The following is a 56,001-nucleotide window of genomic DNA, read 5'->3' on the forward strand; positions in this document are numbered from 1 at the left end:
CTGCGCATCGACCGTCAGCATGTGCATGTCGCAACCAAGTTCATTGCCGATCTGCCCGCGCGGGTCGATCAACCCCGAGCGATGGTCCAGCACAAAGTTCACCGGCTGCGCGTGCAGCACCTCGCGCCCGTGGCCGAAATCCGGCACGTCACACGCCGACAGCACCCGCGCCACATCCTGTTCGTCCACCGTAGAGCCCATGACCTCGGTTTTGCCGGCCAGCCCGTAGGACCGCGGTTCAGCCCCCGAAAATGCGGCGATGACATGATCCACCCGGATGCCCGCCATCTTTTGCGCCGCCTGCACCGCGGTGCGGATCGCCCGTTCGGTCGCGCCCATATCGTGGACTTCGCCAAAACGCACACCGCGCGACCGGGTGGTCGCCGCGCCGATCACCCGAAAACCCGACTGCCCGGCCAGCGAGCCGATGCCCTCGTCCGAGGGATCGGACCCGTCGAACCGCAGCACCAGACAAGCCACCTTGGAGCTGCCCACGTCCAGAATTGCCACCACACCACGCTGCATTGCAGCCCGGCGCATGTTCCTCATCGCCCTTTGAGACTCGTAAAGCTCGATCATCGCAACACTTCCTTACCCGCCTCGATCGCCTTGATGCGCCACATCTCTTGCGTGGCTGCATCCGTCATTCTTATTGTCGGCCGCCGTGGCAGCCGAAGATCCACCGCCACAAGATCGCGTGACAAAAGGTCGACACCTTCGGTCACCGCCATGGCAATCACCTGCTCAAGGGACCGTTCCGCTCCTTTCTCGGGCAGCATGATCCGCTGCCCCCGGTCAAGAACCACGTCCCAGCGCCGCGCGCCAACACGTTCGTAACCGCGCAGTCGTCCCCGGATCGGTCCGGTCAACGCATCCAGCCGCAGCGCCTCGTCCACGGCCGCCGCCAGCCGCAAACGTGCGGTCTCGGCCTGTTCCAACGTCTGCGGCGCCGCATTGCGCAGTTGCTCCACCGCCTCGGGGCCCGCCTGTTCCGCCTCGCGGACCAGTGCCAGCGCCTGCATCAGTTCGGCCCGCAGAATGTCACCCGCGATCACCGGCAGTTCGGCGTGATCGGCCCGCCGCCGTGCGGGCGCGACAAAGACACCGCCCTCGTCCAGCATCTGGATCCCCTGCACGGTCCGCCACAACACCACCGGCTGCCGCTCGACCACGTCGATTTGCAGAACGCCGCCTTGTCGTACGCGCACCTCGGCGGATTTCACCGCGTCCAGATTGACGACGCGGCGTTGCAGCGCCTCAAGGTCAAGGTCGAAGGAACTTAGCGGGAAATCGATCGGCAACTCGACGCGGATCGCATCCGCCAGCGCGCCATTCGCCCCGTCGATCGCCATCATCCGCACCTGAAATTCCGGTCGATCCTCAATCGCGGCGCGCACCTCTTCCAGCATCAGGTTGAAGGCCGTGCGGTTTTCCTCGACCGAAAACCACGCCGCGCCAGCGCCGAAACACAGGGCAAAGGGCAGCACCACCCGCAGCGAAAACCGCACCAATGGTGTCAGCATCAGCCGCTCAAGCCGGTATTTCAGCCGCGAGGCCCGCGGGTCCAGCCGCGCCATCTGCGGATCGTCACTGATGTAACTCTCTACCGGTCGCACGAGGCATCCTCCACCATCCATGCGCAGAATTGGCCAAAGCTCATGCCCGCAAGCGCACCATGTTCCGGCGACAGCGAGGTCGGCGTCATGCCCGGCTGCGTGTTGGTTTCCAGAAGGATCAGCCCGTCCAGCCCGCGCGCCTCGTCCCAGCGGAAATCGGTCCGCGTCACACCCCGGCAGCCCAAGGCCTCATGCGCGCGCAGGGCATAATCAAGGCAGGCGTCATAGATTTCCTTCGGCACCTCTGCGGGGCAGACATGGCGCGACCCGCCCGCCTTGTACTTGGCGTCGTAGTCGTACCAGCCATCGGTCACGATATCGGTCACGCCCAGCGCCCGGTCGCCCATGACCGTCGCCGTCAGTTCGCGCCCAGGAACAAAAGCCTCGACCATGACAACCTCGGGCATGGTCGGGTCCAGCACCGGCGGCCCGTTGGCATCCTCATGCACAAGGTAGACGCCGACCGAGGATCCTTCGTTGTAGGGTTTGACCACATAAGGCGGCGCCATGACATGCGCCGCCATGACGGCCTCACGCCGGGCCAGACGACTGTCGGCCACCGGCAGACCGGCGGCGCGATAGACCTCCTTGGTCTTTTCCTTGTCCATCGCCAGCGCCGAGGCCAGCACCCCGGAATGCGTATACGGAATGCGCAGCCATTCCAGCATGCCCTGGATACAGCCGTCCTCACCCCAACGTCCGTGCAATGCGTTGAACACCACGCCTGGCGCGATCTCTTGCAGGCGCGCGACCACATCAGGCCCCGCGTCCAGTTCGATCACCTCGTATCCTTCGCCCCTCAAGGCGGTGGCACATTCCCGGCCGGAAACCAGCGAAACCTCGCGCTCTGCCGAGGGCCCGCCTTTCAGAACCACCACCTTCGGGAGTGTCCTGCTCGACATCCCCAAACGCCTCAACTGCCCGGGGTCGATGCCCCTCGTTATCGCGCAGGGGTTGCGCCCCTGTCGCCTTTATCTGCGCGGGTCATCCCGCCATGAATTTGATGCAACCTGCCTGTGGTCGCCGGGCCCCTGCTCTTGTTTTGGTAAATCGGTGGCCCAAATCACCGCGCCGGTTCGCCGACCCGCATGATTTCCCAGTGTAGCTGTATTCCGCTGTGTTGGAAAACCTTTTTTCGGACCTCTTCACCCAGTCCCTCAAGGTCTGCTGCACTGGCATCGCCGGTATTAACCAAAAAGTTGGAATGCTTGGGCGACATCTGCGCCCCGCCCTGCGTTGCGCCGCGCATTCCGGCCTCGTCGATGACCTTCCAGGCTTTCAGCTCATGCGTGTCATCTTCGCGTCCGGTGGACGAAAACCCTGCCGGGTTGCGAAAGGTGCTGCCAGCCGTCCGGTCCTTGGTCGGCTGTGTCTCGTCGCGTTTCTTCAGCTGCGCTTCCATGCGTGCGGCCAGCGCCTCCGGCTCGCCCTCCGTCCCCTCGAACACCGCCTCAACCAGAACCCAGCCGTCGGGCAAAACGCTTTGCCGATAGGCCAGCTGCAAATCCGCCGCCGGCAACGTCACCAGCTCTCCGGCGCGGGTCACCGCCCGCACTTCGACCAGATGGTCGGCCACGTAGGAGCCATAGCAGCCCGCGTTCATCCGCACCGCGCCGCCGATGCTGCCGGGGATGGTGCGCAGGAATGTCAGGTCAACGCCCGCCTCGGCGGCACGTTTGGCCACATGGGCATCCAGCGCCGCCGCCCCGGCCGTCACCCGCGTTCCCTCGACGGTAATTCCGTTGAAACCGCGCCCAAGGCGCACCACCAGCGCCCGCAAGCCGCCGTCGCGCACGATCAGGTTCGACCCGACGCCCATGGGAAAAACAGTGACCTCCGCCGACAGCGCCGCAAGGAACTCACACAGATCGTCCAGATCCGCAGGCTGAAACAGCCAGTCCGCAGGCCCGCCCACGCGCAGCCAGGTCAGGTCGTTCAACGGGCGATCAGCCGTCAGGCGGCCACGAGGTGTCGGGATCTGTGTCATGACCGCTTGCTAGGCCGCGCCGCGCGCCGCCGCAAGGGGTCAGGCGGTCTTGGCTGGTGTCTCGGCCCGGATCCGCCGCCACCGTCCGATCAATGCCCCCACCGCCAACCCCGCCAAAGCAGGCAAAGCGCCCAGCATCAGGACAATGGCATAGCCTAATCCGTCCCAGCCCGGCGTGACCTCGGTCATGTAGAAAAGCCATCCCGCGGCAAGGCCCAGCGCCGCCGCAAGGCCGCAGGTCAGGGCATTCAGTCCATTGCGCACCAGCACCCAGCCGATGCCAAGCGACCCCAGCGCCACCGCTGCAAGAATGAAAACAGCCATGGGCACAATACCTCCTTGTCCGGCCCAAGTGTCGCCGGTCAGGGCGTCATGCGCCAGTCAGGAGCCCCTTACCTTGCGGCCTGCCGCACCCAGCGAAACAGGTAGCGAACCGGCCAACGCAACATGGACATGCCCGCGAACAACACGAACAGCCCCAGCCACGGCCCATTTTGGTAAGTTACGAACCCCACAAGAGGAATGCCCAGTGCGATCAGCACATAGGCCCGCGTCCAGTGATTGTCTCTGGACGGTATCATGGCCAGCACATTTGCCAGCACTGCCCAGGCACAGGCAAGGATCAGCGATAACGACATTGTCTGTCCTCCGTGCCCCCCAGAGGTGACAATAGATTGCGCCCTTTTCCGCGTCCGCACAACCCCTGCGCTAGATGCAATTGCATAAAAACCTGGCGTGGACCAAGGGGCGATGAACAAGAAAACGGCCCGCAAGGGGGCCGTTTCCGAATGTTTGCAGAATGCACCGACGGTGCGGGCCGGGTTCAGCCCTGAGCCGCCTCCAGCCGCTTGGGCAGCCCATTGGCCCAGGCCGAAATCGTACCCGCGCCAAGGCAGACCACCATGTCGCCCGGCATGGCCTGTTCCCGCACCAACCGCTCCAGATCGTCCTCATCGCGGATTGCGCGGGCATGACGGTGCCCATGGCGGACAAGCCCGGCCACAAGATCATCGCGGGTCGCGCCGGGGATCGGCTCCTCGCCGGCGGCAAAGACCTCGGCAATTGCCACAACGTCCGCTTCGTTGAAACACGAACAGAACTCTTCGAAGTGATGCGACAGACGCGAATAGCGGTGCGGCTGATGCACGGCAATCACGCGTCCCCCACAGGCCTGCCGCGCCGCCTTCAGCACGGCGGCGATTTCAACCGGGTGGTGGCCGTAATCGTCGATGATGGTGACTTCGTTCACCTCACCCACCTTGGTAAAGCGCCGGTTCACTCCGCCAAAGGCGGCCAGCGCCTCGCGGATTTCCTCGCCCGTCATGCCAAGGTGCCGCGCGACGGCGATGGCCGACAGCGCGTTAGAGACGTTGTGATCGCCCGGCATCGGCAGGGTCATGCCCTCGATCTTTTCGCCGCTCTGCTGGAACACCACGTCAAAATGCGCCACGCCCGCCTTGTAGGTCAGCCCCACGGCCCGCACATCCGCCTGCGCGTTGAAGCCATAGGTTACCACGCGCCGGTCGCTGACACGGCCTACAAGCGCCTGCACCTCGGGGTGATCGGTGCAGCAGACCGCAAGCCCGTAGAATGGAATGTTCGACACGAAGTCATAAAAGCCCTGCCGCAGGTTCTCGATCGAGCCCCAGTGTTCCATGTGCTCGGGATCGATATTGGTCACGATGGCGATGGTTGCAGGCAGCCGGTTGAAGGTGCCGTCGCTTTCGTCGGCCTCGACCACCATCCATTCGCCCTGCCCCATGCGCGCGTTCGAGCCATAGGCATGAATGATCCCGCCATTGACCACCGTCGGGTCGAACTTGCCCGCGTCCAGCAGCGTTGCAACCATGGTCGTCGTCGTGGTCTTGCCATGCGTTCCCGCCACGGCCACGTTGGATTTCAGGCGCATCAGTTCGGCCAGCATCTCTGCCCGGCGCACCACCGGCAGACCGCGGCGGCGTGCCTCATCCAGTTCGGGGTTGCCCGGCTTGATGGCAGATGAAATCACTACGACTTCGGCGGCGTCGAGGTTCTCGGCCCGCTGGCCTTCGAAGACATGCGCGCCCAGTTCTTCCAGCCGGCGGGTGATCTTGGAGGATTTCAGATCAGATCCCTGCACCTGGTAACCGTGGTTCAGCAAGACCTCGGCGATGCCGGACATCCCGATGCCACCGATGCCGACAAAGTGGATCGCGCCCACATCACCCGGCAGTTTCGTCGCCCCGGTCATGCAGGCGCTCCGCTCAATCCCCAAATCCTTCATCTGTCTTGCCCTCTTCTTCTTGTTGTTGTGCTTGTCCGGCAAGGTCTTCGACCAATGCCGCCAGATGTTCTGCCGCTTCCGGTTTGCCCACGGACAGCGCGCCCCGCATCATCTGGATCGCGCCCGCATCATCGCTGAGCACCGTGTAGATCACCTCGCTCAACGCCTCGACGGTCAGCTTGCTTTCCGGCATGCGAACCGCCGCGCCCGCATCCACCAGCGCCTGCGCATTGGCGACCTGATGGTCGCCGGTGGCATGAGGATAGGGGATCAGGATACTGGGTCGCCCGATCACGGCGATGTCGGCAACCGAGGACGCGCCCGATCGCGAAATCACCAGTTGCGCCTCGCTCATCCGTGCGGGGACGTCGTGAAAGAAGGGTTGAACATCGGCATCCAGACCGTGTTCCGCATAGTAGGTGGCCACCCGTTCCATATCTTCTTCGCGGGCCTGATGGCTGACGCGCAGATTGCCCACCATGTCCAGAGGCAGTGCCGCGATGGCGGGCGGTACAATGTCAGACAGCGCCCGCGCCCCCTGCGAGCCGCCGATCACAAGGATCGACATCGGGTAAGGCCCGGGTGCGATATACCCGGCCCCGGCCCGTTCACGGACCGCACCGCGCACAGGGTTCCCGGTATGGATGCCTTCAACCCCTTCGGGCAGCGCGGTCGGCCATGTGCCGCAGGCCATGACGTCGACCTTGTTGGCGAACCATGTGTTCACCTTGCCCAGAACGCCGTTCTGTTCATGGATCATGCGCGGCAATTTCAGCACCCAGGCGGCGGTCAGCGCCGGCACACTGGGATAACCGCCAAAGCCCACAACCACATCGGGACGATCACGGCGCATGCCGAAAATCGCCGAAATCACCCCGGTCGCAAGCCGGAAGGGCACGACGGCCTTGGCCAATATTCCGCCCCGGTCAAAAGTCGCCGAGGACACGGTTTCGATCTCGACCCCCTCGGGAAAAGCTCCGGTATAACGCGCGCCGCGTTCGTCGGTTGACAGCTTGACCCGCCAGCCGCGCGCCAGCATCAGTTCGGCAAGCGCCTGAGCGGGGAACATATGCCCCCCGGTCCCGCCTGCCGCCATCACCAGCAAAGGCCTGCGCTTGCCCATAATCCTGTCTCCGTCATCGATCCACGCGCGGATATATCATCCCGGCGCAGGCGTCCATGACAAGGGGAAGACAGGCGGGTTCCTGCCCATAAATGGCGTTCACCGCGCGCGTCCACGCAGGATGTCGCGGATTTCACCCTGTGGGCGCGTCCGGGTAAAGGCCAGCAACATGCCGACGGCAATGCCCCCGGCGATCAGCGACGACCCCCCGTAGCTGACAAAGGGCAAGGTCATTCCCTTGGCGGGAAGCAGACGCACCGCAACGCCCATGTTGATCATGGCCTGCACGCCAAACATGGCGGCCAGCCCGGTGCCCGCCAGCCGGATGAAAGGATCGCGTTCGCGCATCAGCCGGATCAGGCTGCGCATCACGATCGCCGCGTAAAGCGTGAGGATCGCAAGGACCAGAACAAGCCCGTATTCCTCGGCTGCGACGGCAATGATGAAATCGGTATGAGCGTCCGGAAGGCTCCACTTGACCTGCCCCTCGCCCACGCCGACACCAAAGAAACCGCCTTCGCGGATCGCATTCTCGGCGTAGCCCAATTGCGAGGTCGGATCGACTTCGGGATTCAGGAAGCCGTCAAAACGGCGCTGGAAGTGCTCCGAGTAGTTGTAGGCCACTGTGCCCGCCATGACGACCAGCCCGGCCAGACCCACCAGCAGCAACATCGGCGCGCCGCCGACGAACCACATGACACCCCAGCCAAAGAGGATCAGCGCCGCCTGACCAAAGTCCGGCTGAAAGGCCAGCATCAGCACGATGCTGACCATCAGCGCAAAGGAATAGGCGCGCCCCGGCGGGCCGCCCAGATCCTGCGCCGCCGCCATCAACCATGCCGATACAATCACAAACAGCGGCTTGAGAAACTCGGACGGTTGCAGCGAGGCAAAGCCAAGGCTGTACCAGCGCACTGCCCCCTTGCCGAAATCCGTGCCCAAGACCGGCAACAGCGCCAGCGCGACAAAGGCCACCAGAAAGCCCAGCACCGCAAAGCGGCGCACCGTGACCGGCCCCATCATCGAAACCAGCACCATGACCACCATGGCCAGACCGCCAAAGAAAGCCTGTTTCTGGACATAATAGAACGGCGGCAAACCAATCCGTTCGGCCAGCGGCGGTGAGGCCGCGAGGCCCAGCAAAAGGCCAACCCCGAACAGCATGAAAATGCAGGACAAGCTCCACTTGTCCACTGTCCGCCACCACTTCGGCAACACCGGTTCGCCGCCCTTAACGGGCACCGTTCCGAAAACCATCTCTGTCATCTGAGCACCGCCCGACTGCCTCAACTCGCCCGGTTTTCCGGGTCTGTTGACCAGTCTATCGCATTTCCCGGGCGCAAGCCAAAGGATTCCGGGGCGATGCGGGACCGGTGTGCCCGGGCCGCCACGCGGGCGGCAGTGACCTCTGGCGAATCCGTGCCGTTGCCCCTATTGCGCAGGCCATGCATGTCACGACCCTGATCCTTGGCGCCGGTGCCGCCGGCCTGATGGCCGCCGCCAATGCCGGTCCCTCCGTGCTGGTCGTGGACCATGCGAAGAAAGCCGGGGAAAAGATCCGCATCTCGGGCGGCGGGCGCTGCAATTTCACCAATATGTACTGTGCGCCCAATGCATTTCTCTCGGGCAACCCGCATTTCGTGAAATCCGCCTTGGCGCGCTACACCCAGTGGGATTTCTTGGATCTCGTATCCCGGCACGGCATCGCTTGGCACGAAAAGACGCTGGGCCAGTTGTTCTGCGACGGGAAATCGACGCAGATCGTCGATATGCTGCTGGACGAGATGCGCAAGGCCGGGGCCGAACTTTGGCTGGAAACCCGGATTTCATCGGTCCGCCACGCCGAAGGACGTTTCGTCACCACGGTCGAAAAAGACGGTCGACCGATCGACATAACCTCTGACAACCTGATCCTTGCAACGGGCGGCAAGTCCATCCCCAAGATGGGGGCCACGGGGCTGGCATATGAGATCGCCGCCCAGTTCGGCCACAAGATCACCGAGACCCGCCCTGCTTTGGTGCCCCTGACCTTTGGGGACCGCTTTGCCGGGATTTCGGGCGTGGCGACCCCCAGCGTTGTGTCCAATGCAGAGGCCCGCTTTGAAGAGGCGTTGCTGTTCACGCACCGCGGGCTGTCGGGACCGGCCATCCTGCAAATCTCCAGCTACTGGCACGAGGGCGAAGAGATTTCGGTCAACCTGCTTCCGACGGGGGGCTTCGGGGAAATGCTCCGCGGCAAGCGCCGCACCGAAGGCCGCCGCGCCCTGACCACGGAGCTCTCTGCGCATCTGCCTGCCCGGCTGGTCGATTTTCTGGGGCGGGAAATCGATCTGAAAGGCAATCTCGCCGATCTGTCGGACTCGCGGATCGCCGACCTCGAAGCCACCCTGACCGACTGGCGGCTAAAGCCTGCGGGATCCGAAGGCTATCGGACCGCCGAAGTCACGCTGGGCGGGGTTTGCACATCGGGGCTGGATTCCAAAACCCTGATGTCCCGGCATCTGCCCGGCCTTTATGTCATCGGCGAGGCCGTCGATGTCACCGGCTGGCTGGGCGGCTACAATTTCCAGTGGGCGTGGTCCTCGGCCATGGCAGCGGGCCGCAGCATCGCCGCGTAACCGCCTTCAGGACTTGGCCAATTCCGCCTCGACGCAATCAATGAAATGCGCCCCGCGTTTTTCAAAATTGTCGTACTGGTCAAAGCTTGCCGCTGCCGGGGCCAACAACACCACCTCGCCCGGTTCAGCATCCGCCGTGGCGCGGGCAACGGCCGTTGCCATGTCACCGCAGATTTCCGCATCGACATCAGGCAGTTGCAAGGCAAAGCTTTCAGGTTCGCGGCCGATCACATAGGCCTTGACCACATGCGACAGCCCGGGGATCAATGGCGCAAGTCCGCCTTCTTTCATCAAGCCACCGCAGACCCAGCGCACCTTGGGAAAGGCTTGTAGCGCCTTCAGCGCAGAGTCGACGTTTGTCGCCTTGGAGTCGTTGATGAAAACCACCCCGTCCCGTTCGCCCACCCGTTGGCTGCGATGTGGAAGCCCGGCAAAACTGCGCATCCCGGCCTCGATCTCGCGCGGGCCAAGCCCAAGGCTGCGGCAGGCGGCATAGGCGGCGCAGGCGTTCTGATGATTATGCGCCCCGGGCAGGCCCGTAATCTCGCGCAGGTCGATCGAGCCAACCTGCCGCCCCTTGCGCCATTCCGACAAAAAGCCCTTGCGCGCATAGACATACCACCCCGGCCCGGTCAGTTTGACACTGCTGGACACACGGATCACGCGATCATCCGCCCGGCCCTCGGACAACTGGCCGGCAAGATACTGACCCTCGACCTCATCGACGCCGATCACGGCCCGGTCCGGTCCTCCTTCGGCAAAGAGGCGGCGCTTGGCCGCGAAATAGCCGCCAAGCCCGGCATGGCGATCAAGGTGATCGGCGGAAAAATTTGTAAAGACAGCCACATCCGGCGTAAGGCTGCGTGCAAGGTCGGTCTGGTAGCTGGACAGTTCCAGCACCACAACGCCGCCGTCCTCGGGCGGGTCGATGTCCAGCACCCCGCGCCCGATATTGCCCGCCAGTTGGCTGTCACGGCCCGCGCTGTGCAGCACGTGATGGATCAGGGCCGAAGTGGTGGATTTGCCGTTGGACCCGGTGACCGCCACCACCTTGGGCGGTTGGTCGAAGCTGGCCCAGCCCTCGCCGAGGCTGCGAAAGAACAGGCCGATGTCGTTGTCCACCGGCACGCCGGCCTGCAAGGCCGCGGCAATGACAGCATTTGGCTGAGGGTAGAGATGCGGGATACCCGGCGAAGTCACAAGACAGGCCACATCATCAAAGCTTTCGACCCGATCCAGACGCCGCGCCTCGAAACCTTCGGCCTCGGCCCGTTCGCGGGCGGCCACGGTATCGTCCCAGACAACGACGCGCGCCCCACCCTCGCGCAGCGCACGCGCTGCCGACAGGCCGGACCGGCCAAGCCCCAGAACCGCGACAACGGCCCCGTCAAACCCGCGCACTGGGATCATCGCCCCTCTCCTGTTCTCAAGACTCGCGGCGCAACCGTCGGCGCCTGCCAGATCCGCGCCTTAGCGCACCTTCAGCGTGGCCAGCCCGATGATCGCGAGGATCAGCGAGATGATCCAGAACCGGATCACGATGGTCGGCTCGGCCCAGCCTTTTTTCTCATAGTGGTGATGGATCGGTGCCATCAGGAAGACACGCTTGCCCGTGCGCTTGAAGTAAAGCACCTGAATGATGACGGACAGCGCCTCGACCACGAACAACCCGCCGACGATGGCAAGAACGATCTCGTGCTTGGTCGCCACCGCGATGGCCCCCAGCGCCCCGCCCAGTGCCAGCGATCCGGTATCGCCCATGAAAACCGCAGCGGGCGGCGCGTTGTACCACAGAAAGCCAAGCCCCCCGCCAACAACCCCAGCCGCAAAGACAAGGATTTCGCCCGTGCCCGGTACATAGTGGACGTCAAGATATTCGGTGAAATCGACCCGGCCCACCGCATAGGCGATCACGCCCAGGGTCGAGGCCGCGATCATGACCGGCATGATGGCCAGCCCGTCAAGACCGTCGGTCAGGTTGACGGCATTGGCCGCGCCGACGATCACGATCATCGCGAAGGGAATGAAGAAAAAGCCGAGATACAGAAGCGTATCCTTGAAGATCGGGAAAGCCACCCGATAGCTGAGTGCATCGGGATGGTAGTGCGATGCCCAGAAACCGGCGATCCCCGCGATGATGAACCCCAGCAATAGCCGCACCTTGCCGGACAGTCCTGCGGTATTCTGCTTGCTGACCTTGGCATAGTCATCGGCAAACCCGATGGCCGCATAGGACATGGTGACAAACAGCACCATCCAGACAAAGGGGTTGTCCAGCCGCGCCCATAGCAGAGTCGACGTGATCAATGCCCCGATGATCAGCAGTCCGCCCATCGTCGGCGTGCCTGCCTTGACGAAGTGCCCCTCGGGGCCGTCATCGCGGATTGGCTGCCCCTTGCCCTGACGTTTGCGCAGGACGTTGATCAGCGGACGGCCAAAGAGAAAGCCAAAGATCAGCGCGGTCAAGAACGCGCCCCCGGCACGGAAGGTGATGTAGCGGAAAAGGTTGAAGGCGTCGCCGCCATCGCTGAACTCTGTCAGCCAGAAAAGCATGTTCCCAGTTCCCTTATCCGTCCAAGTCCGGTGTCGCTTGGCGCAATTTCCGAATGGCGTCAACCACGCGCCCCACGCCCATGGACAGCGACCCCTTGGCCAGAACCACATCGCCCGCGTCCAGATCGCGGGCCACACGTTCGGCCATCTTGTCGCTGGTTTCAGTCCAATGCCCCCGTTTGTCGGCAGGCAATTCACGCCACAGATGCTGCATCAAAGGGCCGATACAATGCACCATGTCGATCTGGTCCATTGAGGGGCTGTTGGCCACAGCGCGGTGTAGATCCACCTCACTGGCGCCCAGTTCCTTCATGTCGCCAAGATAGGCAATGCGTCGGCCCTTGGCCACGCGGCCCACGCCATGGCGGGGCTGCGCCGCGGCCAGCACCTCGAGCGAGGCGGCAAGCGAGGCCGGGTTCGCGTTATAGGCGTCGTCAATCAGCTCGACGCTGATCCGCGTATCGACCGGATCCAGCATGATCCGTTCACGCTGACCGCGCCCGGCCCCGGGATGCCATTGACCAAGCCCCATGACGGTCAGCGCCGGATCCAAACCCAGCGCCTCGCCCACGGCCAGAACGCCCATGGCGTTTACTGCGAAATGCCGCCCCGGGGCCATGACCTTGAACAGGCGCGACTCGATCCCCGAGCGGGCAATAGCCACCGTGCAGGCATCCTGAACGGACACGCGGTAGATGCGATACTGGTCCGAGGCTTTCTCGCCAAAGCTAACCGCCCAGCGGCGGCCCTCTTCGGCCTTTTCGCGCAGGATGCCGCTGACCGGCAGGTCGCCGTTGTAGATTGCGGTGCCATAAGGCTCCAGCCCATCAAAGATCGAGGCTTTTTCCCGGGCAATGCCTTCGATGTTCTCGAAGGCAGCCAGATGTGCGGGGGCAACGGTTGTGACCATGGCAACATGCGGCCGCGCCATGCGCGCCAAAGGGGCAATCTCGCCGGGGTGGTTCATACCGATCTCGATCACGGCGAAATCCACGTCGCGCGGCATCCGTGCCAGTGTCAGCGGCACACCCCAATGATTGTTATAACTTTTCTCGGCGGCGTGCACGGTGCCATGCACCGCCAGCATCGCGCGCAACATCTCTTTGGTCGAGGTCTTGCCGACCGAACCGGTCACGGCAACCACCTGCGCCCGTGTCCGGGCACGCGCCGCACGACCCAGCGCCTCCAGCCCGGACTGAACGTTATCGACGATCAATAGGGGCGCGTCAGGCGACACGCCATCCGGCACCCGGCTGACCAGTGCCGCACCTGCGCCCTTGTCCAGCGCCTGCTGCACGAAATCATGCCCGTCGCGCGCCGCAGTCAGCGCAACAAAGAGATCACCCGGTGCCAGCGTGCGCGTGTCGATCGACACACCGTGCACGGCCCAGTCGCACGGCGTTTCGCCGCCCGTGGCGGCAACCGCCTCGGTCGCGGTCCAGAGCGCGTCGCTCATAGCCCCCTCCCGTCCAGCGCGGCCACGGCCACGCTTGCCTGCTCCACATCGTCGAAGGGATAGACCGTATCGCCGACGATCTGGCCGGTCTCATGCCCCTTGCCGCAGATCAGCAGCGCATCGCCCGGCCCAAGGCCATCGACGCCGCGCAGGATCGCCTCGGCCCGGTCGGCCACCTCCAGCGCGCCGGGCGCTCCGGCCAGCACCTCGGCCCTAATCCGGGCCGGGTCTTCGGTGCGGGGGTTGTCATCGGTTACGATGACACTGTCGGCATGTTCGGTTGCCGCCATGCCCATCAAAGGACGCTTGCCCTTGTCCCGGTCACCGCCGGCCCCCACGATTGCCACCAGCCGCCCCATCACATGCGGGCGCAACGCCTGACAGGCGGTCGCCACGGCATCAGGCGTATGAGCATAATCGACAAAGACCGCCGCGCCGTTGTCCCGCGTCGCGGCAAGTTGCATGCGGCCACGTACCGTCCCCAACAGCGGCAAAACGTCGAAGACATCCGCCGGATCGCCACCGCAGGCAATAACGAGGCCTGCCGCAACAAGGATGTTTTCCGCCTGAAACCCGCCAATCAGGCCCAGCCGTTCCTGCCGGATCACACCCTCGAAACTCAGGCGGATTTCCTGCCCCGTGGCGTCAAAGCGCTGCGCCTCCAGGCAAAGGTCCGCCGCCTCGCGGCCCACGGTGATGACTTCCTGTCCGCGGGCGCGCGCAATGGCCAGCATGTCCACGCCGCGCGGATCGTCGATGTTGATGACCGCCACGCCATCTTCGGGCAGAACGCGGGCAAACAGCCCCGCCTTGGCCGCGAAATACTCGTCAAAGCTTTCGTGGTAATCCAGATGATCCTGGGTGAAATTGGTGAACCCCGCCGCGGCCAGTGTCACCCCGTCCAGACGCCGTTGCGCCAACCCGTGAGAAGAGGCCTCCATCGCGGCATGGGTCACGCCGGACTCGGCGGCCCCCGACAGCACACGATGCAGGGTGATGGGTTCCGGAGTGGTATGCTTTAGCGGCGTCTGCCAGTCGCCTTCAACACCGGTGGTGCCGATATTGACCGCGCGCAACCCCAGTTCCTGCCAGATCTGGCGGGTGAAGGTCGCCACCGAAGTTTTGCCATTGGTGCCCGTGACAGCAACCACCGTTTCCGGCTGGGCACCGAACCACAATGCCGACGTATAGGCCAACGCCTGCCGCGGATCTTCAGCGATCACCAGCGCCGCTTCCGAGGGTTCAAGCTCGGCCTGCGCGATCTGTGCGCCCGTCGCATCCGTCAGGATTGCGCTGGCCCCCATGCGCAGGGCGTATTGAATGAACTCGCCGCCGTGCACGCGAGTGCCCGGCAGGGCTGCGAACAGGAAACCCTCCTGCACCTCACGGCTGTCCACCGCAAGGCCGGTCACGGCCACGTCCCGTCCGCCGCGCGCCCGCAGGCCCAGCTGTGACAGGCTTTTCGACAGGATCTTGCGTTCCGACGCCATCTCTCGGTTGCCCCCAGGTCTTTTGTTGGTCCCGCGCGCCCGGCAGATCAGGAGCGCAGCAAAACGACCTCAGTCCGAGGCCGTCGTTGACGTTTTCACTTGCCCTTTATCATGCTCCGGAGGCAAGCCCAGAAGCGGCGCGATCCGCGTGATCATCTCGGCCGCGACCGGTACAGCCGTCCAGCCCGCGGTGCGCCGCGGCTTGCTGCCGGAGGTTTCAACAGGTTCATCCAGCATAACCACCAGCGCGTAACGCGGGGCGTCCGTGGGGAACAGGGCCGCGAAGGTCGCGATCACCTTGTCCTTGTGATAACCACCTGTCTTTTTGGGTTTTTCCGCCGTCCCTGTCTTGCCGCCGACCCGATAGCCCGGCACTTCGGCGAAGGACGCAGTGCCTTTCTTGTCGATCACAACACGGCGCAGCATGTCCAGCGCCGCCTCGGTGACATCATCGCTCAGCAACTTGTCGCCGACGCGCGGACGGTCGCGTTTCAACAGGGTCGGTTCAACCACGTGACCACCGTTGCCGATCATCGCATAGGCCGCAGCCAGATGCAGAGGAGAGACCGAGATTCCGTGACCGTAAGAAATCGTCACGGCAGACAGGTCAGTCCAGCGCGCCGGAACAAGTGGTTTGGCGCCCTTGGCCTCGACCAGTTCCAGTTGCGGCGGTTCGAACATGCCAAGGTTCTTGTAGAACTCCTGCTGGCGGCCACGGCCGATCATCATGACAATCTTGGCAGTGCCCCGGTTCGAACTGCGGGCGATCACGTCCGAGACGGTCAATTCGCCATAGTTCTTGCCCTGAAACTCGCCCACCTTGAAGCCCTGCACCTCGTAGGGCGGCTTGGTGTCGATCATGGTTTCGGGATGCACCAGCCCAAGTTGCAGCGCCTGCGCAACGGTCAGGATCTTGAAGGTCGACCCAAGTTCGTACAGCCCCTGCACCGCCCGGTTGAACAGCGGGCTGTCGTCAGGTTGCTCGCCCTGAATCGGCGGTCGCGGACGGTCATTCGGATCGAAATCCGGCAACGAGGCGATGGCGATCACCTCCCCGGTATAGACATCCATCAAGACGCTCGCCGCCCCCTTGGCATTGAGCAGCTTCATACCAGCGTCCAGCACCTCTTCGGTGGCAGCCTGAACCGACAGATCGATCGACAGCGCCAAAGGAGCGCCCTCGCGCGCCGGATCGCGCAGATCGTCGTCCAGAAATTTCTCGATCCCGGCGGTGCCCACGACCTCGGCCGAGGCAACGCCCTGCCGCCCGAAACGCGCACCGCCCAAAACGTGTGCCGCGATGGGGCCGTTGGGGTAAAGGCGCATCTCGCGCGGGCCGAACAACAGGCCCGGTTCTCCGATGTCATGCACCGCCTGCATCTGTTCTGGGCTGAGTTTCTGCTTGACCCAGAGGAACTTGCGCTTGGGATCGGTAAAGCGGCGGGCAAGATCCTCACCCTCCAGATCCGGGAATATCCGCGCCAGTTCCTGCGCCGCCCGCACCGGATCGACCATCTGCCGAGGATGCGCATAAAGGCTGTGGGTCGACATGTTCGTCGCCAGCAACCGGCCCTGCCGGTCCACGATGTCCGCCCGGCTGGCGATGATCGAAGCCCCGCTGGCTTGCGCCCGCGGCTCTTCGGGTTCCGAGGCCGACAGCATTCCCATACGTGCGCCGATCACCCCGTAGGCACAGACGAACATGATCGCCAGCACCAATAGCCGCCCCTCGGCCCGCAGGCGCAGGCGGTCATGCATTTCCTCGTGCCGCAGACGGCGGTTTTCGCGCTCGATTGCGTCGGGGTTCTCACCGTTCTGGCGGGCTTCGAGGATGCGGGCAAGCGGGCGAAGCGGTGTGCGGGTCATGGGTTCGTCGCCCCTGCCGAAGTCACGTCGACGGGCTGTGTCAGGTCCAGAATTTCGGACCGGGGATAAGAGACCTGATCGATCCGGCCGAATTGATCCGGAGTAAAGGGCAACAGCCCAAGGCGATCAAAGTTCAACTCCGCAAGATCCCGCAACCGGTCAGGACGGTTGAGATAGGCCCATTCCGCGCGCAGGATTGCGATCCGTTCCCGCGCGGCACCGATCTCGCGGCGCAGATCGTCCACGTGATCCAGCTCTGCCTTGGTTCGGTAATTCTCGTAATAGGCCCAGTAGCCGGAGCTGATGACGGCCGCAGCCGCGAGCAGGAACAGAAATCCGCGCATCTCATCTTCTCCTTGTGGTTGACGTCACCTGCGGCATCGACAATTCCGCCGCCTCGACGGGGCGCGCCGGCACATCTGTCCTGCGCCCCACCCGCAGTTTCGCCGAACGCGACCGAGGGTTGTCCTTGAGTTCCTGATCGTCCGGCCCGATCGCCTTGCGCGTCAGAACCTCGAACGGTTCGGTCGGCAGGGCAGTTTCGGTCGCGTAGCGGTTCACATGCGCTTTCTTGCCGCCATGCAACTGAAAGAACCGTTTGACCATCCGGTCCTCGACCGAATGGAACGTCACGACCGCCAGCCGTCCGCCGGGTTTCAGCACCCGCTCGGCCGCCATCAAACCCTGCCACAGCGCGTCATATTCCCCGTTCACGGCAATGCGCAGCGCCTGAAAACTGCGGGTGGCGGCATGGGCCTGTCCCGGCTTGGTCCGCCCGATGACCCGTTCGATCAGTTCGGCCAGCGGCAAAGTGCGGTCAAAGGGACGGTCCTGCACGATGGCCCGGGCAATGCGGCGCGATTGCCGCTCTTCACCGTAGATATAAAGAATATTGGCAAGCTCTGCCTCGTCGACAGAGTTCACGATATCCGCAGCCGACGGACCGTCCTGCCCCATCCGCATGTCCAGCGGACCGTCCTTCATGAAGGAAAATCCTCGCTCAGCCTGATCCAGCTGCATCGAGGACACGCCAAGATCCAGCACCACACCATCGACGCGGTCCGCGGCCTCGTCCATCTGGGCAAAGTTGCCCCGGACCAGTTCCAGCCGGTCACCGTAGGGCGCGCCCCAGTCGCGGGCCATCTGATGGGCAAGCGGGTCGCGGTCGATGCCGATCACCTTGTCGGCCCCGGCCTCCAGCAGTCCGCGGGTATACCCGCCCGCGCCAAGGGTGCCGTCGATCCAGACGCCATCAACCGGCGTCACCGCCTTCAACAGCGGACGCAACAGCACCGGGACATGAGGTGCGCCGCCATTTTGCGCCGCGGGATCGGACACTTATTCCTCCTCGGCCTCGTCGAGCCATTCCATAAGGTCTTCGGGCAGATCTTCGGGCATGTCGTCCTCTTCCAGCGAGTCCGTCGGGACATAACGCTCGGACGCCCAGATCTGAAACTTGTTCAGGTTGGCCACCGCATAGGCTTCGGCGCCGATGCCATAGCGCGCACGCAGCTTGGCCGGGATCACGATGCGGCCGGTATGGTCCACGGTGGTCGTGGTCGCCCCGGACGAATACACCTTGATCATGTATTTCTTGCGTTCACCGGATTTCATCCGGTCGATCCGCGCCTCGATCCTCTCCATTTCCTCGACCGTGTAGCATTCAAGGAATGGATTGCGGGCATCGCCAAAGACCATGACCAGTTCGGGGTTCGCGTGATCCTTGCTTTCGGGATCCCATGCGGGGTCATTGGCTTCGAGGACACGGCGAAAGTCGGCCGGAATGGACATCCGACCCTTTGCATCGACCTTCAGTCGATGTTCGCCTCTGAACCTCAGCCTTCGGCTCACTGCCCTCGGCCCCTCATTGCCCCCGTTTCAAACGAAATACGGCGGGTTGATCAGCTGCCATTGATCAACCCGCCGCCTGACCCGCTAAGCGGGTGTCTCCGACTGCGCGCGCCACCTGGGGGGATGTCTGCTCGCCCGCGCGCCGGATCCTTGTGTTTCACGATGAGAGCGGACGCCTGTATGAAACCTGCTCTTATTGTTTTTGTGAGTTGGTGCCGGGTCTTGGATGCCCTTGCTTCCGTTCTCATCGTGTGAGTTATGGATGACATGGTACTGGATGGTAATCAATAGTTTTTTATGGCCCCATTTGGGCCAAACAGTAGCCAGACCGGCCCGATTGAGGCAAAATCGGGACAAACGGGCCAAGGCGGGCACAGACCTAGCAGAGCAATCAGATGCACCCACAAGATATAGACAGATCCAAATTCGAAAAAAAATTCCCATGCAGGACCGGGAAATCCCGCACATCCCATGGGTTTCCGTGGGTCGCCACGGGGATCCCAGCGTTTTCTGCCCGAAAACGGCCTTCGAATCACCCTCAAATCTGCGACGCCACCCCCGTTCGGCAGGGTTTTGCCCGCCGGGACCATGATTTCCCATAGACAGTGCCATCATTTCCCATCCCCGCCCCGCGCACCGCAGCTTGTGTGTAGCGTGTGTAGCGTGACGGAAATTTTTGCAGTGAATGACAGCAAGGTTTACAGCAACGCGGTTTTGGACCCGGCGCCCTACCCTGCAGCCCGACGCGATCTTTCCAGAGCCTCCTTGAAGAGCTCTTGAACGGCCATTCACGCCCCGGTGGCAGGGTGCCGCGATGCCATAGCGGTCCCCCAGGTAGGCCTCGACCGCTGCGAGCAGGGTTGCGTCCTGATGGAGCGCGACTGTGAAGATCATGATCTCGGCAATGTCGCCCCCTTCCATCTTCCGAAGGAGCCGCCAGCCGGCCCTGCTCCCCCGACGGTCAGGGTGGAATTCCCATTTGCTGTCGAGACACCTGCCATATCCGTGGTTTCGTATTCTCCACGGTTGATCCGCAACGCCATCTCGTCAGCCACCGGATTGTGGCTGCCCACGAAGATGTTTGGTCCGTCAGCGTAATACCAGCCCGGGGATGTGGCGTTGCGCCGATCGTTCGTAGGATACTCGATCTGGAACTTGGTGCTGCCGTTGCTGTTCGAATGCAGGATCAAGGTTCCTTCAGCCCCGGAGGCCACGGCCTCGCTGCCGACGAGGACGCCGTTGTTCCCTGCCCCGGCACGGCCCACAACCACGAAGGTCAGCGCACCGGACGTCGGCAAGGCGCCAACGACCGTCATCTGCCCATCGCCGATGTGAAGTAGGCGCGTTCGATCTGCAGCGGTGTCCAGTATGCGCCGAAGAGATCCCGCGCCAGAACATCGCCGAACATCTCGCCCATGCGACGGTATCCACGATTGTCCGGGTGGGATCCGTCGCCGCTGTCGGCCGTATAGTAGATCGGCCCCGCGCAGACGATATTGGGATCGCGCTGAGCGGCGCTCAGCGTTGCCAGCGGTGTCCGAAGATCCACGCCGATCTCTTCAGTCTGCGCGCGGTTCGCCTGACTGGCATAGGCCCGCAAACTATCGGTCTGCCCCGTGATCTTTCGGATGTCCTCTTCCAATGCGATACGCCACTGGCTCAGGGCGCGTTCGTATTCGGCCCGTGTCGTTCCCGTCGACGCTTTGTAGTCTTCCTCGCCATGGATGATGACAACCGCGGGCACGACCAACTGGCGACCAGCGGCCGCAGACGCCGCACGGCACTTGGCGACAACCTCAAGGCAACGGGAATAGGCCCGCGACCCCCGCTTCAGGCCACCGTTGGCAAGGCTCGCATCCCCATAGTATGCCTGCCCTCCCAATCCCTGCGCCGCAAAGACCAGCCGCTTCTTCGCGCCCAGGTGGGCAAGGAAACGACGCTCAATTGCGTCGGCCATAATCTAGAGCTTGCGTGATGGGAGCTCGCGAGCGCTTTCCGCATCCGACCAAGACACGGCACAGCCAATTTCGCCTCCCACTTACCGCGAAACTCCGGCAGGGCACGCGACCTTTCAGGTCTTTGTTTTTATGCCGATAATCGCCATCTGGGACGCTGATATCGAACTGGGCGCCAAGCGTCCCAGTTCCCGCTCCGCAAAACACGCCCTAAAAACAGAATCACAGCCCCAAAAGCACCGATTAAACCTGTATTGAAAGGGGTTTGCGCGCCATGACCAGCCGACGGGACAGTTCAAAGGCATGGTGCCAGATTCCGCTCGATCCCCCGTTATTCGGGCAGTACTGAAGAACTCCGACGTAGGGAGCTGGGCGTCGATCCCAACGGTTAAGCCCTTTATTTTATTGACCATCCGACTTCTGCCGCCTTAATCGACCGTCTTCCGCCTTCACTGAAAGAATAAGTGTCACCCAACATTCACTTCCGCAAAGCCTCGCGCGTAAAAAAACGCAGGGGTCGCCCCGCGAGGCGTTTCATGTGAACACTGACACAGGACGCACTGATCACGCCGGAAAGGCCTGCCCATGCCCACGCTGAGCACATTGACAGAGTTCCTCGACCGTGGTGGCCCCGCGCTTTGGGCCATTGCGGTCCTTTCTGTGCTGACGCTCACGCTGATCCTGTGGAAGCTCTGGCAGCTTTTGCGGTTGGGCACGTGGAAACGCGCAGGCGCGGAAACCGCGCTGCGCTTCTGGGGACAGGGACAGACGACGCTGGCGTTGAGCCATATCTCCTTTGATCCTGCCCCGCGTTCACGCGTGGCGCAGGCAGCGATGCAGGCGCGTTTGTCCATCCCCGAGGAAGACGCCCGCGAAGAGGCCGCCCGGCAGGCCCGCGCTGTGTTGAACGAGACACGGCTTGGTCTGCGGATGCTGGATCTCGTGGTGACCATTGCGCCGCTGATTGGCCTTCTGGGGACGGTGCTGGGCATGATCGACGCCTTTCAGGCCTTGCAAGACAGCGGCCAGCAAGCCGATCCGGCGGCGCTGGCTGGCGGCATCTGGCAAGCGCTGCTGACCACGGCCGCTGGCATGGCCGTGGCAATCCCGGCCAGCGTGATGCTTTCGGTCTTTGACGGTATGGCCGACCGGCTGGCCCATGATCTCGAAGACCTTGTCACCCGTGTCTTCACCACGCCGTGGGACTATGCAGAAGACGGCGAGGACGAGGCGGAGGCAAGCTGAACCATGCTGAACCTCCCCGTTTCTCCGCGCCGTCGCCGCCCCAGCCTGACACCGATGATCGACGTGGTGTTCCTGCTGCTGGTGTTCTTCATGCTGGTGGCGCGCTTTGGCGGGACCGAGGGCATTTCCCTGTTGCTTGCCCGCCCCGGCGAAAGCCCGACCTATATCGGACCGCCCCGGCTGATCACGGTTCACCCCGACAGGGTCGCGCTGAACGGCCTCACGGTGACCGACCTGCCCGCCGCTCTGGCCCCGTTGATGACCAACCCGCAGGATGTCATCGTCGTGCGGCCCGCGCCGGGCACGGGTGTAGACCGGCTGTTGCTGATCCTCGACCAACTGCGCAAGGCCGGAATGACGCAACTGGCCGTGGTGGAATAGGCAGATGTTTACCTCGCGCCTCACCTCTCCCCGCCGTTTCTGGCCCGGACCGCCAAAGCCCCGGGCCGAGCCGGTGGTGCCGATGATAAATATCGTCTTCCTGCTGCTCATCTTCTTTCTGCTGACGGCGCATTTCGCCGATCCCGGCAGCGCGGGGCGCAGCCAATTGGCCGTGGACGAGCCCCCGGATACGGCGCGGCCCCTACTGATCCTCGCGCCGTCCGGGCTTGTCACCTTTGGCACCCTGCGCGGCCCCGAGGCTATATCCGCCGCAGCCACCGCCGGCCCTGTCCGGCTGCTGACGGACCAAGCGACCGAGGCCCGCCATCTGGCGCGCGCGCTGACGCTTTTGGCGCAGGCCGGAGCGGGTCGGGTTGATCTGGTTACAACCGGGGGAACCACGGAATGACCAGCCGACCGGTCATCGAGTTGCTGCTGTGCCTATTGCTGGCGCTGGCCGTGCATGTTGCGGCCCTGCTGATGATCTCGGCCCCCGGAGACACGGCCCCTGACCCAGCGCTGGCGCTGGCGCCTGTCACGCCAGAATTGAGCGCGCTTGTCGCCGCATGGGATCGCCCCCCCGACGCGGATGTGCCCGACGCGCCCAAGGCTCCGACCGCGGGAGCCATGCCACGCCCCCCGCGCCCCGAAGTGCCAGCACCCGTTGCAGGGAACGCTCCTCCTGCTCCGCCGATGCCCGCCGCAGCGACCGCCCTGCCCGCACCCGAGGCCGCGTCGCGTCCGCGTCCCGTGCTTGGCGACGACGCTCCGGTGGCGCTGCGACTGCCTGCGCCCTTTTCCGCAACGGAATTGCAGAGCAGCCGCGCCGCACTGCGCGCCGGTCCTGCCGCCCCAAGAGCCGCGGGCCCGGGACTGACAGCGCCCCGGGCCGGGGCCTTGCCGCAGATCGATCTGGACCCGGGCGCGCCGCCGCCCCCCGCCCCCGTGACGGAAGCCGCCGAGCCGCGCGCCCTTGCCCCGGCGGTTCCGCCGGAAACCCGGCCCGATCCGCCCCCGGAGGAGCCACCGGTCACGCCGGATCCGCCGGCAACGCCGCCGCAACCGGAACCGGAAAAGATTGATCCCGAACTGGGGCCGCCCACCGCACAGGCCCCTGCCAGCACGCAACGGCCCGTGGCCCGGCCATTCGTCCGTCCGGCGCCTTTCCTCCTGCGGCCCGTGGCGCGGCCCGCTGGGCTGTTAACGCCCTGACGGACAGCACCCTGCCCGGCATCTGCGCAGCCGCGCGGACCGGAGCCGCCGCTCCGGATCATCGCGCCTCGCCACCTTGACCCTCCCGGCGGCATCCTAGATACCACCGTCAACCAAGGAGCCGTCATGACCGTTCCCGCCATTACCGACAGCCATTGTCACCTCGATTTCCCCGATTTCGCCGAGGAACGCCCCGAGGTGATTTCTCGCGCCCTGACCGCAGGTGTCCATCGCATGGTGACCATCTGCACCCGGTTGAAGAATGAACCGCAGGTTCGCGCCATCGCCGAGGCACATGACCCCGTGTTTTATGCCGCCGGCACGCATCCCATGTCTGCCGCCGAAGAGCCTTTGGCCTCGGTGGATGAACTGGTTGCGTTGGCCCAACACCCGAAATTCGTCGGCATCGGCGAAACCGGGCTGGATTATCACTATACCGCCGACAGCGCCGAGGTGCAGAAGCAAAGCCTGCGCATCCATATCGAGGCCGCGCAGGCCACCGGCCTGCCGCTGATCATCCATTCGCGCGATGCGGATGAGGATATGGCCCGCATTCTGGCCGAAGGCTACAAGGCGCAGGAATACACCTGTGTCATGCATTGCTTTTCCTCGACACCCGAACTGGCCCGCGCGGCGCTGGATCTTGGGTTTTACCTGTCGATGTCCGGCATCGCAGCTTTTCCGAAGTCCCAAGAACTGCGCGACATCTTTGCCGCCGCACCGCTGGACCGGATCCTTGTGGAAACCGACAGCCCCTACCTCGCGCCGCCGCCCCATCGCGGCAAGCGCAACGAACCGTCCTACGTGGCTCATACCGCGAAAAAGGGCGCCGAGGTCTTTGGCCTGCCCTACGAAGACTTCGCCGCCCGGACCGAGGCCAATTTCGACCGGCTGTTTTCCAAGGTCGCCCGCTGGCAGGCCGACCATCCCCCGGCCCGGCCGGAGGCCCATGCATGAGCGGTGAAATCCGGTTTACCATTCTGGGCTGCGGATCGTCCGGCGGGGTGCCGCGTCTTGGCGGCCACTGGGGCGCTTGCAATCCCGACAATCCCCGGAACCGCCGGCGCCGTTGTTCCCTGCTGGTCGAGCGTGAGACCCCTGAGGGCACGACCACCGTGCTGATCGACACCACGCCCGACATGCGCGAACAATTGCTGGACGCGGGCGTCGGGCGGCTTGACGCGGTGCTGTGGACCCATGCCCATGCCGACCATGTGCATGGGCTGGACGATCTGCGCCAGATCGTTTTCAACACGCGCGAGCGGCTGAACGTCTGGGCCGATGGTGACACGCAGGACGATCTGCTGTCGCGGTTTGCCTATGCTTTCGTGCAGCCCGAAGGCTCCCCCTACCCGCCGATCCTGAACCTGCACACGATCAAAGGGCCGGTGACCATCGAGGGCGCAGGCGGTCCGGTCACGCTGACCCCGTTCGAGGTCAACCACGGCAGCATCGACGCGCTGGGATTCCGGGTTGGCGATTTTGCTTATCTGCCGGATGTGGCGACCATCCCCGACGATGCCTGGCCCGCGCTGGAAGGCTTGGATTGCTGGGTGCTGGACGCGCTGCGCCGCACGCCGCACCCGACCCATGCGCATCTTGACCTTGCGCTGAAATGGATCGCCCGCGCCGCGCCGCGCCGGGCGGTTCTGACCAACATGCATATCGACCTGGATTATGCCGAGGTCGAGGCCGAGACCGCAGCCCATATCACCCCCGCCTATGACGGGATGGTCATTCGCTATGCGCTTTGACCCGGCGATGACGGCGGGGCGCTGAGATGCAGGCGCTGCTAGACGTCATCCTGCCGGTCTTTCTGGTCATCGGCGCGGGGTATCTGGCCGTCTGGAAAGGCTGGTTTTCGGAAAGCGGTGTCGACGGGTTGATGAGCTTTACCCAGAGTTTCGCCATTCCCTGCCTGCTGTTCCGCGCCATCTGGACGCTGGAACTTGGCCCTGATTTCAACCCCTGGCTGCTGGTCAGCTTTTATACCGGGTCGGCCACCGGGTTTACCGCCGGGCTGCTGGGCGCGCGATACCTGTTCAAGCGCGACTGGGAAGATGCCGTGGCCATCGGGTTTTGCTGCCTCTTTGCCAATTCGGTGATGATCGGGCTGGCGATCACCGAACGCGCTTATGGCAGCGATGCGCTTCAGGCGAACTACGTGATCGTCGCGATGCATTCGCCCTTTTGCTATGGCATCGGCATCACCGCGATGGAGATCGCCCGCGCCCGCGCCGCAGGGATTTCCAACCGGGCGTTGCCCGCCAAGGTGGGCCGCGCGATGTTCCGCAACGCGCTGGTGATCGGTATCGGACTGGGGCTGGTGGCCAATGTCACCGACCTGACGCTGCCGCGCGTCGCCACGGATGCGCTGGACATGCTGATCCGCACCGCGCTGCCGGTCGCGCTGTTCGGCATGGGCGGCGTGCTGTGCCGGTACAAGCCGCAGGGTGACGGACGGGTGATCGCCTATATCTGTGCGGTGTCACTGGTGCTGCATCCGACGATCACATGGACCCTTGGCAAGGCCACCGGCCTGTCGGTCGAGGCCTTCCGCTCAGCCGTTTTGACGGCTGCCATGGCGCCGGGGATCAACACCTATGTCTTTGCCAACATGTATGGCCGCGCACGGCGGGTGGCCGCCTCGGCGGTGCTGATCGCGACCGGTCTTTCGGTACTGACGGCCTGGATCTGGCTGACGCTACTGCCCTGAGCCCCTGAGGCAGACCGGGAGGGGGCCAGCCCCCGTCTCCCTCCGGTCGACTCCCCCGGAGTATTTTCGCCAAGAAGAAGCGGGGGTTCCGCTTTGACATTCGGTGGCGGCACGGGTCTTGTGGCGGCAGAATTTTTCCCGAGGCCGCTGATGACCACCCCTTCTGACCGCACCACGCTGGGCATTCTGTTCATGCTGGCCTTTTGCGCGCTGGCACCGATGATGGATGCGCTGGCCAAGGCGACGCCCGCCGAGGTGCCGGTGCCGCAGATCCTGGCCTTTCGCTTTGCGATCCAGGTTGTGATCCTTTTGCCGCTTGCGGCGGTGATGGGACATCTTGGCCGCGTGACTTTGCGTGATGCGGGTCTGCATCTGGCGCGGGCGGCGGCATTGCTGGTGGCGACGGGGATGTTCTTTACCGCGCTGCGGTACATGCCCATTGCGGATGCGATCTCGATCTTTTTTGTCGAGCCATTCATCCTGATCCTCATGGGGGCGGTTTTTCTGGGCGAGCCGGTGGGCTGGCGGCGGTTGAGCGCCTGCGTCGTGGGGTTTGGCGGCGCATTGCTGGTGATCCGGCCCAGTTTTTCCGATCTGGGGTCGGTGGCGCTTCTGCCGCTGGGGACGGCGGCGCTTTTCTCGGTCTATATGCTGATGACGCGCGCCATGGCGCGGCGGCTGCATCCGCTGGTCTTGCAGGGGCATACGGCGACGGCGGCGACCTTGTTGATCCTGCCGCCGCTGTTCCTGATGGAGGGGACAGGTCATGTATTGTTCGACCCGGTCTGGCCCTCTGCGTTCGGGATGTGGATGCTGGTTGGGGTCGGTGTCGTGGCGACGATCTCGCACCTGTTCCTGACCTTCGCGCTGCGCATGGCCCCGGCGGGGACCATCGCGCCACTGCAATATCTGGAGATCGTCGGTGCGACCGTGATCGGCTATCTGGCCTTTGGCGATTTCCCGACGCCGCTGACCTGGGTCGGCATTGCGGTGATCGTCGCCTCGGGGCTGTATGTGTTCGAGCGCGAGCGGCGTCTGGAACTGCGCGCAAAGGCCCCGCGCCCGCCGGTTTGACGGGCCTTTAGCGGCGCGGTGTGATGACCTCGGCCTCGGTCACGATCATGTCGAGCGGCTGGTCGGTTTCTTCCAGCGGCAGGTCGCTGTCCTCCTGCGCGCCGAAGGCAAAGCCCACCGCCAGCGTCGGGCGTTTGCTGCGCAAGAGTTCCAGCGTGCGGTCGTAGAACCCGCCGCCATACCCCAAGCGTCCCCCGTCACGGCTGAAGGCGACCAGGGGCACCACCAGCAGTTCCGGTTCGAAGAATTCTGGCCTTTCCGGGATCATCGCGCCAAAAGCGCCTTCGATCAGCGGCATCTCGGGTTCCCAACGGGCGAATTGCAGCGGCTGCCCCTTGGCCATGATGACCGGCACACCGACCGGCCCGTGGGCCGCGGCCTCGGCCATGGCGGGCACCGGGTCGATTTCCGTGCGGATCGGCAGGAAACCCGACAGGGGAACGCCGCGGTGACCTGCGAGGACTTCGCTCAGTTTGCCGGCGGCCCCGGGGGCCTGTGTGTCAAAGGCGGATTTCCGGCGGGCAAAAGCGGCCTTGCGCGCGGCTTTCTTGCGATCTTCCAAAGTTGTCATAGCAGCACCAATACAGCCAGCCCGAGAAAGGCAAAGAAACCCACGACATCGGTCACCGTGGTGACAAAAGCGCCGGAGGCCAGCGCCGGGTCCACCCCGGCCTTTTCCAGGATCACCGGAATCACGATCCCGGCCAGACCCGCCACCACGAGGTTGATAACCATGGCCGTGGCGATCACCCCGCCCAACTGGAAGGACCCGAACCAGAGGATGCCGACGATCCCCATGATGACGGCGAAGGCCAGACCATTGATCAGCCCCACGGCGACCTCGCGTCGGATCACCCGCCAGAGGTTGGCCCCGGTGAGGTCTTTGGTGGCCAGGGCACGCACCGCCACGGTCAGCGACTGGGTGCCCGCATTGCCCCCCATTGAGGCGACGATGGGCATCAGGACGGCCAGCGCCACGACCTGCGTGATGGCCTCCTCAAACTGCGAGATCACCAGCGAGGCCAGCACCGCGGTCACAAGGTTCACCGCCAGCCATGGAAAGCGCCGTTTCGTCGTGTCGATCACCTTGTCCGACAGGCGGCTTTCGCCGTCCACACCGGCGAGGCGCAGGATGTCTTCCTCGTTTTCCTCGTCCAGAACGGCCATGGCGTCATCTATGGTGATGACCCCCACCAGCCGGTCGTTGTCATCCACCACCGGCGCCGAGATCAGGTGATATTGGTTGAACGCATAGGCCACTTCGCCTTCGTCACGCGTGACTGGAATGGTGTGAAACGTGTCTTCGACGATCTTTTTCAGCAAAACGTCGCGGCGCGAGGACATGATCTTGCCCAGTGTCACATTGCCCACGGGACGCAGTTTCGGATCGACCAGGACCACGTGATAGAACTGTTCCGGCAACCGGTCGGAACTGCGCATGTAGTCGATGGCATCGCCCACGCTCCAGTGTTCGGGTGCCATGACCACCTCGCGCTGCATGAGGCGCCCGGCCGAGAACTCCGGATAGGTAAGCGATTGACGGACCGCCGCCGCGTCGCCCGCCTCGAGCGCGTCAAGGATCGCGTCCTGCTGTTCGGTTTCGAGATCCTCGACAAGGTCGACAACGTCGTCGGTGTCCAGTTCGCGGACCGCCTCGGCCAGCACCTGCGGTGTCAGGACCCCGATCACCTCTTCGCGCAGCGTCTCGTCCAGTTCGGACAGGATGTCGCCGTCGAATTCCTTGTCGTAGAGGCGGATCAGCCGCCCCCGGTCGTAGGGGTTCACCTGTTCCAGAAGGTCGGCGATATCAGCCGCGTGCAGCGGCTCCATCAGCGCGATCAACTGTTCGCGGTCATCCACATCCACGGCGTAAAGGATTGCCGCCACGGCCTTGCGGTCCAGCGCATAGGCGTCTTCGCGCTCCATTTCGGGCGCTTCGAGTTCGATCTCTTCGGCCATGACCTGCCCTCCGCCTGATTTGCCCCGACACTATGACATGCAACTGGCGGACAACAGGGGCGAGCGCGCATTTACCTTTGCAATCGGGCCGCATAGATTTTGCTGCATGAACAAACGTCACCTGCATCTGGGCCAGACCCTGACATTCACCGCCGACCCCATGGCAGAGGGGCCAGAGTCCGCCCGGCATCAGGCGCAGGGCGCACTGGTTGTCGAGGACGGGCGGATCGCGGACATCGGCCCCGCAAGCGCATTGCGGCAGGGTGAGTTTGCCTCGGTGACAGACCACGGGCAGGCCCTGTTGCTGCCCGGTTTCATCGACGCACATGCGCATTACCCGCAGACCGCCATGATCGCCAGTTGGGGCAAACGTCTGATCGACTGGCTGAACACCTATACTTTCCCCGAGGAAATGCGCTTTGCCGATCCGGCCTATGCGGCCGAGATCGCCGGGCGGTATCTGGACCTGCTGCTCGCGCAGGGCACCACGACGGTTTGCAGCTATTGCACGATCCATTCCGCCTCGGTCGAGGCCTTCTTTGCCGCAGCCGAAGCGCGCGGAATGCGTGTGCTGGCAGGCAAGACCTGCATGGACCGCAACGCACCCGAAAACCTGCGTGACAGCGCGCAAAGCGCCTATGACGACAGCAAGGCACTGCTGAACCGCTGGCATGGAAAGGGGCGCGCCTCTTATGTGATCACGCCACGGTTTTCGCCCACCTCGACGCCAGAGCAATTACAGGCGCTTGGCGCGCTTTGGGCCGAACACCCCGATTGCCTGATGCAGACACATCTCAGCGAACAGACGGATGAGATCGACTGGGTGAAATCGTTGTTTCCGCAGGCGCGCGACTATCTCGACACCTATGAATCCTTTGGCCTTCTGGGCGCAAACGGGCTGTATGGCCATGCCATCCACCTGGAGGCACGCGAAAAGGACCGGCTGCGAGAGGTGGGCGCGGCCCTGATCCATTGCCCGACCTCCAACACTTTTATCGGGTCCGGCCTGTTCGACATGGACGGGCTGACCAAGGCCGGGCTGCGCGTTGGGCTGGCCACCGACACCGGCGGAGGGTCATCCTTTTCGATGCTTCGCAGCATGGCGGCGGCCTATGAAATCGGGCAACTGCGCGGGCGCGCCCTGCACCCGGCCGAACTGATCTGGCTGGCGACGGCAGGTTCGGCCCGGGCCTTGCGGCTGGATGACCGGATCGGCAGCCTCGCCCCGGGGATGGAGGCGGATTTCATCGCGCTCGACCTCGGCTCGACCCCGGCCATCGCGCAGCGCAGCGCAAGGGCCAATGACATCTGGGAGGCCCTCTTTCCCACCATCATGATGGGGGACGACCGCGCCATCGCGGCGACCTACGTGGCGGGCCAGCGCGTCTAGTCGTCAATCGATCCGCACCGGTTCGCCATGCGGGGTCGACAGATAAGCCGCCTCCCAGGCTTGACGCAGATGCGACAGATCCTTGGCCCCGGCGATGCCCCTCGCGGCGCAAATCCGTTCCAGCGCCGCGATCCATGCGTTGAAATAATCATCGCCGCCGTTCAATTCCTTGTCCGCGCCGTGTTCGGCCAGCACGGCGCCAAAGGTTTCTGTCCAGTCGGGCCATGTGAACGCGCCGCGCGCCTCCAGCGAGACCGCAATGGCAAAGGCCTGCGCGTGCCAAGGCGCTTCGAAAACAGGGGGTTCAGTCACGCCACCAGCTCCAGGTAGCTTTCCCAGAGATCGCAGCTGACCATATCGCCGGGGGCCTCTGCCTCGCCCCAGACCTCGTTCGCGTCAAAGACCACCGTGTACAGCGGCTCGGCGCATTCCCCCAGACCATGTGCATTGCTGTCGGGAAAGACATGGCAGCCGTGGCTGCGTTCGATCACCCCGACAAACCCCGCCGCGTAACCCGGCAAGCGGGTGTGGCCGCCAGACACCATGAGGTTTCGGGCCGGGTGACGGGTGCGGACCTTCTGACCCACGGCGAACTGTGGGGCGGGGCCTTGCCGTGTGACCGGACCGCCACGCGACAAGGCTGCGGCAACCTTCGCGGCGGGCATCCGCCGCTCCGCCAATGCTGAGGGCTGCGGCGTGGCGCCGGTCAATTCCTCGCGGCTGATGACACCCTGCGCCACCAGGAGATCCGCCAAACCGGCCAGCCATTTCTCATAGTAGGAAAAGGCCAGATAGTCGGCAGGCGACAGGCTTTCGCGCGCAAAGCGCGACCGGTCCAAAGTCCATTGACCCAAAGCCCCCGCCGCCAATGTCAGCGCCAGCGCGCGCCCGTGCCACTTTTCGGCGAATACAGGGGCATCCTCGGGGTCCGGCACCACGCTGCCGTCACCATGCCGGCCACCCATATCGTGAACCCGGCTCATTGCGGCGGCTCCACCAAGGCGGTGCCGATCATCGAATCCCGGCTGACCAGCGCCGCCAGCCCCGCCTCGTCCAGCCCATCCGTGCCCTGCGGCCGCATCGGGATCACGAGGTAGCGCACCTCGGCGGTCGAATCCCAGACGCGCACCCTCTGCCCCTCTGGCAGGGTCACGCCGAACTCGGACAGCACCTTGCGCGGTTCCCGCACCGCCCGCGCACGATAGGCATCGGATTTGTACCAACCCGGCGGAATGCCCAGCAAGGGCCACGGGTAGCAGGAGCAGAGCGTGCAGACGACCATGTTGTGCTGCTCCGGCGTATTCTCCACCGCGACGATATGTTCGCCCTGTCGTCCGGTGAATCCCAACTCGGCCACCGCGCCCGATGCATCCTCCAACAGACGCGCACGAAAGGCCGGATCGCACCATGCCCGCGCCACCACCGCGGCCCCGTTGCGTGGCCCGACCTTGTGGGCATAAGTCTCGATGATTTCATCCAGCGCGGCAGGGTCGATCAGCCCCTTGGCGGTCAACAGCGATTCCAGTGCCTTGACCCGCAAGGCAGGTTCAGGCGGCAACAGGCTATGCGGCGGGGCGTCATCGGCGTGATCATGAGGCATGGCCTTACCATGCCCAAAGCCCGCCCGTTCGGCAATTGCCTTGGCTGCGCCAAACATGGCCGGCATCGCCCCTGCCCGCACACATCGCTTGCACCCAGTGGCTGCTTCGCCTACATGACCCCGAAACCGACCGAACAGACGCAGGCCCCATGGAAAACGTCATCCTCATCGTCCATCTTCTTCTGGCTCTTGGCCTGATCGGCGTCGTGCTTCTGCAACGCAGTGAGGGCGGCGGCCTGGGGATTGGCGGCGGCGGTGCCATGAGCCAGCGTGCGCCCCTGACGGCGCTTGGCAAACTGACGTGGATCCTTGCGGCCAGCTTTATTGTGACCTCGATCACGCTGACCATCATCGCAGCCCAGAACGCCTCGGGCAGCTCGATCCTTGACCGTCTCGGCGCTCCGGGCCCGGAAGAGACCCAGCCCGCACCGGCTCCGGGTCTTGGCGGTATCGATCCCAATTCGCTGATTCCGCCGCCTTCGGCGGACGGCGCGGACCCTGATGCGCCGCTGGTGCCCAAGGCCGACTGATCTCCCTACTAGGGTTTGAACGCAGATAACCAACCGCAACAGCATCTTGCGGTTGGCTGGACAAATCTTTGCGAATCCGCTATCGCTTTAATCCCGTGATGCTGCTGTCCCGTGGGACAGCGGGATGGCAAGAATTGGGTCTTTGACGGGCCCGCTCACACGCAGAATTCACGGGGTCGCCCTCATGGCACGCTTCATCTTCATCACCGGTGGTGTGGTCTCTTCGCTTGGCAAGGGGCTGGCATCGGCCGCCCTTGGCGCATTGCTTCAGGCGCGCGGCTTTTCAGTCCGCCTGCGCAAGCTTGACCCCTATCTGAACGTCGATCCCGGCACCATGTCGCCCTTTGAACATGGTGAGGTCTTTGTCACCGACGATGGCGCGGAAACCGATCTGGACCTTGGGCATTATGAACGCTTTACCGGCGTTCCGGCACGCAAAACCGATTCCGTTTCATCCGGCCGCATCTATACCAACGTGCTGGAGAAAGAGCGCCGCGGCGACTACCTTGGCAAGACGATCCAGGTGATCCCCCACGTCACCAACGAGATCAAGGATTTCATCTCGATCGGTGAGGATGAGGTCGACTTCATGCTCTGCGAGATCGGCGGCACGGTCGGCGACATCGAGGGCCTGCCCTTCTTCGAGGCGATCCGCCAGTTCAGTCAGGACAAGCCGCGCGGCCAGTGTATCTTCATGCACCTGACCCTGCTGCCCTACATCAAGGCCAGCGGCGAGCTGAAGACCAAGCCGACCCAGCACTCGGTCAAGGAACTCCGCTCCATCGGTCTGGCGCCCGACATCCTTGTCTGCCGCTCCGAGGGCCCGATTCCCCAGAAGGAACGCGAAAAGCTGGCGCTTTTCTGCAACGTCCGCCCCGACAGCGTGATTGCCGCGCAGGATCTTTCGTCGATCTACGATGCGCCGCTGGCCTATCACCGCGAAGGGCTGGACCAGGCGGTTCTGGATGCCTTCCAGATCAGCCCCGCGCCCAAGCCTGACCTGACCAAATGGGAAGACGTCAGCGACCGCATCCACAACCCCGAGGGTGAAGTCACCGTCGCCATCGTCGGCAAATACGTGCAGCTTGAGGACGCCTATAAATCCATCGCCGAGGCGTTGACCCACGGTGGCATGGCGAACCGGGTCAAGGTCAATGTCGAATGGGTCGATGCCGAGACATTCGAAGGCGAAGACCCCGCCCCACATCTGGAAAAATACGATGCGATCCTCGTGCCCGGCGGCTTTGGCGAACGCGGCACCGAGGGCAAGATCAAGGCGGCGCAATTCGCCCGCGAACACAAGGTGCCCTACCTCGGCATCTGCCTTGGTATGCAGATGGCCGTCATCGAGGCCGCGCGCAACGTGGCCGGCGTGGCCAAGGCCGGGTCCGAGGAATTCGACCATGAGGCCGGCGAAAAACGGTTCGAACCGGTGGTCTACCACCTCAAGGAATGGGTGCAGGGCAACGAAAAGGTCAACCGCCGCCCCGACGATGCCAAAGGCGGCACCATGCGGCTGGGTGCCTATGACGCGGTGCTCAGCGAAGGCTCCAAGGTGGCCAAGGTCTATGGCACCAACGCCATCGACGAACGCCACCGCCACCGCTACGAGGTGGACATCGCCTACAAGGACCAACTGGAAACCTGCGGCCTTGTCTTCTCCGGCATGTCGCCCGACGGTCGCCTGCCCGAGATCGTGGAATGGCCCGACCACCCCTGGTTCATCGGCGTACAATTCCACCCGGAATTGAAGTCGAAACCCTTTGACCCGCACCCCCTGTTCCGCGATTTTGTGCGGGCGGCGAAAGAGGTGTCGCGGTTGGTCTAGGACGGACTGACCGCCCATTTGGCCCCACTCCTCACCGCGCGCGACATTTGCCTTCGTTTCGGTAAAAAGTAAGGCGGAAAACATGCGCCTGCCGGACGGCTTCCGGCACGCTTGCCCCGGTCCAAGCCGTCGGCTGCGCATTCATGGCGCACCACTAAGAATGCCGGGCACGCCTATCCCAAGACCAAGCTAAAGATACAGCCCCAGCCGGTCTGGGCCGTGCCCGGCGCACAAAAGCCCACCCCGATGCGGCCCACGAACATGTAGACGAAGCCAAGAAAGGCAAAGCCGTGGGTAAAGCGCACCAGCCGGGGCCGGTTGTCATGGGCCGTCCTGGTCAGCGCGCCGTTGATGTCCGGGAAGGATCGGTTCAGGCGGCGGAACTCGCGGCTCATGGTGATGGCGATGTCATAGTGCTGCCGCAGGGCCTGGGCGTTGACATAGGTAAAGACCGCGATGGCCAGCGCAAAGAGGCCGGCAAAGGACATCCCGATCTCTCCCTGATAGAAATGCAGGAAGCCGAAAAGCGGGATGTAGGATGTGATGAACATCCCCCAGATGAAGTCGATCTTTTGCCAGATCATCACGTAGACGCGAAGGTACTCCAGCAGTTCCTTTTCCCGCGCCTCGCGGTCGACAACGCCCTGCACGCCCGCCTGCCCCATCAAATCATCCATAAAAAACCGGTTTTCACCGGTGCCATGGTCCTTGGTGATAGCGGACCTTGACGAATGCGCAAGCCGGCATGCGTCGCGGCAAGCCCCTTGCCTGCCCCGCTGCTTGGGATTAGGGCGCTTGCATGCTGTCCTATCAACATGCCTATCACGCGGGAAACATGGCCGATGTGCACAAGCACGCGGCGCTTGCTTGGGTGGTCGACTATCTCACGCGCAAACCCAAACCGCTCAGCTATCTCGAAACCCATACGGGTCGGGGGCTGTACGACCTCTCGGGCGCGGCGGCCCGCAAGACCGGCGAGGCGGCCAAGGGGATCGCCCTTGCGCAGTCGTGGTTTGACGAAGATCATCCCTATGCCCGCGCCATGGCGCAGGTGCGCGCAGATCATGGGCCAGATGCCTATCCCGGCTCTCCACTGATCGCCCGGACCCTGCTGCGAGAGGCGGACCGCCTGCATCTGGCCGAACTGCACCCACAGGAAAACGCGGCGCTGACCGCCGCACTCAGGGCACCCAATACCCGGATCTACCAACAAGACGGGTTTGACATGGCACAAAGCCTTTGCCCGCCGGATCCTCGCCGAGGGCTGATGCTGATCGACCCCAGTTGGGAGGTGAAGGCAGATTACGCCAAGCTGCCCGGCTGGATGGCCTCGATCGCCAGAAAATGGAACGTCGGCATCCAGATCCTTTGGTATCCGATCCTTACGGACGGGGCGCATGTGCCCATGTTGCGCCAGCTGGAACAGTCTTTTCCGGATGGGCTGCGGCACGAAGTGGGCTTTCCCCCGGCGCGCGACGGACACCGGATGGTGGGATCGGGTCTTTTTGTGGTGAACCCGCCTTGGGGGCTGGATGAGGCACTGGCGACACTGGGCAAGCAATTCGGAACAATCGCCCGTCGCAAGAGGTGACGCCCACGCGCACCCTGTGCTAACCAGCGGAAAACACTCACCGGGATCCGGTCATGTTCGAGCGACTCAAAGCCTTTTTCCACAGCAGCCCACGGCAACCCAAACCGCTACCCGAACCCGATGCCAAGCTGGCGCTTGGAACATTGCTGGTCCGCGTGGCGCAGGCGGACAAGACCTATCTCTTCGAAGAAATCAGCCAGATCGACCGCACGCTGTCCAAGGCCTTTGGTCTGAACCCGGTCGAGGCGGCCAAGATGCGCGCGACCTGTGAACGGCTGGCCCATGAGATCACCGACGACGCCCGCATGACGGCTCTGATCCGCGAAAATGTCGATTATGCGCACCGGGTCGAAACAGTGCAGGCCCTGTGGCAGGTGGCATGGGCCGATGGCATCACCGATGCGCGCGAAGCGGCGCTGGTGCAACTGGTCGAAGAACAGCTTGGCGTGGCAAGCCACGACAACGAAGCCGCCCGCAGCGCAGCCGTGATCCCCTGACCATTTGTGCCCGCCCTGTCGCAGGCCTATATCGCAAAACATGTTTGCAGATTTCCTCAAACGCCTGACGGCGCCCGACCCCGCCCCGCTTCCCGATGCGGACGCCCGCCTTGCGCTGACTGCTTTGCTTGTGCGCGTCGCCCGTTCGGATGGCACCTTTGATGACAGCGAGCGGGACCGGATCGACCGAATTCTGGCCGCCCGCTATGGCCTGTCGCCCTTCGAGTCGGCGCGCCTGCGCAGCGAGGGCGAGGCGCTGGAGGCAGAAGCCCCCGACACCGTGCGCTTTACCCGCGCGATCAAGGATGCCGTGCCCTACGATGACCGGATCGGCGTGATCGAGGCACTGTGGCAGGTGGTTCTGGCCGACGGCGTGCGCGACGCCGAAGAAGACGCCCTGTTGCGGCTGGTCTCGAACCTGCTGGGGATCCGCGACATCGACAGTGCGCGCGCCCGTCAAAGAGTGGAGAAACAATCGTGACCGCAAGCCTTCCGATGTATTGGTGGCCGGAAAATGCCGCGGCCTGGACCCGGTTTTGGCAAGAGTTGCGGTCGCTCATGCCCGAATTGCCCCCGATCACCGCCCCCGAGGACCTGCCTTCGGACTGGTATCTGCATTGGGGCGCGCCGGACCTGAAACTGTCGCATGTCTGCGGCCTGCCCTTTGCCAGCCATTTCCTTGATCAGGTGACCTATGTCGCCTCATTCGACTTTGACCTGCCGGACACGCCCGCCGGGTGGTATCATTCGGTGGTCGTGACCCGACGCGGCGAAACCCGCCCGCGTGAGGAATTGCGTCTGGCCTATAATTCAGCCGACAGCCAGTCGGGCTGGGGCTCGACCCGCGGACATCCATTTGCGGGCTATCTGGCAACCGGCGCGCATCGCGAATCCGCTGCTGCCGTGGCTGATGGGCGTGCTGACGTGGCCTATATCGACGCCGTTAGCTGGCGCATCCTGTCCCGCATGTGCCCCGCCATGGCAGAACCGTTGGAGGCGGTTGCTCGCACCACGCCGACCCCGGGCCTCGCATTGATCGCCGCAAGGGGGATTGACCCAGACCCCTTGCGCGCGGCGCTTGGGACCGCGCTGGAACGGTTGGGCGAAGAGGATCGCTTTGCCATGGGCGGGCCGGTTGGTTTGGCCGTTCTGCCGACGGATTCCTACCGCGCCCTGCCGATCCCGGCACCAGTCCCGGCCTGACCCAAGGTCACAAGGGCCTTTTTGGCCCTCCACCCCTTGCAAAACAGGGCGGTTTGCGGATTGATACCCGGCAATCTGACGCAGATGTGAGTGATCACTTGTCCGAAACACCCGTTATCGAGATCCGCAACCTTCACAAGGCCTATGGGTCGCTCGAAGTGCTGAAAGGCGTCGACATCCGGGCCGACAAGGGCTGTGTGATTTCGCTGATCGGATCTTCGGGGTCAGGCAAGTCCACTCTGCTGCGATGCTGCAACCTGCTGGAAGACAGCCAACAAGGTGAAATCCTGTTCAAGGGCGAACCGGTCCACTGGAAGGGTCAGGGGCACGACCGCCGCCCCGGCGACCCCAAGCAGGTGCTGCGAATTCGCACCAATCTTTCCATGGTGTTCCAGCAGTTCAATCTGTGGGCCCATATGACCATCCTGCAAAACGTGATGGAGGCACCGGTTACCGTGCTGGGCCGTGATCGCGCGCAGGTTGAACAGGCGGCACGGGGCTATCTGGAAAAAGTCGGGATCGGCGACAAATGCGATGCCTATCCGGCCCAGCTGTCCGGCGGCCAGCAACAGCGCGCCGCCATTGCGCGTGCGCTGTGCATGGAACCCGAGGCGCTGTTGTTTGACGAGCCGACATCGGCGCTGGACCCTGAACTGGAACAGGAAGTTGTCCGCGTCATCAAATCGCTGGCACAGGAAGGGCGCACGATGATCATCGTGACCCACGACATGAAGATGGCCTCGGATGTAAGCGACCACGTGGTCTTTTTGCATCAGGGCCTGATCGAGGAACAGGGCCCGCCGGAAACGCTGTTCGGCGCGCCCAAGTCGGAGCGGCTGAGGGGCTTCCTCAAGTCGACCGTCCACGCCTAGACCGTTTTTCGCGGTCCACATTCTGCAACCGGGGCATCGCCACCGGAGAACAACCAGGGAGACACCAATGAAAAAACTGATGATCGGAACCGCCGCACTGGCGATGCTGGCAGGCGCTGCCTTTGCCGAAAGCCATTCCGTCGTGCGCATGGGCACCGAGGGCGCTTATGCCCCCTACAACTTCATCAACGACGCGGGCGAAGTGGACGGTTTCGAGCGTGAACTGGGCGACGAACTGTGCAAACGCGCCGAACTGACCTGCGAATGGGTCACCAACGAGTGGGATTCGATCATCCCGAACCTCGTGTCCGGCAACTACGATACCATCATCGCGGGCATGTCGATCACCGACGAACGTGACGAGGTCATCGACTTTACCCAGAACTACACCCAGCCCGACCCGTCGGCCTTCCTTGCACCCGTTGGCGCAGAACTGGACCTGGAAGGCGGCGTCTTTGCCGCGCAGGCAGGCACCATTCAGGCGTCCTACGTGGCTGAAATGGGTGCGACCCTGGTCGAATTCGCCACCCCCGACGAAACCATCGCCGCTGTTCGCAACGGCGAGGCAGACGCAGTGCTGGCCGACAAGGCCTTTCTTGCGCCCATCGCCGAGGAAGACAGCGAACTGGCCTTTGTGGGCGACGACGTGCTGATCGGCGGCGGCATCGGCATGGGCTTCCGCGAAAGCGACGGTGAACTGCGTGCCAAGTTCGATGCGGCCATCCAGTCCATGAAGGACGACGGCACGCTGAACGCGCTGATCGAAAAATGGGAAGTCGGCGAAACCTTCTGATCCGGTATCGGGGCCGCGGAGGCAATTCCGCGGTCCCGTTTCCTTAGCCGAACGACGGGTCTTCGAACGCCGGAGGCAGAAAGCCAAAGGACGGATCCTCGAAGACCGGCGGGGCCTTCTTGCCAAAGCTGGGATCCTCGAAGGCGACGGGCACCAGAGAGCCCGTGTCAGCATAGTCATAGGACACCACGCCGGGCAGCTTCTTGCCAAAGGACGGGTCCTCGAAGGCAGGCATCGGCGGCTGGAACATCCCGGACCCATTGTCGACAACGGCGGCAATCGGCTTTTTGAAAACAAACGTGTCGGTCATGGCAATTTCCTTTTTCTGGTGAAATTCACCCCGCAAGCCTAACATGATGACGCAACGTCATCGCGCGGGGAATTTTCTGAGAAACGGCGCATGACCGCACATGAAGAACAACAGATGAAAGTGGGCGGGCATGTTCAGCTTCTGCGCTGATCCGGACACCCTTGAAAACTTGGCATGGATGGCCTGCTACCTGACCACGGGCAAGCATATGGCCATCTATTGGTCGGTGGGCACTGTCCTGTTGTTGCTGGCAATCACGGCACCTGTCGCGCTGGCCTTTGGCTTTGCGGGTGCGTCGGCGGCACGGTCACAGTTCCTGCCGGTCAGCCTGCTGGGCCGGGCCTATATCGCCATCGTGCGCGGCGTGCCCGACATTGCCTTTTTCCTGTTCTTCGTCATTGCGCTGGACCAGTTCTTTGAATGGATCCGGCACGAGGTAAAGTGCCCCGACTGGGAACAGTCCATCCGGCAGGGCAATGATTTCGTCGTCTGCCCCGAGGCCAAGCTGCCGTTGGGCAACGCCGCGCAATGGGTGCACGAGACCTATGGCTTTTTCCTTGCCGTGCTGACTTTTGCCATTGTTTTCGGAGCCTTCGCGGCGAATGTCCTGTATGGGGCCATGCGGGCCGTGCCCCGCGCGCAAATGGAAACCGCCGAAGCCTATGGCATGAGCCAGCGGCAGTGTTTCTGGCGCATCCTTGTGCCGCAAATGTGGGTCTATGCCCTGCCCGGCCTGTCGAACCTCTGGATGGTTTTGATCAAGGCGACTCCGCTGCTGTTCCTGCTGGGGGTCGAGGATATCGTTTATTGGGCACGCGAACTTGGCGGGTCCAAAGCGGCGCGCTTTACCGACTATCCGCATGGCGACTGGCGCATGTGGTATTTCCTGGCCTTGCTCATCTTCTACCTCGCTTTTACCCGCGTTTCGGAAATTGTTCTTGACCGGATCATGAAACGCCTCACCCACGGACAGGCCACCATGGGCGGCGAAGCGCAGAGGAAAGCAGCATGAGTTGCTGGGAAACCATCGCCGACTATGGCCTGCGGTCGCTGGGGATTGGCGAACGCCTGTTGCCCCGGGACAACTTCACGCTTTGTCAGCAGGTCACGCTGATCGGGTCGGGGATGATCTGGAACGTCTATTTCGGTGTCATCGCGCTGATCTCCGGGTTCTTTCTTGCGACAGCGGTGGCGCTTGGCAAGGCGGCGTCGAACCCTGTGGCGCGCAAGGCAAGCGAATGGTTCATCTTTGTCTTTCGCGGCAGCCCGCTGTTCATCCAGTTCTTCTTTGCCTATTTTGCCTTCCTCAGCCTCAAATCGGTCTCGCCGATCTTTGACCCGCTGACCTCGGCATGGCTGGGGGCGGCCATCGTGCTGTTCCTGAACACTGCCGCCTATTCCGGAGAGATCTTCTACGGAGCGCTTCTGTCGATCCCCAAGGGCGATATGGAGGCAGCGGATGCCTACGGGTTTTCCGGCTGGACCAAGTTCCGCAAGATCACCTGGCCCACCATGTTGCGGCTGGCCTGGCCCGCCTACACGAACGAGGCGATCTTTCTGTTCCATGCCACGACGCTGGTCTTCTTCTCGGGGTTCCCGGCATGGCGACAAAAGGGCGACGCGCTGTATTACGCCAACTACTTCGCGGACAAGACCTTTAACCCCTTTGTCCCCTATCCGATCCTTGCAGGGTATTTCATCTTTGTGACCTTGATCATCATCACCCTCTTTGGCGTGATGAACCGGCGTCTGAACCGGCACTTGCCGCAGGCGTCGCGCGGGCGGATCAAGCTGCGGATGAACCTTCTGCGCTAACCTCTGGTTACTTTGCGATGCGCAAGAACAGCGCGGCATTGCGCTGCGCGGCGGCTCGTTTGAACGCCCCTCTTGCCGAATGTCGCGGGCTCGCCTATCAATTTGATCAAATTTCAAACACACGAGTCTTCCAATGACCGCCCCCAGCGCAGACTGGCTGCATGACCGCCCGCAAATCCGCACCATCCGAGCCGCCGCTTGTGACGTAAACGGCGTCGCCCGTGGCAAACGCATGCCGATCCCCAGCGCCATCAAGATGCTCAAGGACGGCACGCGCTTTCCCTTTTCGGCGCTGAACGTGGATATTTGGGGCGAGGATATTGCCGACAGCCCGCTGGTCTTTGACAGCGGCGACCGTGACGCGATCCTCTTCCCGACCGAACGCGGCTTTGTGCCCATGCCATGGCTGGAAGCCCCCAGCGCGCTGATCCCGATCTGGATGTTCCACGAGGATGGCCGCCCCTACGAGGGCGACCCGCGCCACGCGCTGTCCTTCGTCCAGAACCGATTTGCCGAAAAAGGTCTGACGCCGGTCGTGGCTGTGGAACTGGAATTCTACCTGATCGACGACAGCCGCCGGCAGTTGCAGGTGCCGGTCAGCCCGCGTTCGGGCAAGCGCCGCGATGCCGCCGAAGTGCTGTCGATCCGGGCGCTGGACGCCTTCGACACGTTCTTTACCGACCTCTACGAAGCCTGCGAGGTTATGGACATCCCTGCCGATACGTTGATTTCCGAGGCCGGGATCGGCCAGTTCGAAGTCAACCTGATGCACCAGCCCGACCCGCTGAAAGCGGCGGATGATGCCTGGCTGTTCAAAATGCTGGTCAAAGGTCTGGCGCGGAAACACGGCTTTGCCGCCAGCTTTATGGCGAAACCCTACGAGGATTATTCCGGCAACGGGATGCACGCGCATTTCAGCGTATTGGACAAGGACGGCAAGAATATCTTCGACAACGGCGGGGCCGAAGGAACGGATGCGCTGCGCCATGCCATTGGCGGCTGTCTTGCCGCGCTGGCGGACAGCACACTGATCTACGCGCCGCATCTGAACAGCTTTGAGCGTCTGGTGCCGGACGCCCATGCGCCCTCGGCGATCTGCTGGGCCTATGACAACCGCACGGCGGCGGTGCGGGTGCCGTCGGGTGCGCCGGTCGCGCGGCGGATCGAACACCGTGTCGCCGGCGGCGACGTGAACCCCTACCTGGCGCTGGCCGCCATCCTTGGTGCTGCGTTGACCGGGCTGGAAGACGGGATCGAACCGCCCGCGCAGATCACCGGAAACGCCTATGATCAGGATCTGCCGCAGATGCCTTCGGACTGGGGCAGCGCCATTGACGCCTTCGACAACAGCACGATCATGCGCCGGATCTTTCCGCAGGAACTGATCCGAAACTTCGTCATGACCAAGCGTCAGGAACTGCGCGACATGGACGAACTGACCAAACATGAACAGATGGAGCTCTACCTCGACACGGTATGAGCTTGCGGCAGGGGATCCCCCTTGCGCCCTTTCGATGATGGATACGTGATGAAAATCGGCATTTTGCAGACCGGTATCGTGGTGCCCGAACTGGCCGAGGAACACGGCCAGTACCCGGATATGTTCATCAAGGTCCTGAAACACGCCGGGTTCGAGTTTCAGGTCTGGGCCGTGGTGAACGGAGAGTTTCCGCCGGGACCAGAGGCCGCCGATGGCTGGCTTGTCACCGGCTCACGGCACGGCGTTTACGAAGATCATGACTGGATCGCGCCGCTGGAGGCGTTCATTCGCCAGATCGTCGCCGCCGGTCGTCCCCTTGTGGGCATCTGTTTCGGCCACCAGGTGATCGCGCAGGCGCTTGGCGGCAAGGTGGTGAAATTCGACGGCGGCTGGTCGATTGGCCCGCAGGTCTATGACTTTGCCGGGCGCGGCCCCAAGACCGTTATGGCTTGGCATCAGGATCAGGTGATCACGCCGCCCGAAGGCGCCGAAACGCTGGCCAGCAATGATTTCTGCGCCCATGCCGCGCTGCTTTATCCCGGTCAGGCCTATACTGTGCAGCCGCACCCCGAATTCGACGGCGGCTTTATCGGCGGATTGATCGAGAGCCGCGGCCCGGGTGTTGTCCCGGACCCGCTATTGCAGGCGGCGCGTGCCGCCAATGACACCCCGCTCGACAGCCCCGAGTTGATCGAGGACCTGATACACTTCCTGAAACACAAGCGGTTGCCGGAGCGCGCCGCCTGAAACACAAAGGACATCCCGTGGATCCGACTTCCCAGAGTGACTGGACCGAAAGCCTTCCCGAAGCTGCCCGCGCCTACCTGGAGGGGCGCAAGCTGGACGAGGTGGAATGCATTGTCTCGGACCTGCCGGGGATCGCCCGCGGAAAGGCCGTGCCCGCGTCGAAATTTGCCCGGCAGGGCTATTTCCACCTGCCGGATTCGATTTTTTATCAAACCATCACTGGCGACTGGGGCGAAGCCGCGGGCGATGACGGGTTCATCGAACGGGACATGATCCTGAAGCCGGACATGAGCACCGCCACCGCCGCGCCCTGGACAGGCGACTGGACCTTGCAGGTGATCCACGACGCTTTTGACCGGCATGACGAGCCGGTGCCTTTCAGCCCGCGCAACGTGCTGAAACGGGTGGTCGCGCTGTACGAAGCGCAGGGTTGGAAACCGGTTGTCGCCCCGGAGATGGAATTCTTTCTCGTGGCGCGCAACCTGGACCCGGCCACGGACATCAAGCCGATGATGGGGCGCTCGGGGCGTCCGGCGGCGGCCCGGCAGGCCTATTCGATGACTGCGGTGGACGAATTTGGCCCGGTGATCGACGACATCTATGATTTCGCCGAGGCACAGGGCTTTGAGATCGACGGCATCACGCAGGAAGGCGGCGCCGGGCAGCTGGAGATCAACCTGCGGCACGGCAGCCCGGTCAAGCTGGCGGACGAGGTGTTCTTTTTCAAACGGCTGATCCGCGAGGCGGCGCTGCGGCACGATTGTTTTGCCACCTTCATGGCCAAGCCGATCGCCGACGAACCCGGCAGCGCCATGCATATCCACCACTCGATCCTCGACATGGAAACCGGGCAGAACCTGTTTTCCGGTCCCCAGGGCGGTGAAACGGACGCTTTCTACCAGTTCATTGGCGGTTTGCAGGCGCATATGCCGGCGGCCATCGCGGTGCTGGCCCCCTATGTGAACAGCTATCGCCGCTACGTGAAAGACCACGCCGCGCCAATCAACCTTGAATGGGGGCGCGACAACCGCACCACCGGTATCCGCATCCCGCTGTCGGGACCCGCCGCGCGACGGGTGGAAAACCGGCTGGCGGGGATGGATTGCAACCCTTACCTCGGGATCGCGGCCTCGCTGGCCTGCGGCTATCTTGGCCTGATGGAAGAACGCCGCCCCTCAAAGCAGTTCCGGGGGGATGCCTATGAGGGCGACGGGGATATTCCGCGCGTGCTGGGACAGGCGCTGGACCTGTTTGACGAGGCGACCGCGCTGCACGAGGTGCTGGGGCCGGAATTCGCCCGGGTCTATTCCATCGTGAAACGCGCCGAATACGAGGAGTTCCTACAGGTGATCTCTCCCTGGGAGCGGGAGCACCTGTTGTTGAACGTGTGATCCGGCGGTGCGCGCTGACGCGCGCGCGGGTTTATCCGGGCGGGGGGCGCTGCCCCCCGGGCTCTGGCGAGCCTCCCCCCGGGATATTTTCGGACAGAAGAAATGACGAGGCCTCTCATGGACCTGCTATTCAGCAATGACCGACGCGGGGCATATCCGGAAAGCTGGTATGCGGCGGTGACGCCGGAGCTGGCGCCTTTCCCGGTGTTGAAGGGCGCGGTCCGGGCCGATGTCTGCATTGTCGGCGGCGGGTTCACGGGCCTGTCGGCGGCGCTGCATCTTGCAGAGGCCGGCGCCGACGTGGTTCTGGTCGAGGCGCATCGCGTGGGGTTCGGTGCCTCGGGGCGGAATGGCGGGCAGCTTGGCTCGGGCCAGCGGCAGGACCAGCAAACGTTGGAGAAGATGGTTGGGCCGGATGCGGCCCGGCGACTTTGGGAACTGGGCGAGGAGGCCAAGGCGCTGGTGCGGGAACTGGCGGTGCGGCACGGGATCGATTGTGATCTGCGGGACGGGATCGCATGGGCCGGATCGTCGGACCGATCGGTTCGCGACCTGCATGCCTATGCCGAGCACATGGACCGGGTCTATGACTACCCGCTGGAGGTGCATGACGCGGCGCGTTTTGCGGCGCTGTGCCCCTCACCCGCTTACAAGGGCGGGGTCGTGGATCGCGGAGCGGCACATCTGAACCCGCTGAAGCTGGCGCTGGGACTGGCGCGGGCGGCGGATCGGGCGGGCGCCCGGATTCATGAGCGCAGCGCCGTGCATCACATCACGCAAGGTCAGAAGGTGACGGTGCAGACCGAAAGCGGGCGCGTCGAAGCGGACCACCTGATCCTGGCCTGCAATGGCTATCTGGGCGGTCTGGACAGGCAGGTTGCGGCGCGGGTCATGCCGATCAACAATTTCGTCGTGGCCACCGAACCGCTGGGCGAGGACGCGGACCGGGTGTTGTCGGAAGAGATCGCCGTGGCCGATGACCGCTTTGTGGTGAATTACTTTCGCCTGTCGCCGGACAAGCGGCTGCTGTTCGGCGGCGGTGAGACCTATGGCTACCGGTTCCCGCAGGACATTCGCGCCAAGGTGCGCAAACCTTTGACCGAGATCTTTCCGCATCTGCGTGATGTGACGCTGACCCACGCATGGGGCGGGACGCTTGCGATCACCATGAAACGCCTGCCGCATCTGGCCCGTCTTGCGCCGAATGTGCTGAGCGCCTCGGGCTATTCCGGGCATGGGTTGGGCAATGCGGTACAGGCGGGCCGGTTGATGGCCGAGGCGGTCCGCGGCCCGTCCGAGGGGTTCGACTGTTTTGCCGCCCTGCCCTGCCCCGCCTTTCCCGGCGGGCCGGCCTTGCGGTCACCTTTGCTGTCGCTTGCCATGACGTGGTTTGCGATGCGCGACCGGCTGGGCATCTAGGCAAAAGACAACTGACAAATGCGCCACACGGGTCGCAGGGCCATTCGCCTGCGACGCTTTTGGCCTTTTCCCGTTTCGGCAACTGTTTTACATTTTCGAAAACCTCAGTTCAGGAATTTGAAAACATGCTTCCGAACATGCACGATGCCGAGCCGATTCCGGCCGAGGCCCGCGCCGAGATCGACCGCCTGCTGCACTCGGGCGACCTGTTCCGCTATACCGCGCCGGAAGACGCCCCCGTTGCCCTGTTGGAACGTGAGTTCGCCGATTTCATGGGGACGAAATACGCGCTGGCGGTGTCGAGTTGTTCCGCCGCGCTGTTCCTGTCGCTGGAGGCGCTGAACCTGCCCAAGGGGGCACGTGTCATGATCCCCGGCTTTACCTTTGCCGCCGTGCCCTCGTCTATCGTGCACGCGGGTCTGGTGCCCGTCCTTTGCGAGGTGGGGGAGAACTATCGCATCGACATGCGCGATTTCGCGGCCCGCCTGCCCGGGGTAGAGGCCGTTATCATCAGCCACATGCGCGGCCATACCTCGGACATGGACACGATCCTTGCGCTTTGCGCCGAGGCCGACGTGCCGGTGATCGAAGACGCAGCGCACAGTCTGGGCACCACCTGGCATGGCCGCAAGATCGGAACGCTTGGCCGGATCGGCTGTTTCAGCTTTCAAAGCTACAAGCTGGTGAATGCCGGTGAGGGGGGCATCCTGGTGACCGATGACGCCGATCTGGTGGCCCGTGCAGTGATCCTGTCCGGCGCCTATGAACACGCCTGGAAAAAGCACCTGCGCCCCGGTGACAATTCCGCCGAACTCGAAGCGGCCTTTGCCCGGTGGCAGAACAAGCTGCCGCTGTACAACCTGCGCATGTCGAACCTGTCCGCCGCGGTGATCCGGCCCCAGCTGCCGCATATCGACCGCCGGGTGAACGATGGCCGCCGCAACCATGACCACGTGGCCGCACGGATCAACGAAAGCCCTTGGATTGAGGTCCCCGACAAACTGGGCCCCGAGGAGCGCGCGCCGGATTCGCTTCAGTTCAACCTGACGGGTATGGACGACGCCGAGGTGCGCGCCTTTGCCGAAGCCGCCGAGGCCGAAGGCGTCAAGGTGCAGGTCTTTGGCTTGAGCCGCGACAACGCCCGCGCCTTCTGGAACTGGCAATTCCTGCCTGAAATGCCAGAGTTGCCGCAGACCCGCGCCATGCTGATGCGCGCCTGCGACACCCGCCTGCCCGCCCGCCTGACACTCACGGACTGCGATGCGGTGGCTGCGGTTCTTGTCCGCGCCGCCGAGCAGGTCATGGCGCCAACACGCGCCTATGGCACCTGAAGGCGGGCCCGCGCCCGACCGCCGCGCTATCGCCGTGGTCGGGCGTGCCATCAGTCAGACACAAAAGAAAAGAGCGGGAGTTCTCCCGCTCTTTTCTTTTTCACCATGCAAGCTTTGTAACGATTTACTTGTCCAGCTTGGACAGCTTCGCCTGAAGATCGGACAGCTGTTTCTTTATGGTTTCGAGGTCTTCCTTGCTTTCCGAGGCAGGCTGCGCGGGCTTGTCGCCCTCTTCTCCCGGGCGCGCCCCGGTCATGGCCTTCAGGAAAGCCTCTTGCTGGGCCTGCATCGCCTCGAACCCCTTGGCCATCGGGTTCATGGAATTGACGTTCTCGAACCATTTCGACTGGCTATCGCGAAACATCTCGAAACTGGCGGCAAGGAACTGCGGCACGGCGCTGGTGGCCTGCGTCGTGTAGCTGCGCACAAGATCCGTCAGAACGTTGATCGGCAGGACGCTTTGGCCCTTGCTTTCATGCTCGGCCACGATTTGCAGCAGGTACTGGCGGGTCAGATCGTCACCCGATTTCAGGTCGACGATCTTGACCTCGCGCCCGTCCCGGATGAACCCGGCGATGTCTTCGAGCGTGACATAGTCGGAGGTCTCCGTGTTATAGAGCCGCCGGCTGGCATAGCGCTTGATGAGAAGCGGTTTTTCACTCTCGGCCACAGGTTACCTCCCAAGGCATTGATGCGTTGCAGCGAATCCTATGCGAGCGCAGAAGAAAAGGAAAGCCTGCGGGTGCTCGTGGCGCAGATCATTGCGCGGCCCTTAGAACAGGCTGCCCTGTTCGGGTGGTTTCGGTTTCTCCGGTTTGCGGGATGAAGACCGTCCGCCAAGCTTAAGCGTTCCATCGGCAAATTCGATCTCCAGCCCGGTGGCCCCGTCAGCCGCGGCCTTGGTCGTCACCACATGGCCATCGCCGCGCACAACGGCATAGCCGCGGCGCAGCGTTTCGCGATAGCCCAGCGTCTCGTGCAGGCGGGCCAGCGCATCCAGACGGGCCTGCATTTCAGCCCGGCGGGTGGTCATCGCCTCCTCCAACCGCCGGGACAGCCCGTCCAGACGCTCCCCCTGAACGGCAATCTCGCGCTGGATGGGACGCGGGGTCAGGCGGTCGGCCCGGCGGCCCAGCGCCTCACGGCGCGCGGCAACAAGACGGGCCAGCGCCGGGGCAATCCGCGACGACCGGTCGGACAGGCGCTGGCGGTCCACCGATATGGCCCGCGTCAGAACCGAAGGGCGCAGGCTCCCCGCCACTTGCGACAAACGCAACTGCCGCCGTTCCACAAGCCGGATCAACGCATGGGGGAGCCGTTCGCCGTGCAGGTCCAACTGCTGGCGCGGACCATCCAACAGGTCCTCGGCCCTGGGCAAGGCCCGCGCCAGATCGCGCAAGCGCTGCCCCCGGGTTTCCAGACGCAGCGTCATGGCGCGTTCTGTCCGCGCACCGAAATCGCGTACGGCGGCGATCAATTCGATCCGCACCGGCACCGCCAGTTCCGCCGCCGCCGTCGGCGTCGGCGCACGGCGGTCCGACACATAGTCGATCAGCGTGGTATCTGTCTCATGACCCACCGCAGAAATCAGCGGAATGTCAGATGCCGCGGCCGCCCGCGCAACGATTTCCTCGTTGAAGCCCCAGAGGTCTTCGACCGATCCGCCCCCCCGCGCCACGATCAGCAGATCGGGCCGTGGCAACGCGCCACCCGGCGTCAACCGGTTGAACCCTTCGATGGCGCGGGCCACCTCGGGCGCGGAATTCGCCCCCTGCACCGCCACCGGCCAGATCAAGACCTTGCGTGGGAAACGATCCCGCAACCGGTGCAGGATATCGCGGATCACCGCCCCCGAAGGCGAGGTCACCACACCGATGATTTCAGGGAGATAGGGCAAGGGCTTCTTGCGCTCAGCCGCAAACAGGCCCTCGGCCTGCAACATCGCCTTGCGTTTCTCCAGCATCGCCATCAGCGCACCTGCCCCGGCTGGGCGGATCTCGTCTATGACGATCTGGTATTTCGACTGCCCCGGGAAAGTGGTCAGCCGCCCGGTGGCAATTACCTCCATACCCTCCTCGGGCATGGTCTGCTGGCGCGCGGCCACGCCTTTCCACATCACGCCGGAAATCACCGAACGGTCATCCTTGAGGTCAAGGTATATGTGCCCGGACCGTGGCCGCGATACGCGCCCCACTTCGCCACGCACCCGGACGTGGCCGAATTCGCCCTCGATCATGCGCTTCACCGCGCCTGAAAGCTCGCTGACGCTGAATTCCGGTGTGTTGCCCGCCGGTCCGTCCTCGATAAGGTCCATGCCGCCTCGCTTGCTCTTGCCTGCGGCTGACCTTAAACGACCCCAAAAGGCCAAGAAACCCCGCGCCCCCAGGTTTCTTCTTGGTCAAAATACTCCGGGGGAGTCGCCAGCGGCGACGGGGGCAGCGCCCCCTTGCCCGCCACAACAAGGAGCGCGCGCGTGAACATCCTCATCCTCGGCAGCGGTGGCCGGGAGCACAGCCTCGCCTGGGCCACGCTTCAGAACCCGAAATGCGACAAGCTGATCGTCGCGCCGGGCAACGCCGGAATCGCCCAGATCGCGGAATGCGCGACGCTCGACATCGAAGATCCGGGAACCGTCGCGGAATTCGCCGGCGAAAATGCCATCGACCTCGTGATCATCGGACCCGAGGCACCGCTGGCCGCCGGCGTTGCGGACCGTCTGCGCGAATCCGGCATCCTTGTCTTCGGGCCCTCGGCGGCGGCGGCCCGGCTGGAGGCCTCGAAAAGCTTCACCAAGGAAATCTGTGCCGCGGTACAGGCCCCAACAGCCGGATACGGGCATTTCACCGACGCCGAAGCCGCCAGGGCCCATATCCGCGCAGAAGGCGCGCCCATCGTGGTCAAGGCCGACGGGCTGGCGGCGGGCAAAGGCGTCATCATCGCGGAAACCGTCGCAGAGGCCTGCGCGGCGGTCGACGACATGTTCGGCGGCGCGTTTGGCGGTGCGGGCGCCGAAGTGGTGATCGAAGAATTCATGACCGGCGAAGAAGCCTCCTTCTTCGTGCTGGTCGACGGGGACACCTGCCTGCCTGTGGGCACTGCGCAGGATCACAAGCGTATCGGCGAAGGCGACACCGGCCCCAATACCGGGGGCATGGGGGCCTATTCCCCGGCGCCCATCATGACCGATGCCGTCACCCAAAAAGCACTGGACGAAATCGTGCGCCCGACAATGGCCGAGATGGTCCGGCGCGGCATGCCCTATCAGGGTGTGCTCTACGTTGGCCTGATGATCGAAAACGGTCAGCCCCGGCTGGTGGAATACAATGTGCGTTTCGGCGATCCGGAATGTCAGGTGCTGATGTTGCGTCTGGGCGCGCAGGCTCTGGACCTGATGCATGCCTGCGCCGAGGGGCGGCTGGCCGAGGCGCAGGTCACATGGGCCGAAGACCACGCCATGACGGTGGTCATGGCCGCCAAAGGGTATCCCGGCAGCTACGCCAAGGGCACGGAAATCCGCGGTCTGGACAGCCTGCCCGAGGACAGCTTCCACATGATGTTCCATGCCGGCACCAAGTCCGAAACCGGGCGTGTTCTGGCCAATGGCGGCCGGGTGCTGAATGCAACCGCCCGCGGCGCGACCCTGCAAGAAGCCCGCGACCGGGCCTATGCGTTGGTCGATGCTGTCGATTGGCCCGAAGGCATTCACCGGCGCGACATTGGCTGGCGCGCGCTTGACTGAGCGTTTCTCCTTCAAGCCCGCGCCCCTGCGCGCGGCGACAGAATGGCGGCTGGAGGGCGATCAGCTTTCCGGCCCGCAAGGGTCGCTTGATCTTGGCACCGTGAACCAAGCCACGCTGGTCGACATGAAGGTACAGTTGATGCGGATGCGGCGTCTGGACCTGTCCAGCCCGGCCGGGATGATCCGCATCGCCATAAACAGCCGCCTCGGCCTGCCCGGCACGCACCCTGACCGGGCCGCGCACCGCGCGCTGTGCCGCGCCGTGGCCGAGCGTCTGGCAGAACGCGCTCCGGATCTACCGGTGCGGATCGGCGAAGGCGGCAGACTGCGCGCGGTCTGGTTCGGGATCGGGCTGCTGGCGCTGGTCATGGGACTGGGGATCGGGATCGCGGCGCTGGCCACCGGCGTTGCTTCGGACCGGATCACCGGCATGGTTCTGCCGCTGGTCGTTCTGGTCCTGTTCGGGGCCTACACCATGTACGGTCACGCCCCATGGCGCCAAAGACCCACCCTCCCGGTCTCTGCCCTGCCCGCGTTGCTGGACAGCATCGACGCCCCCGACGCCACATAGGTGCTTTTGGCGTTTCGCCTTTGACGCGCCGGCGCTAGGCTCCGCGCATGAGTACCCTTGATAACGATCGCCCGCTGCTGGGCATTGGCCTGATGCTGGGCTTCTGTCTGTTGGCGCCTTTTGCCGACGCACTTGCCAAACTGCTGGGGCCGGAAATGGCCGTCGGGCAGCTTGTCACCCTGCGTTTTGCCTTTCAGGCTGCCATCCTCGTTCCCTTGACGTTGGCCACCGGACGGGTCTGGCGCATGGACCGGCGGACCTTTGGCTATGTCTTCCTGCGCACCCTGCTGCACATCTCGGGGATCGGGCTGATGTTCAGCGCGCTGCTTTACCTGCCCTTGGCCGACGCCGTAGCCATCGCCTTTGTCATGCCTTTCATCATGCTTCTGCTGGGCTATTGGTTTCTTGGCGAAGAGGTTGGTCTGCGTCGCATCACGGCCTGCGCGGTGGGTTTTGTCGGCACCCTGCTGGTGGTGCAGCCCGCCTTTACCGAGGTCGGCTGGCCCGCGCTGCTTCCGCTGGGGGTGGCCTTGGTCTTTGCACTGTTCATGCTGGTGACGCGCCGCATCGCCGGTGTCACCGATCCGATCGGGATGCAGGCGGTCTCTGCCGTGATCGCCCTCGCGCTGTTGCTGCCTGTCATGGCGCTGACGCCCGCCGAGCGTCTGCCCGCGCTGGAGTGGACCGCCCCGAATGGGCGCGGCTGGACGCTGATTACGCTGATGGGGATCGCCGGGACCTTTGCACATCTTCTGATGACATGGTCCCTGCGCTATGCGCCTGCATCGACCCTTGCACCGATGCAATACCTTGAAATTCCCTTTGCCACGGCGGTGGGCTTTGCCATCTTTGGTGATCTGCCCGGCCCGCTGGCAAGCCTTGGCATCGCCGTGACCATTGGATCGGGCCTATATATCGTCATGCGCGAACGGGCCATGCAGAAGGCGAGGCCGCCAGCCCCGCAAGCAGTTCACTCAGGCACGCCACCGGCAGGATAAGCATCATTCCCGGCCCGTCCATGGTCAGCCGGACCGGACCGGTGGTCTCGTTCGACGTGCCGATGGTGCCTGCGGTGGTAAAGGTCAACCCGTCGATGGGCCAGCGCAGCCCCTCGGACCGACCGGTCGACGGTGCCATCGGGTATAGCGACAGGCGCGTGCCCGGTTGCAGGTCCAGCGACAGATCCGGCGGACAGATCAGGGCCAGATCCTCGGTCCCGATCAGGATGCAACGCCGGTCCGGGCGCTTGGCCAGAACGGTCATCGCAGCCAGTTGGTGGTCCAACCGCTTGCCAAGAAAGCCATAGCCAAAGACCAGCGGCGCCTCGATATGGCGCAGGCATTTGTCGAAGTCGGTGCTGTCCTGTTCGGTAATGGCCCGCAACACGCCCGGATCCAGTTGCGCCTGCACCGCCGGGTCCAGCGAATCCATGTCACCGTAAACCGCATCGGGCATCCGCCCCAACGCCAGCACCCGCGCCGCGCCGCCATCCGCAGCCACCACCACCTCTGCCGCCCCCAGCGCCTGCCGAAGAACCGCGTCATCGACCTCTCCGCCGCCAACAAGCAGCACCGGGGTCACACTCTGAACAACTTTAGAATTCATGTCAGATTAATGGCGGTTTGCGAAACAGATCACAATCCGGTCACGAAATGATACCCTTGTGGGCACAGAATCGATCAGCTTTCGTCCCGGTCAGCGTGGTAAACACACTGTTGCAGAACGAAAGAAAGTGAGCAGCACGATGGTGAGTTCGAGCAAGATCCTGACCGTGTCCTACGGGACCTTCTCCTGTACTGCCGAAGGGTTCGACGACCCGCTGGAGGCCGTCAAGGAGGCGACTCAATTCTTCCGCGGCGTCGTGGGCGAAGACAGGTTCTTTGGTGCCGAACCGCCGCAGTTCGACCCGGAACTGGCATCGGAATACCTGCGCGACCGTCTGTCCGAACCGGGCAGCGGCACCCTCTCGCTGGGCAGCCCGCCCCGCGTGATGGCGGCTGCCGCCTCGGCCGGGGCCATGGCCGCCGCGATGAAAGGCCCCGCCGAATATGTCGACGACCTGCTGCCCGATGACGACACGATCGAAGCCACTGCCGTTCTGACCGAAACTCCGGAGCCTGCGACCCACGACCTGACTCATGAGGCCGTGCTGGACGATCTGGCTCCCGACGGGACGGAGGCTGCGCCTGCTCCGCAGCCCTCCGCACCGGACGACATCGCGGCCAAGCTGGACCGCATCCGCGCCGTGGTCGCCAGCACATCCGAAGAGGATGACAGTCCAGTGGCCGACGACGCCGACCTGTCAGAGGAGGCCGAGCTTTCAGACCCTCTGTCGGAACAGCCCGATGACAGCGGATTGGAAACCCTGCTGGACGAACTGGTCGTCGAAAGCGGCGATACCGAGGTGGCCGATTTGAACCTGGGTCCGGCGCTGGATGACGCCGATGACGTCCTTGACCTGGACCTTGACGAGGACGGGGAAACGGACAGCGTGCTTGACGCAGCCGTGGCCAGCCTGATGGCGGGCGAACCCCATGGCGATCACGACAGCCCGGTCGCGGACTTGCCACAGGCAGAAGATGCCGCACTGTCCGATCCGACCGAAAGTGACGATCTGGACGCCGCGCTTTCGGCCCTTGCACAGGACGACCAGGACATCGATCCGGCGGCGCTCGAAGCTGCGCTGGACGAGGAATGGGCACCCGAAGCCACCATCGACCCGCTGGCGGACAGCGCCGACGCGGACGACCCCGTCCCGGCGGACACGCCCCCGGTCCGCGCCCGGATCGTAAAGGTCAAGCGCGCCGCCTTTGAACAGGCCATCGATCAGGGCACTCTGGAAGAAGTGGTTGACGATGCCGACGACGGTCTCGACACGCTGGGCGACACCAGCAGCCTCAGCCCCGAGGAAGAAGAAGAACTCGCCCGCGAACTGGCCGCCGTAAAGGCAGAACTGGCCAGCGACTTCGGCGCTTGGGACGAAGACGATGACGCAGCGCCCTCCGGTGTCGCCGCCGCCGTGGCCGAAGCCGAGGAACTGGACGGCGAGGACGAGGACAGCGGGCTGGCCGCTGCCGTGGCCGAGGCGATGCCGGATCAGGACATGCCCCTGCGGTTGGACAATCCCATCACCGACGAACCGGTGGATACGCCGGACATCGACTGGGACGACGACATCGAAGAAACCGTCAAGGACAGCGCCCGCAAGGCCGTCAAGCTGGCCAGCCCCGCCCGCGCCCTGTTGACGGAACGCGAGGTCGGCGACACGGACACCTCTCGCCTGCTGGACCAGACCAACACCGAGATGGACGAACCCGAAGGCAATCGCCGCCGCAGCGCCATCGCCCATCTGCGGGCAGCCGTTGCCGCGACCAAGGCCGACCGTCTATTGGGCCGCAAGGCGGATGCCGCCGAGGAACAGGAACCCTACCGCGAGGATCTGGCCAGCGTGGTGCGCCCGCGCCGCCCGCAAAGCGTCAGCCACAATGTCGCCCGCCCCGCCGCCCCGGCAGAGGCCCCAAGCCCGCTG

At 63.9% G+C, this 56,001-nt stretch carries 58 protein-coding genes (2 of these 58 only partly in view); 29 read left to right on the forward strand and 29 right to left on the reverse strand.

Features of this window, described 5'->3' with window-relative positions; genetic code table 11:
• The 9 genes from ftsA to KJP30_RS22690 form a co-directional block, all read right to left on the reverse strand.
• A protein-coding gene (gene ftsA / locus KJP30_RS22650; protein ID WP_218451814.1) for a cell division protein FtsA crosses the window boundary here: on the reverse strand, positions 1-579 show its start. It extends 750 nt beyond the left edge of the window; only the first 579 of its 1,329 coding nucleotides appear in the window; the start codon lies at positions 577-579; the stop codon falls past the left edge of the window.
• Positions 576-1,616 carry a cell division protein FtsQ/DivIB gene (locus KJP30_RS22655; RefSeq protein WP_321206957.1) on the reverse strand — a complete coding sequence of 347 codons (1,041 nt, stop codon included), beginning with the start codon at positions 1,614-1,616 and terminating at the stop codon, positions 576-578. The genes ftsA and KJP30_RS22655 overlap by 4 nt, the downstream gene beginning before the upstream one ends.
• Positions 1,604-2,524: a D-alanine--D-alanine ligase gene (locus KJP30_RS22660; RefSeq protein ID WP_218451815.1), complete on the reverse strand. Its 921-nt coding sequence runs from the start codon at positions 2,522-2,524 to the stop codon at positions 1,604-1,606. The genes KJP30_RS22655 and KJP30_RS22660 overlap by 13 nt, the downstream gene beginning before the upstream one ends.
• A gap of 155 nt (positions 2,525-2,679) precedes the next feature.
• A complete protein-coding gene (murB, locus tag KJP30_RS22665; RefSeq protein WP_218451816.1) occupies positions 2,680-3,603 on the reverse strand; it encodes a UDP-N-acetylmuramate dehydrogenase in 924 nt (307 codons plus the stop codon).
• Between the two features lie 39 nt (positions 3,604-3,642).
• Entirely contained in the window at positions 3,643-3,927 is a 285-nt protein-coding gene (locus tag KJP30_RS22670; protein ID WP_218451817.1) for a hypothetical protein, read from the reverse strand.
• A gap of 68 nt (positions 3,928-3,995) precedes the next feature.
• Positions 3,996-4,241 (reverse strand): DUF2484 family protein, encoded by a 246-nt coding sequence (locus KJP30_RS22675; RefSeq protein WP_218451818.1) that lies wholly within the window; start codon positions 4,239-4,241, stop codon positions 3,996-3,998.
• Between the two features lie 185 nt (positions 4,242-4,426).
• On the reverse strand, positions 4,427-5,833 hold the full coding sequence (gene murC / locus KJP30_RS22680; RefSeq protein WP_218451819.1) for a UDP-N-acetylmuramate--L-alanine ligase: 1,407 nt from the start codon (positions 5,831-5,833) through the stop codon (positions 4,427-4,429).
• A gap of 13 nt (positions 5,834-5,846) precedes the next feature.
• On the reverse strand, positions 5,847-6,989 hold the full coding sequence (locus KJP30_RS22685) for a UDP-N-acetylglucosamine--N-acetylmuramyl-(pentapeptide) pyrophosphoryl-undecaprenol N-acetylglucosamine transferase (protein WP_218451820.1): 1,143 nt from the start codon (positions 6,987-6,989) through the stop codon (positions 5,847-5,849).
• A gap of 99 nt (positions 6,990-7,088) precedes the next feature.
• Positions 7,089-8,255, reverse strand: coding sequence for a peptidoglycan glycosyltransferase FtsW (locus KJP30_RS22690; protein ID WP_218451821.1), 1,167 nt, complete (start codon positions 8,253-8,255; stop codon positions 7,089-7,091).
• 179 nt (positions 8,256-8,434) lie between these two features.
• Here KJP30_RS22690 and KJP30_RS22695 point away from each other — a divergent pair, with 179 nt between their 5' ends.
• Positions 8,435-9,607 (forward strand): BaiN/RdsA family NAD(P)/FAD-dependent oxidoreductase, encoded by a 1,173-nt coding sequence (locus KJP30_RS22695; protein WP_218451822.1) that lies wholly within the window; start codon positions 8,435-8,437, stop codon positions 9,605-9,607.
• Between the two features lie 6 nt (positions 9,608-9,613).
• Here KJP30_RS22695 and murD read toward each other — a convergent pair whose 3' ends face one another.
• The 10 genes from murD to KJP30_RS22745 all read right to left on the reverse strand — a co-directional run bounded on the left by murD (position 9,614) and on the right by KJP30_RS22745 (position 20,780).
• A complete protein-coding gene (gene murD / locus KJP30_RS22700) occupies positions 9,614-11,017 on the reverse strand; it encodes a UDP-N-acetylmuramoyl-L-alanine--D-glutamate ligase (RefSeq protein WP_218451823.1) in 1,404 nt (467 codons plus the stop codon).
• Between the two features lie 60 nt (positions 11,018-11,077).
• Positions 11,078-12,160 (reverse strand): phospho-N-acetylmuramoyl-pentapeptide-transferase, encoded by a 1,083-nt coding sequence (mraY, locus tag KJP30_RS22705; protein WP_218451824.1) that lies wholly within the window; start codon positions 12,158-12,160, stop codon positions 11,078-11,080.
• Positions 12,161-12,173: 13 nt separating this feature from the next.
• Positions 12,174-13,616: a UDP-N-acetylmuramoyl-tripeptide--D-alanyl-D-alanine ligase gene (locus KJP30_RS22710; RefSeq protein ID WP_218451825.1), complete on the reverse strand. Its 1,443-nt coding sequence runs from the start codon at positions 13,614-13,616 to the stop codon at positions 12,174-12,176.
• Entirely contained in the window at positions 13,613-15,106 is a 1,494-nt protein-coding gene (locus KJP30_RS22715) for a UDP-N-acetylmuramoyl-L-alanyl-D-glutamate--2,6-diaminopimelate ligase (RefSeq protein ID WP_218451826.1), read from the reverse strand. The genes KJP30_RS22710 and KJP30_RS22715 overlap by 4 nt, the downstream gene beginning before the upstream one ends.
• 69 nt (positions 15,107-15,175) lie before the next feature.
• Positions 15,176-16,972 carry a peptidoglycan D,D-transpeptidase FtsI family protein gene (locus KJP30_RS22720; RefSeq protein WP_218451827.1) on the reverse strand — a complete coding sequence of 599 codons (1,797 nt, stop codon included), beginning with the start codon at positions 16,970-16,972 and terminating at the stop codon, positions 15,176-15,178.
• Positions 16,969-17,316 carry a cell division protein FtsL gene (ftsL, locus tag KJP30_RS22725; RefSeq protein ID WP_218451828.1) on the reverse strand — a complete coding sequence of 116 codons (348 nt, stop codon included), beginning with the start codon at positions 17,314-17,316 and terminating at the stop codon, positions 16,969-16,971. Before ftsL ends, KJP30_RS22720 begins: the two co-directional genes overlap by 4 nt.
• Before the next feature lies 1 nt (position 17,317).
• Positions 17,318-18,310: a 16S rRNA (cytosine(1402)-N(4))-methyltransferase RsmH gene (gene rsmH / locus KJP30_RS22730; protein ID WP_218451829.1), complete on the reverse strand. Its 993-nt coding sequence runs from the start codon at positions 18,308-18,310 to the stop codon at positions 17,318-17,320.
• A complete protein-coding gene (locus tag KJP30_RS22735) occupies positions 18,311-18,823 on the reverse strand; it encodes an MraZ-related protein (RefSeq protein WP_224874488.1) in 513 nt (170 codons plus the stop codon). It lies immediately after the preceding gene.
• A gap of 890 nt (positions 18,824-19,713) precedes the next feature.
• Positions 19,714-20,139: a hypothetical protein gene (locus KJP30_RS22740; RefSeq protein ID WP_218451830.1), complete on the reverse strand. Its 426-nt coding sequence runs from the start codon at positions 20,137-20,139 to the stop codon at positions 19,714-19,716.
• Complete coding sequence (locus tag KJP30_RS22745) at positions 20,136-20,780, reverse strand: SGNH/GDSL hydrolase family protein (protein WP_218451831.1); 645 nt, start codon at positions 20,778-20,780, stop codon at positions 20,136-20,138. The genes KJP30_RS22740 and KJP30_RS22745 overlap by 4 nt, the downstream gene beginning before the upstream one ends.
• Positions 20,781-21,363: 583 nt before the next feature.
• On the opposite strand from KJP30_RS22745, the gene KJP30_RS22750 reads away from it, so the two are divergent.
• The 8 genes from KJP30_RS22750 to KJP30_RS22785 all read left to right on the forward strand — a co-directional run bounded on the left by KJP30_RS22750 (position 21,364) and on the right by KJP30_RS22785 (position 27,406).
• The gene (locus tag KJP30_RS22750) at positions 21,364-22,023 is read left to right on the forward strand and encodes a MotA/TolQ/ExbB proton channel family protein (RefSeq protein WP_218451832.1); all 660 of its coding nucleotides are present in this window, start codon (positions 21,364-21,366) and stop codon (positions 22,021-22,023) included.
• A gap of 3 nt (positions 22,024-22,026) precedes the next feature.
• Positions 22,027-22,404, forward strand: coding sequence for an ExbD/TolR family protein (locus KJP30_RS22755; protein ID WP_218451833.1), 378 nt, complete (start codon positions 22,027-22,029; stop codon positions 22,402-22,404).
• Positions 22,405-22,408: 4 nt separating this feature from the next.
• Complete coding sequence (locus KJP30_RS22760; RefSeq protein ID WP_218451834.1) at positions 22,409-22,813, forward strand: biopolymer transporter ExbD; 405 nt, start codon at positions 22,409-22,411, stop codon at positions 22,811-22,813.
• The gene (locus KJP30_RS22765) at positions 22,810-23,616 is read left to right on the forward strand and encodes a hypothetical protein (RefSeq protein WP_218451835.1); all 807 of its coding nucleotides are present in this window, start codon (positions 22,810-22,812) and stop codon (positions 23,614-23,616) included. Before KJP30_RS22760 ends, KJP30_RS22765 begins: the two co-directional genes overlap by 4 nt.
• 126 nt (positions 23,617-23,742) lie before the next feature.
• Positions 23,743-24,573, forward strand: a complete 831-nt coding sequence (locus tag KJP30_RS22770) for a TatD family hydrolase (protein ID WP_218451836.1) — start codon at positions 23,743-23,745, stop codon at positions 24,571-24,573.
• Complete coding sequence (locus KJP30_RS22775) at positions 24,570-25,370, forward strand: MBL fold metallo-hydrolase (protein ID WP_218451837.1); 801 nt, start codon at positions 24,570-24,572, stop codon at positions 25,368-25,370. The genes KJP30_RS22770 and KJP30_RS22775 overlap by 4 nt, the downstream gene beginning before the upstream one ends.
• A 26-nt stretch (positions 25,371-25,396) precedes the next feature.
• Positions 25,397-26,332, forward strand: coding sequence for an AEC family transporter (locus KJP30_RS22780; protein ID WP_218451838.1), 936 nt, complete (start codon positions 25,397-25,399; stop codon positions 26,330-26,332).
• Between the two features lie 150 nt (positions 26,333-26,482).
• Complete coding sequence (locus KJP30_RS22785) at positions 26,483-27,406, forward strand: DMT family transporter (RefSeq protein WP_218451839.1); 924 nt, start codon at positions 26,483-26,485, stop codon at positions 27,404-27,406.
• A 7-nt stretch (positions 27,407-27,413) separates the two neighbouring features.
• Here KJP30_RS22785 and KJP30_RS22790 read toward each other — a convergent pair whose 3' ends face one another.
• Both KJP30_RS22790 and mgtE read right to left on the reverse strand, forming a co-directional pair.
• Positions 27,414-27,977, reverse strand: coding sequence for a 5-formyltetrahydrofolate cyclo-ligase (locus tag KJP30_RS22790; protein ID WP_218451840.1), 564 nt, complete (start codon positions 27,975-27,977; stop codon positions 27,414-27,416).
• Positions 27,974-29,365, reverse strand: coding sequence for a magnesium transporter (gene mgtE / locus KJP30_RS22795; protein ID WP_218451841.1), 1,392 nt, complete (start codon positions 29,363-29,365; stop codon positions 27,974-27,976). Before mgtE ends, KJP30_RS22790 begins: the two co-directional genes overlap by 4 nt.
• A gap of 106 nt (positions 29,366-29,471) precedes the next feature.
• On the opposite strand from mgtE, the gene guaD reads away from it, so the two are divergent.
• Positions 29,472-30,755 carry a guanine deaminase gene (guaD, locus tag KJP30_RS22800; RefSeq protein ID WP_218451842.1) on the forward strand — a complete coding sequence of 428 codons (1,284 nt, stop codon included), beginning with the start codon at positions 29,472-29,474 and terminating at the stop codon, positions 30,753-30,755.
• 3 nt (positions 30,756-30,758) lie between these two features.
• Here the strand turns inward: guaD and KJP30_RS22805 are convergent, their stop codons facing one another.
• Genes KJP30_RS22805 through nthA form a run of 3 tightly spaced genes read right to left on the reverse strand, consistent with a single transcriptional unit; the run spans position 30,759 to position 32,355 of the window.
• Positions 30,759-31,067: a nitrile hydratase accessory protein gene (locus KJP30_RS22805; RefSeq protein ID WP_343222808.1), complete on the reverse strand. Its 309-nt coding sequence runs from the start codon at positions 31,065-31,067 to the stop codon at positions 30,759-30,761.
• Positions 31,064-31,738, reverse strand: a complete 675-nt coding sequence (gene nthB, locus KJP30_RS22810; RefSeq protein ID WP_218451843.1) for a nitrile hydratase subunit beta — start codon at positions 31,736-31,738, stop codon at positions 31,064-31,066. Before nthB ends, KJP30_RS22805 begins: the two co-directional genes overlap by 4 nt.
• Positions 31,735-32,355, reverse strand: coding sequence for a nitrile hydratase subunit alpha (nthA, locus tag KJP30_RS22815; protein ID WP_218451844.1), 621 nt, complete (start codon positions 32,353-32,355; stop codon positions 31,735-31,737). Before nthA ends, nthB begins: the two co-directional genes overlap by 4 nt.
• 149 nt (positions 32,356-32,504) lie before the next feature.
• Here nthA and secG point away from each other — a divergent pair, with 149 nt between their 5' ends.
• Together secG and pyrG are read left to right on the forward strand one after the other, a co-directional pair.
• Complete coding sequence (gene secG / locus KJP30_RS22820) at positions 32,505-32,885, forward strand: preprotein translocase subunit SecG (protein ID WP_218451845.1); 381 nt, start codon at positions 32,505-32,507, stop codon at positions 32,883-32,885.
• A 184-nt stretch (positions 32,886-33,069) separates the two neighbouring features.
• Positions 33,070-34,713 (forward strand): CTP synthase, encoded by a 1,644-nt coding sequence (gene pyrG / locus KJP30_RS22825; protein WP_218451846.1) that lies wholly within the window; start codon positions 33,070-33,072, stop codon positions 34,711-34,713.
• Positions 34,714-34,886: 173 nt separating this feature from the next.
• Here pyrG and KJP30_RS22830 read toward each other — a convergent pair whose 3' ends face one another.
• Positions 34,887-35,390 (reverse strand): hypothetical protein, encoded by a 504-nt coding sequence (locus KJP30_RS22830; RefSeq protein WP_218451847.1) that lies wholly within the window; start codon positions 35,388-35,390, stop codon positions 34,887-34,889.
• 122 nt (positions 35,391-35,512) lie between these two features.
• Here KJP30_RS22830 and KJP30_RS22835 point away from each other — a divergent pair, with 122 nt between their 5' ends.
• From KJP30_RS22835 to KJP30_RS22860, 6 genes are all read left to right on the forward strand, one after another.
• A complete protein-coding gene (locus tag KJP30_RS22835) occupies positions 35,513-36,304 on the forward strand; it encodes a 23S rRNA (adenine(2030)-N(6))-methyltransferase RlmJ (RefSeq protein ID WP_218451848.1) in 792 nt (263 codons plus the stop codon).
• Positions 36,305-36,357: 53 nt separating this feature from the next.
• Positions 36,358-36,801 (forward strand): tellurite resistance TerB family protein, encoded by a 444-nt coding sequence (locus KJP30_RS22840; protein ID WP_218451849.1) that lies wholly within the window; start codon positions 36,358-36,360, stop codon positions 36,799-36,801.
• Between the two features lie 40 nt (positions 36,802-36,841).
• Positions 36,842-37,282 carry a tellurite resistance TerB family protein gene (locus KJP30_RS22845; protein WP_218451850.1) on the forward strand — a complete coding sequence of 147 codons (441 nt, stop codon included), beginning with the start codon at positions 36,842-36,844 and terminating at the stop codon, positions 37,280-37,282.
• Positions 37,279-38,004, forward strand: a complete 726-nt coding sequence (locus tag KJP30_RS22850) for a PhnD/SsuA/transferrin family substrate-binding protein (protein ID WP_218451851.1) — start codon at positions 37,279-37,281, stop codon at positions 38,002-38,004. The genes KJP30_RS22845 and KJP30_RS22850 overlap by 4 nt, the downstream gene beginning before the upstream one ends.
• 98 nt (positions 38,005-38,102) lie before the next feature.
• A complete protein-coding gene (locus tag KJP30_RS22855) occupies positions 38,103-38,876 on the forward strand; it encodes an ABC transporter ATP-binding protein (protein WP_218451896.1) in 774 nt (257 codons plus the stop codon).
• Positions 38,877-38,943: 67 nt separating this feature from the next.
• A complete protein-coding gene (locus tag KJP30_RS22860; RefSeq protein ID WP_218451852.1) occupies positions 38,944-39,669 on the forward strand; it encodes a transporter substrate-binding domain-containing protein in 726 nt (241 codons plus the stop codon).
• Between the two features lie 43 nt (positions 39,670-39,712).
• Here the strand turns inward: KJP30_RS22860 and KJP30_RS22865 are convergent, their stop codons facing one another.
• Positions 39,713-39,979: a hypothetical protein gene (locus KJP30_RS22865; protein ID WP_218451853.1), complete on the reverse strand. Its 267-nt coding sequence runs from the start codon at positions 39,977-39,979 to the stop codon at positions 39,713-39,715.
• Positions 39,980-40,109: 130 nt separating this feature from the next.
• Here KJP30_RS22865 and KJP30_RS22870 point away from each other — a divergent pair, with 130 nt between their 5' ends.
• The 7 genes from KJP30_RS22870 (at position 40,110) to KJP30_RS22900 (ending at position 48,162) form a co-directional block, all read left to right on the forward strand.
• The gene (locus tag KJP30_RS22870) at positions 40,110-40,991 is read left to right on the forward strand and encodes an ABC transporter permease (protein WP_218451854.1); all 882 of its coding nucleotides are present in this window, start codon (positions 40,110-40,112) and stop codon (positions 40,989-40,991) included.
• The gene (locus tag KJP30_RS22875) at positions 40,988-41,794 is read left to right on the forward strand and encodes an ABC transporter permease (RefSeq protein ID WP_218451855.1); all 807 of its coding nucleotides are present in this window, start codon (positions 40,988-40,990) and stop codon (positions 41,792-41,794) included. Before KJP30_RS22870 ends, KJP30_RS22875 begins: the two co-directional genes overlap by 4 nt.
• Positions 41,795-41,927: 133 nt before the next feature.
• Complete coding sequence (locus KJP30_RS22880; RefSeq protein ID WP_218451856.1) at positions 41,928-43,274, forward strand: glutamine synthetase family protein; 1,347 nt, start codon at positions 41,928-41,930, stop codon at positions 43,272-43,274.
• Positions 43,275-43,322: 48 nt separating this feature from the next.
• Positions 43,323-44,021, forward strand: coding sequence for a type 1 glutamine amidotransferase (locus KJP30_RS22885; protein WP_218451857.1), 699 nt, complete (start codon positions 43,323-43,325; stop codon positions 44,019-44,021).
• Positions 44,022-44,038: 17 nt separating this feature from the next.
• Complete coding sequence (locus KJP30_RS22890) at positions 44,039-45,412, forward strand: glutamine synthetase family protein (protein WP_218451858.1); 1,374 nt, start codon at positions 44,039-44,041, stop codon at positions 45,410-45,412.
• Between the two features lie 117 nt (positions 45,413-45,529).
• Positions 45,530-46,831 (forward strand): NAD(P)/FAD-dependent oxidoreductase, encoded by a 1,302-nt coding sequence (locus tag KJP30_RS22895; protein WP_218451859.1) that lies wholly within the window; start codon positions 45,530-45,532, stop codon positions 46,829-46,831.
• Between the two features lie 137 nt (positions 46,832-46,968).
• Positions 46,969-48,162 (forward strand): DegT/DnrJ/EryC1/StrS family aminotransferase, encoded by a 1,194-nt coding sequence (locus KJP30_RS22900; protein WP_218451860.1) that lies wholly within the window; start codon positions 46,969-46,971, stop codon positions 48,160-48,162.
• A 124-nt stretch (positions 48,163-48,286) separates the two neighbouring features.
• Here the strand turns inward: KJP30_RS22900 and phaR are convergent, their stop codons facing one another.
• Together phaR and xseA are read right to left on the reverse strand one after the other, a co-directional pair.
• Complete coding sequence (gene phaR, locus KJP30_RS22905; RefSeq protein WP_218451861.1) at positions 48,287-48,832, reverse strand: polyhydroxyalkanoate synthesis repressor PhaR; 546 nt, start codon at positions 48,830-48,832, stop codon at positions 48,287-48,289.
• 102 nt (positions 48,833-48,934) lie between these two features.
• Complete coding sequence (gene xseA, locus KJP30_RS22910; RefSeq protein WP_218451862.1) at positions 48,935-50,476, reverse strand: exodeoxyribonuclease VII large subunit; 1,542 nt, start codon at positions 50,474-50,476, stop codon at positions 48,935-48,937.
• A gap of 159 nt (positions 50,477-50,635) precedes the next feature.
• On the opposite strand from xseA, the gene purD reads away from it, so the two are divergent.
• From purD to KJP30_RS22925, 3 genes are read left to right on the forward strand one after another with little or no spacing between them, the layout of a single operon-like run.
• The gene (gene purD, locus KJP30_RS22915; RefSeq protein ID WP_218451863.1) at positions 50,636-51,901 is read left to right on the forward strand and encodes a phosphoribosylamine--glycine ligase; all 1,266 of its coding nucleotides are present in this window, start codon (positions 50,636-50,638) and stop codon (positions 51,899-51,901) included.
• Positions 51,894-52,472: a hypothetical protein gene (locus KJP30_RS22920; RefSeq protein ID WP_218451864.1), complete on the forward strand. Its 579-nt coding sequence runs from the start codon at positions 51,894-51,896 to the stop codon at positions 52,470-52,472. Before purD ends, KJP30_RS22920 begins: the two co-directional genes overlap by 8 nt.
• Before the next feature lie 47 nt (positions 52,473-52,519).
• Positions 52,520-53,470 (forward strand): DMT family transporter, encoded by a 951-nt coding sequence (locus KJP30_RS22925; protein WP_218451865.1) that lies wholly within the window; start codon positions 52,520-52,522, stop codon positions 53,468-53,470.
• Here the strand turns inward: KJP30_RS22925 and KJP30_RS22930 are convergent.
• Positions 53,391-54,077: a thiamine diphosphokinase gene (locus KJP30_RS22930; protein WP_218451866.1), complete on the reverse strand. Its 687-nt coding sequence runs from the start codon at positions 54,075-54,077 to the stop codon at positions 53,391-53,393. The genes KJP30_RS22925 and KJP30_RS22930 overlap by 80 nt on opposite strands.
• 127 nt (positions 54,078-54,204) lie before the next feature.
• Here KJP30_RS22930 and KJP30_RS22935 point away from each other — a divergent pair, with 127 nt between their 5' ends.
• Positions 54,205-56,001 carry the 5' portion of a hypothetical protein gene (locus KJP30_RS22935; protein ID WP_218451867.1) on the forward strand. 405 nt of this gene lie beyond the right edge of the window, so the window shows 1,797 of its 2,202 coding nt (coding positions 1-1,797); it begins with the start codon at positions 54,205-54,207; its stop codon lies off the right edge, out of view.

Source organism: Antarctobacter sediminis, assembly GCF_019218285.1.
GTDB lineage: Bacteria > Pseudomonadota > Alphaproteobacteria > Rhodobacterales > Rhodobacteraceae > Antarctobacter > Antarctobacter sediminis.

Excerpts from the sequence above, each read along its gene's own strand:
- murB (WP_218451816.1), bottom strand. The coding sequence starts at position 3,603 with ATGACACAGATCCCGACACCTCGTGGCCGCCTGACGGCTGATCGCCCG.
- KJP30_RS22670 (WP_218451817.1), bottom strand. The coding sequence starts at position 3,927 with ATGGCTGTTTTCATTCTTGCAGCGGTGGCGCTGGGGTCGCTTGGCATC.
- KJP30_RS22675 (WP_218451818.1), bottom strand. The coding sequence starts at position 4,241 with ATGTCGTTATCGCTGATCCTTGCCTGTGCCTGGGCAGTGCTGGCAAAT.
- murC (WP_218451819.1), bottom strand. The coding sequence starts at position 5,833 with ATGACCGGGGCGACGAAACTGCCGGGTGATGTGGGCGCGATCCACTTT.
- KJP30_RS22685 (WP_218451820.1), bottom strand. The coding sequence starts at position 6,989 with ATGGGCAAGCGCAGGCCTTTGCTGGTGATGGCGGCAGGCGGGACCGGG.
- KJP30_RS22690 (WP_218451821.1), bottom strand. The coding sequence starts at position 8,255 with ATGACAGAGATGGTTTTCGGAACGGTGCCCGTTAAGGGCGGCGAACCG.
- KJP30_RS22695 (WP_218451822.1), top strand. The coding sequence starts at position 8,435 with ATGCATGTCACGACCCTGATCCTTGGCGCCGGTGCCGCCGGCCTGATG.
- murD (WP_218451823.1), bottom strand. The coding sequence starts at position 11,017 with ATGATCCCAGTGCGCGGGTTTGACGGGGCCGTTGTCGCGGTTCTGGGG.
- mraY (WP_218451824.1), bottom strand. The coding sequence starts at position 12,160 with ATGCTTTTCTGGCTGACAGAGTTCAGCGATGGCGGCGACGCCTTCAAC.
- KJP30_RS22710 (WP_218451825.1), bottom strand. The coding sequence starts at position 13,616 with ATGAGCGACGCGCTCTGGACCGCGACCGAGGCGGTTGCCGCCACGGGC.
- KJP30_RS22715 (WP_218451826.1), bottom strand. The coding sequence starts at position 15,106 with ATGGCGTCGGAACGCAAGATCCTGTCGAAAAGCCTGTCACAGCTGGGC.
- KJP30_RS22720 (WP_218451827.1), bottom strand. The coding sequence starts at position 16,972 with ATGACCCGCACACCGCTTCGCCCGCTTGCCCGCATCCTCGAAGCCCGC.
- ftsL (WP_218451828.1), bottom strand. The coding sequence starts at position 17,316 with ATGCGCGGATTTCTGTTCCTGCTCGCGGCTGCGGCCGTCATCAGCTCC.
- KJP30_RS22740 (WP_218451830.1), bottom strand. The coding sequence starts at position 20,139 with ATGACGGTCGTTGGCGCCTTGCCGACGTCCGGTGCGCTGACCTTCGTG.
- KJP30_RS22745 (WP_218451831.1), bottom strand. The coding sequence starts at position 20,780 with ATGGCCGACGCAATTGAGCGTCGTTTCCTTGCCCACCTGGGCGCGAAG.
- KJP30_RS22750 (WP_218451832.1), top strand. The coding sequence starts at position 21,364 with ATGCCCACGCTGAGCACATTGACAGAGTTCCTCGACCGTGGTGGCCCC.
- KJP30_RS22755 (WP_218451833.1), top strand. The coding sequence starts at position 22,027 with ATGCTGAACCTCCCCGTTTCTCCGCGCCGTCGCCGCCCCAGCCTGACA.
- KJP30_RS22760 (WP_218451834.1), top strand. The coding sequence starts at position 22,409 with ATGTTTACCTCGCGCCTCACCTCTCCCCGCCGTTTCTGGCCCGGACCG.
- KJP30_RS22765 (WP_218451835.1), top strand. The coding sequence starts at position 22,810 with ATGACCAGCCGACCGGTCATCGAGTTGCTGCTGTGCCTATTGCTGGCG.
- KJP30_RS22770 (WP_218451836.1), top strand. The coding sequence starts at position 23,743 with ATGACCGTTCCCGCCATTACCGACAGCCATTGTCACCTCGATTTCCCC.
- KJP30_RS22775 (WP_218451837.1), top strand. The coding sequence starts at position 24,570 with ATGAGCGGTGAAATCCGGTTTACCATTCTGGGCTGCGGATCGTCCGGC.
- KJP30_RS22780 (WP_218451838.1), top strand. The coding sequence starts at position 25,397 with ATGCAGGCGCTGCTAGACGTCATCCTGCCGGTCTTTCTGGTCATCGGC.
- KJP30_RS22785 (WP_218451839.1), top strand. The coding sequence starts at position 26,483 with ATGACCACCCCTTCTGACCGCACCACGCTGGGCATTCTGTTCATGCTG.
- KJP30_RS22790 (WP_218451840.1), bottom strand. The coding sequence starts at position 27,977 with ATGACAACTTTGGAAGATCGCAAGAAAGCCGCGCGCAAGGCCGCTTTT.
- mgtE (WP_218451841.1), bottom strand. The coding sequence starts at position 29,365 with ATGGCCGAAGAGATCGAACTCGAAGCGCCCGAAATGGAGCGCGAAGAC.
- guaD (WP_218451842.1), top strand. The coding sequence starts at position 29,472 with ATGAACAAACGTCACCTGCATCTGGGCCAGACCCTGACATTCACCGCC.
- nthB (WP_218451843.1), bottom strand. The coding sequence starts at position 31,738 with ATGAGCCGGGTTCACGATATGGGTGGCCGGCATGGTGACGGCAGCGTG.
- nthA (WP_218451844.1), bottom strand. The coding sequence starts at position 32,355 with ATGCCTCATGATCACGCCGATGACGCCCCGCCGCATAGCCTGTTGCCG.
- secG (WP_218451845.1), top strand. The coding sequence starts at position 32,505 with ATGGAAAACGTCATCCTCATCGTCCATCTTCTTCTGGCTCTTGGCCTG.
- pyrG (WP_218451846.1), top strand. The coding sequence starts at position 33,070 with ATGGCACGCTTCATCTTCATCACCGGTGGTGTGGTCTCTTCGCTTGGC.
- KJP30_RS22830 (WP_218451847.1), bottom strand. The coding sequence starts at position 35,390 with ATGGATGATTTGATGGGGCAGGCGGGCGTGCAGGGCGTTGTCGACCGC.
- KJP30_RS22835 (WP_218451848.1), top strand. The coding sequence starts at position 35,513 with ATGCTGTCCTATCAACATGCCTATCACGCGGGAAACATGGCCGATGTG.
- KJP30_RS22840 (WP_218451849.1), top strand. The coding sequence starts at position 36,358 with ATGTTCGAGCGACTCAAAGCCTTTTTCCACAGCAGCCCACGGCAACCC.
- KJP30_RS22845 (WP_218451850.1), top strand. The coding sequence starts at position 36,842 with ATGTTTGCAGATTTCCTCAAACGCCTGACGGCGCCCGACCCCGCCCCG.
- KJP30_RS22860 (WP_218451852.1), top strand. The coding sequence starts at position 38,944 with ATGAAAAAACTGATGATCGGAACCGCCGCACTGGCGATGCTGGCAGGC.
- KJP30_RS22865 (WP_218451853.1), bottom strand. The coding sequence starts at position 39,979 with ATGACCGACACGTTTGTTTTCAAAAAGCCGATTGCCGCCGTTGTCGAC.
- KJP30_RS22870 (WP_218451854.1), top strand. The coding sequence starts at position 40,110 with ATGTTCAGCTTCTGCGCTGATCCGGACACCCTTGAAAACTTGGCATGG.
- KJP30_RS22875 (WP_218451855.1), top strand. The coding sequence starts at position 40,988 with ATGAGTTGCTGGGAAACCATCGCCGACTATGGCCTGCGGTCGCTGGGG.
- KJP30_RS22880 (WP_218451856.1), top strand. The coding sequence starts at position 41,928 with ATGACCGCCCCCAGCGCAGACTGGCTGCATGACCGCCCGCAAATCCGC.
- KJP30_RS22885 (WP_218451857.1), top strand. The coding sequence starts at position 43,323 with ATGAAAATCGGCATTTTGCAGACCGGTATCGTGGTGCCCGAACTGGCC.
- KJP30_RS22895 (WP_218451859.1), top strand. The coding sequence starts at position 45,530 with ATGGACCTGCTATTCAGCAATGACCGACGCGGGGCATATCCGGAAAGC.
- KJP30_RS22900 (WP_218451860.1), top strand. The coding sequence starts at position 46,969 with ATGCACGATGCCGAGCCGATTCCGGCCGAGGCCCGCGCCGAGATCGAC.
- xseA (WP_218451862.1), bottom strand. The coding sequence starts at position 50,476 with ATGGACCTTATCGAGGACGGACCGGCGGGCAACACACCGGAATTCAGC.
- KJP30_RS22925 (WP_218451865.1), top strand. The coding sequence starts at position 52,520 with ATGAGTACCCTTGATAACGATCGCCCGCTGCTGGGCATTGGCCTGATG.
- KJP30_RS22930 (WP_218451866.1), bottom strand. The coding sequence starts at position 54,077 with ATGAATTCTAAAGTTGTTCAGAGTGTGACCCCGGTGCTGCTTGTTGGC.